The organism is Thermoanaerobacterium thermosulfurigenes, assembly GCF_051201035.1.
Lineage (GTDB): Bacteria > Bacillota > Thermoanaerobacteria > Thermoanaerobacterales > Thermoanaerobacteraceae > Thermoanaerobacterium > Thermoanaerobacterium thermosulfurigenes.
Window position 1 is genome coordinate 1 of the sequence record NZ_JBPODR010000010.1, and the last position, 57,671, is coordinate 57,671.

Annotated in this window: 51 protein-coding genes, 1 tRNA gene and 1 pseudogene (1 of these 53 running past the window's edge); 39 read left to right on the top strand and 14 right to left on the bottom strand. The window is 33.8% G+C overall.

Annotated features, from left to right (window positions below):
• Nucleotides 1-278: 278 nt before the first annotated feature.
• The gene (locus HNR52_RS05380; RefSeq protein ID WP_435619914.1) at nt 279-707 is read right to left on the bottom strand and encodes a PIN domain-containing protein; all 429 of its coding nucleotides are present in this window, start codon (nt 705-707) and stop codon (nt 279-281) included.
• Nucleotides 697-942, bottom strand: coding sequence for a CopG family transcriptional regulator (locus HNR52_RS05385; protein WP_435619960.1), 246 nt, complete (start codon nt 940-942; stop codon nt 697-699). Before HNR52_RS05385 ends, HNR52_RS05380 begins: the two co-directional genes overlap by 11 nt.
• A gap of 210 nt (nt 943-1,152) precedes the next feature.
• On the opposite strand from HNR52_RS05385, the gene HNR52_RS05390 reads away from it, so the two are divergent.
• The 8 genes from HNR52_RS05390 to HNR52_RS05425 all read left to right on the top strand — a co-directional run bounded on the left by HNR52_RS05390 (nt 1,153) and on the right by HNR52_RS05425 (nt 14,449).
• Nucleotides 1,153-1,755, top strand: a complete 603-nt coding sequence (locus tag HNR52_RS05390; RefSeq protein ID WP_435619915.1) for a TetR/AcrR family transcriptional regulator — start codon at nt 1,153-1,155, stop codon at nt 1,753-1,755.
• A 154-nt stretch (nt 1,756-1,909) separates the two neighbouring features.
• Nucleotides 1,910-2,614, top strand: coding sequence for an ABC transporter ATP-binding protein (locus HNR52_RS05395; RefSeq protein WP_435619916.1), 705 nt, complete (start codon nt 1,910-1,912; stop codon nt 2,612-2,614).
• A complete protein-coding gene (locus tag HNR52_RS05400; RefSeq protein ID WP_435619917.1) occupies nt 2,615-5,866 on the top strand; it encodes an FtsX-like permease family protein in 3,252 nt (1,083 codons plus the stop codon). It begins immediately after the preceding gene.
• 137 nt (nt 5,867-6,003) lie between these two features.
• Nucleotides 6,004-6,354: a phenylpyruvate tautomerase MIF-related protein gene (locus HNR52_RS05405; RefSeq protein WP_013788480.1), complete on the top strand. Its 351-nt coding sequence runs from the start codon at nt 6,004-6,006 to the stop codon at nt 6,352-6,354.
• Between the two features lie 12 nt (nt 6,355-6,366).
• Nucleotides 6,367-7,851 (top strand): TIGR02677 family protein, encoded by a 1,485-nt coding sequence (locus HNR52_RS05410; RefSeq protein ID WP_435619918.1) that lies wholly within the window; start codon nt 6,367-6,369, stop codon nt 7,849-7,851.
• Nucleotides 7,852-7,868: 17 nt separating this feature from the next.
• Nucleotides 7,869-9,005 carry a TIGR02678 family protein gene (locus tag HNR52_RS05415; protein ID WP_435619919.1) on the top strand — a complete coding sequence of 379 codons (1,137 nt, stop codon included), beginning with the start codon at nt 7,869-7,871 and terminating at the stop codon, nt 9,003-9,005.
• Nucleotides 8,998-13,167 (top strand): TIGR02680 family protein, encoded by a 4,170-nt coding sequence (locus HNR52_RS05420; protein WP_435619920.1) that lies wholly within the window; start codon nt 8,998-9,000, stop codon nt 13,165-13,167. The genes HNR52_RS05415 and HNR52_RS05420 overlap by 8 nt, the downstream gene beginning before the upstream one ends.
• Nucleotides 13,168-13,171: 4 nt before the next feature.
• Complete coding sequence (locus HNR52_RS05425; protein ID WP_435619921.1) at nt 13,172-14,449, top strand: TIGR02679 family protein; 1,278 nt, start codon at nt 13,172-13,174, stop codon at nt 14,447-14,449.
• A 55-nt stretch (nt 14,450-14,504) separates the two neighbouring features.
• Here HNR52_RS05425 and HNR52_RS05430 read toward each other — a convergent pair.
• A pseudogene (locus HNR52_RS05430) lies at nt 14,505-14,903 on the bottom strand (Rpn/YhgA-type helix-turn-helix domain-containing protein); the annotation flags it as partial.
• Between the two features lie 225 nt (nt 14,904-15,128).
• Between HNR52_RS05430 and HNR52_RS05435 the strand changes: the two are divergent.
• The 6 genes from HNR52_RS05435 to galU all read left to right on the top strand — a co-directional run bounded on the left by HNR52_RS05435 (nt 15,129) and on the right by galU (nt 20,464).
• On the top strand, nt 15,129-16,499 hold the full coding sequence (locus tag HNR52_RS05435) for a phosphomannomutase/phosphoglucomutase (protein ID WP_435619922.1): 1,371 nt from the start codon (nt 15,129-15,131) through the stop codon (nt 16,497-16,499).
• Between the two features lie 98 nt (nt 16,500-16,597).
• Nucleotides 16,598-17,212, top strand: a complete 615-nt coding sequence (gene loaP, locus HNR52_RS05440) for an antiterminator LoaP (protein ID WP_435619923.1) — start codon at nt 16,598-16,600, stop codon at nt 17,210-17,212.
• A gap of 87 nt (nt 17,213-17,299) precedes the next feature.
• Nucleotides 17,300-17,983 carry a YveK family protein gene (locus HNR52_RS05445; protein WP_435619924.1) on the top strand — a complete coding sequence of 228 codons (684 nt, stop codon included), beginning with the start codon at nt 17,300-17,302 and terminating at the stop codon, nt 17,981-17,983.
• A 13-nt stretch (nt 17,984-17,996) separates the two neighbouring features.
• Complete coding sequence (locus HNR52_RS05450; protein ID WP_435619925.1) at nt 17,997-18,719, top strand: CpsD/CapB family tyrosine-protein kinase; 723 nt, start codon at nt 17,997-17,999, stop codon at nt 18,717-18,719.
• Nucleotides 18,719-19,495 (top strand): tyrosine-protein phosphatase, encoded by a 777-nt coding sequence (locus HNR52_RS05455; protein WP_013788470.1) that lies wholly within the window; start codon nt 18,719-18,721, stop codon nt 19,493-19,495. Before HNR52_RS05450 ends, HNR52_RS05455 begins: the two co-directional genes overlap by 1 nt.
• Nucleotides 19,496-19,549: 54 nt before the next feature.
• Complete coding sequence (gene galU / locus HNR52_RS05460; RefSeq protein WP_013788469.1) at nt 19,550-20,464, top strand: UTP--glucose-1-phosphate uridylyltransferase GalU; 915 nt, start codon at nt 19,550-19,552, stop codon at nt 20,462-20,464.
• Nucleotides 20,465-20,467: 3 nt separating this feature from the next.
• On the opposite strand, the gene HNR52_RS05465 is transcribed toward galU, so the two are convergent.
• From HNR52_RS05465 to HNR52_RS05480, 4 genes are all read right to left on the bottom strand, one after another.
• Complete coding sequence (locus tag HNR52_RS05465) at nt 20,468-21,397, bottom strand: WD40/YVTN/BNR-like repeat-containing protein (protein WP_435619926.1); 930 nt, start codon at nt 21,395-21,397, stop codon at nt 20,468-20,470.
• Between the two features lie 247 nt (nt 21,398-21,644).
• Nucleotides 21,645-22,223: a hypothetical protein gene (locus HNR52_RS05470; protein ID WP_013788467.1), complete on the bottom strand. Its 579-nt coding sequence runs from the start codon at nt 22,221-22,223 to the stop codon at nt 21,645-21,647.
• Nucleotides 22,224-22,283: 60 nt separating this feature from the next.
• Complete coding sequence (locus HNR52_RS05475) at nt 22,284-24,197, bottom strand: S-layer homology domain-containing protein (protein WP_013788466.1); 1,914 nt, start codon at nt 24,195-24,197, stop codon at nt 22,284-22,286.
• Nucleotides 24,198-24,381: 184 nt separating this feature from the next.
• Nucleotides 24,382-25,308, bottom strand: coding sequence for an LCP family protein (locus HNR52_RS05480; RefSeq protein WP_013788465.1), 927 nt, complete (start codon nt 25,306-25,308; stop codon nt 24,382-24,384).
• A gap of 146 nt (nt 25,309-25,454) precedes the next feature.
• Between HNR52_RS05480 and HNR52_RS05485 the strand changes: the two genes are divergently transcribed.
• The 3 genes from HNR52_RS05485 (at nt 25,455) to HNR52_RS05495 (ending at nt 30,018) form a co-directional block, all read left to right on the top strand.
• Nucleotides 25,455-26,504 (top strand): YkvI family membrane protein, encoded by a 1,050-nt coding sequence (locus HNR52_RS05485; protein WP_013788464.1) that lies wholly within the window; start codon nt 25,455-25,457, stop codon nt 26,502-26,504.
• 96 nt (nt 26,505-26,600) lie between these two features.
• Nucleotides 26,601-27,254, top strand: a complete 654-nt coding sequence (locus HNR52_RS05490; RefSeq protein WP_013788463.1) for a DUF2225 domain-containing protein — start codon at nt 26,601-26,603, stop codon at nt 27,252-27,254.
• A gap of 64 nt (nt 27,255-27,318) precedes the next feature.
• Nucleotides 27,319-30,018, top strand: coding sequence for a calcium-translocating P-type ATPase, SERCA-type (locus HNR52_RS05495; protein ID WP_013788462.1), 2,700 nt, complete (start codon nt 27,319-27,321; stop codon nt 30,016-30,018).
• Nucleotides 30,019-30,021: 3 nt separating this feature from the next.
• On the opposite strand, the gene HNR52_RS05500 is transcribed toward HNR52_RS05495, so the two are convergent.
• The 3 genes from HNR52_RS05500 to HNR52_RS05510 are packed head-to-tail and all read right to left on the bottom strand — an operon-like array spanning nt 30,022 to nt 32,234.
• Nucleotides 30,022-30,354, bottom strand: a complete 333-nt coding sequence (locus HNR52_RS05500; RefSeq protein ID WP_013788461.1) for a hypothetical protein — start codon at nt 30,352-30,354, stop codon at nt 30,022-30,024.
• Between the two features lie 53 nt (nt 30,355-30,407).
• Entirely contained in the window at nt 30,408-30,824 is a 417-nt protein-coding gene (gene ndk, locus HNR52_RS05505; protein WP_435619927.1) for a nucleoside-diphosphate kinase, read from the bottom strand.
• Nucleotides 30,825-32,234 carry an MFS transporter gene (locus HNR52_RS05510; RefSeq protein WP_435619928.1) on the bottom strand — a complete coding sequence of 470 codons (1,410 nt, stop codon included), beginning with the start codon at nt 32,232-32,234 and terminating at the stop codon, nt 30,825-30,827.
• 175 nt (nt 32,235-32,409) lie between these two features.
• Here HNR52_RS05510 and HNR52_RS05515 point away from each other — a divergent pair, with 175 nt between their 5' ends.
• The 4 genes from HNR52_RS05515 to HNR52_RS05530 all read left to right on the top strand — a co-directional run bounded on the left by HNR52_RS05515 (nt 32,410) and on the right by HNR52_RS05530 (nt 36,403).
• Complete coding sequence (locus HNR52_RS05515) at nt 32,410-33,219, top strand: lipid II flippase Amj family protein (RefSeq protein WP_013788458.1); 810 nt, start codon at nt 32,410-32,412, stop codon at nt 33,217-33,219.
• Nucleotides 33,220-33,301: 82 nt separating this feature from the next.
• Entirely contained in the window at nt 33,302-33,778 is a 477-nt protein-coding gene (locus HNR52_RS05520; RefSeq protein WP_013788457.1) for a ribonuclease H-like YkuK family protein, read from the top strand.
• Between the two features lie 171 nt (nt 33,779-33,949).
• The gene (locus HNR52_RS05525) at nt 33,950-35,137 is read left to right on the top strand and encodes an FprA family A-type flavoprotein (RefSeq protein WP_435619929.1); all 1,188 of its coding nucleotides are present in this window, start codon (nt 33,950-33,952) and stop codon (nt 35,135-35,137) included.
• Between the two features lie 75 nt (nt 35,138-35,212).
• Nucleotides 35,213-36,403 carry an NAD(P)/FAD-dependent oxidoreductase gene (locus HNR52_RS05530; RefSeq protein WP_435619930.1) on the top strand — a complete coding sequence of 397 codons (1,191 nt, stop codon included), beginning with the start codon at nt 35,213-35,215 and terminating at the stop codon, nt 36,401-36,403.
• A gap of 18 nt (nt 36,404-36,421) precedes the next feature.
• On the opposite strand, the gene HNR52_RS05535 is transcribed toward HNR52_RS05530, so the two are convergent.
• Nucleotides 36,422-37,285 carry a phosphatase PAP2 family protein gene (locus HNR52_RS05535; protein ID WP_435619931.1) on the bottom strand — a complete coding sequence of 288 codons (864 nt, stop codon included), beginning with the start codon at nt 37,283-37,285 and terminating at the stop codon, nt 36,422-36,424.
• A gap of 165 nt (nt 37,286-37,450) precedes the next feature.
• Between HNR52_RS05535 and HNR52_RS05540 the strand changes: the two genes are divergently transcribed.
• The 6 genes from HNR52_RS05540 to larC2 all read left to right on the top strand — a co-directional run bounded on the left by HNR52_RS05540 (nt 37,451) and on the right by larC2 (nt 41,328).
• Nucleotides 37,451-37,921, top strand: a complete 471-nt coding sequence (locus HNR52_RS05540; protein ID WP_013788453.1) for a hypothetical protein — start codon at nt 37,451-37,453, stop codon at nt 37,919-37,921.
• Between the two features lie 82 nt (nt 37,922-38,003).
• On the top strand, nt 38,004-38,519 hold the full coding sequence (locus tag HNR52_RS05545) for a CDP-alcohol phosphatidyltransferase family protein (protein WP_013788452.1): 516 nt from the start codon (nt 38,004-38,006) through the stop codon (nt 38,517-38,519).
• A gap of 68 nt (nt 38,520-38,587) precedes the next feature.
• Complete coding sequence (larE, locus tag HNR52_RS05550) at nt 38,588-39,415, top strand: ATP-dependent sacrificial sulfur transferase LarE (protein WP_013788451.1); 828 nt, start codon at nt 38,588-38,590, stop codon at nt 39,413-39,415.
• A complete protein-coding gene (gene larB / locus HNR52_RS05555; protein WP_013788450.1) occupies nt 39,402-40,157 on the top strand; it encodes a nickel pincer cofactor biosynthesis protein LarB in 756 nt (251 codons plus the stop codon). Before larE ends, larB begins: the two co-directional genes overlap by 14 nt.
• Nucleotides 40,158-40,162: 5 nt before the next feature.
• Nucleotides 40,163-40,897, top strand: a complete 735-nt coding sequence (larC, locus tag HNR52_RS05560; protein ID WP_041592109.1) for a nickel pincer cofactor biosynthesis protein LarC — start codon at nt 40,163-40,165, stop codon at nt 40,895-40,897.
• Between the two features lie 35 nt (nt 40,898-40,932).
• A complete protein-coding gene (larC2, locus tag HNR52_RS05565; RefSeq protein WP_041592108.1) occupies nt 40,933-41,328 on the top strand; it encodes a nickel pincer cofactor biosynthesis protein LarC2 in 396 nt (131 codons plus the stop codon).
• Nucleotides 41,329-41,340: 12 nt separating this feature from the next.
• On the opposite strand, the gene HNR52_RS05570 is transcribed toward larC2, so the two are convergent.
• Nucleotides 41,341-41,892: a biotin transporter BioY gene (locus HNR52_RS05570; RefSeq protein WP_435619932.1), complete on the bottom strand. Its 552-nt coding sequence runs from the start codon at nt 41,890-41,892 to the stop codon at nt 41,341-41,343.
• A gap of 387 nt (nt 41,893-42,279) precedes the next feature.
• Between HNR52_RS05570 and HNR52_RS05575 the strand changes: the two genes are divergently transcribed.
• From HNR52_RS05575 to HNR52_RS05600, 6 genes are all read left to right on the top strand, one after another.
• Entirely contained in the window at nt 42,280-44,916 is a 2,637-nt protein-coding gene (locus HNR52_RS05575) for a valine--tRNA ligase (protein WP_435619933.1), read from the top strand.
• A 28-nt stretch (nt 44,917-44,944) separates the two neighbouring features.
• A complete protein-coding gene (locus HNR52_RS05580) occupies nt 44,945-45,481 on the top strand; it encodes a GNAT family N-acetyltransferase (RefSeq protein WP_041592106.1) in 537 nt (178 codons plus the stop codon).
• Between the two features lie 57 nt (nt 45,482-45,538).
• Complete coding sequence (locus HNR52_RS05585; RefSeq protein ID WP_435619934.1) at nt 45,539-46,816, top strand: bifunctional folylpolyglutamate synthase/dihydrofolate synthase; 1,278 nt, start codon at nt 45,539-45,541, stop codon at nt 46,814-46,816.
• A gap of 50 nt (nt 46,817-46,866) precedes the next feature.
• Nucleotides 46,867-47,100 carry a hypothetical protein gene (locus HNR52_RS05590; RefSeq protein ID WP_013788445.1) on the top strand — a complete coding sequence of 78 codons (234 nt, stop codon included), beginning with the start codon at nt 46,867-46,869 and terminating at the stop codon, nt 47,098-47,100.
• A 71-nt stretch (nt 47,101-47,171) separates the two neighbouring features.
• Nucleotides 47,172-47,246 (top strand) — tRNA-Pro (locus HNR52_RS05595).
• 63 nt (nt 47,247-47,309) lie between these two features.
• The gene (locus HNR52_RS05600) at nt 47,310-48,221 is read left to right on the top strand and encodes a YncE family protein (RefSeq protein ID WP_013788443.1); all 912 of its coding nucleotides are present in this window, start codon (nt 47,310-47,312) and stop codon (nt 48,219-48,221) included.
• Here the strand turns inward: HNR52_RS05600 and HNR52_RS05605 are convergent.
• Both HNR52_RS05605 and HNR52_RS05610 read right to left on the bottom strand, forming a co-directional pair.
• Nucleotides 48,205-48,723, bottom strand: coding sequence for a DUF4364 family protein (locus HNR52_RS05605; protein WP_013788442.1), 519 nt, complete (start codon nt 48,721-48,723; stop codon nt 48,205-48,207). The two genes, HNR52_RS05600 and HNR52_RS05605, sit on opposite strands and share 17 nt — an antisense overlap.
• 94 nt (nt 48,724-48,817) lie before the next feature.
• A complete protein-coding gene (locus HNR52_RS05610; RefSeq protein ID WP_435619935.1) occupies nt 48,818-49,114 on the bottom strand; it encodes an alpha/beta-type small acid-soluble spore protein in 297 nt (98 codons plus the stop codon).
• A 123-nt stretch (nt 49,115-49,237) separates the two neighbouring features.
• Between HNR52_RS05610 and HNR52_RS05615 the strand changes: the two genes are divergently transcribed.
• The 6 genes from HNR52_RS05615 to HNR52_RS05640 form a co-directional block, all read left to right on the top strand.
• Nucleotides 49,238-49,915, top strand: a complete 678-nt coding sequence (locus HNR52_RS05615) for a 4Fe-4S double cluster binding domain-containing protein (RefSeq protein WP_435619936.1) — start codon at nt 49,238-49,240, stop codon at nt 49,913-49,915.
• 72 nt (nt 49,916-49,987) lie between these two features.
• Nucleotides 49,988-51,805 (top strand): WD40/YVTN/BNR-like repeat-containing protein, encoded by a 1,818-nt coding sequence (locus HNR52_RS05620; protein WP_435619937.1) that lies wholly within the window; start codon nt 49,988-49,990, stop codon nt 51,803-51,805.
• A 152-nt stretch (nt 51,806-51,957) separates the two neighbouring features.
• Nucleotides 51,958-52,968, top strand: coding sequence for a LacI family DNA-binding transcriptional regulator (locus HNR52_RS05625; RefSeq protein ID WP_435619938.1), 1,011 nt, complete (start codon nt 51,958-51,960; stop codon nt 52,966-52,968).
• 59 nt (nt 52,969-53,027) lie between these two features.
• The gene (locus tag HNR52_RS05630) at nt 53,028-55,352 is read left to right on the top strand and encodes a kojibiose phosphorylase (RefSeq protein ID WP_435619939.1); all 2,325 of its coding nucleotides are present in this window, start codon (nt 53,028-53,030) and stop codon (nt 55,350-55,352) included.
• A gap of 140 nt (nt 55,353-55,492) precedes the next feature.
• Nucleotides 55,493-56,764 carry an ABC transporter substrate-binding protein gene (locus HNR52_RS05635; RefSeq protein WP_435619940.1) on the top strand — a complete coding sequence of 424 codons (1,272 nt, stop codon included), beginning with the start codon at nt 55,493-55,495 and terminating at the stop codon, nt 56,762-56,764.
• Between the two features lie 83 nt (nt 56,765-56,847).
• Nucleotides 56,848-57,671, top strand: partial view of a carbohydrate ABC transporter permease gene (locus HNR52_RS05640; protein ID WP_435619941.1) — the 5' portion only. The gene runs 76 nt beyond the window's last position; only the first 824 of its 900 coding nucleotides appear in the window; its start codon is at nt 56,848-56,850; the stop codon falls past the right edge of the window.

Genomic DNA, 57,671 nt, shown 5'->3' on the forward strand with positions numbered 1-57,671 from the left:
ATAGAAACTGGATGGAGTAATCCACTGTTTGTGAAGACATAATTTGAAACAAAACTGGAAATTCATTATTAAAATTCATGGGGTAAGGGGAAAGTGCAACTTTTTTAGCATCTAAATGGATTTACTATTACCATATATTCAACTAGATGTAAAATATAAAAATTCTTGTAAAGATAAATTTTTTGCTGGAATTTTGATGCGAAATCTCTGGGAAAGTAGTTTGTATATTGACTTATCACATGAGACAACTTGGCTGTTAAAAAAGTTGTAAATCTATATTACAAAAATGGATTTACAACTTTTACTTTATCAAAATACTGCCCAGAATTTAAATCTTCGCTCCATATTATGCTGCAATCAAGATTTATAGCACTGCAGACTATAAGAGAATCCCAAAATGAAATCATATAACGCTGACTTATTTGGATCGCATCAAGTATATCCTCCACATTCGGTATATCTAGTTTCCAAAGTCCAAGATCTGAGATAATTTGTGACGCTTGCGAAGGAGATAATGGTCTTTTTACCTCTTTTGTAATAGTTACGTAAAACTCTGATAGAACTTGAGTGCTCAGACAGCCATTTCTCCTATTCCACAAATCTTTTAATAATTTTTTAGCAATTTCATGTTTTCTGCCGGCAGATATATCGTGGGCATAGACCAAAATATTCGTATCAACAAATTGCAAACCAATATTATCTTCCATATAAATCCTCTCTATTCCATGTTGTTTTACCTTCTGTGCCTAAATCAATGTTATTTTCTAATATGTCAATATGGTGCAATCTTGCTTTTTCATACAAATCCTCTTTTCTAACTATTTCTTCTAATGTCTTAGTTAGAAGACCAGATACAGATGTTTGTTTATTTATAGCTATATGCTTTATCTTCTGCAACAAATCTTTAGGTAATGATAATGTAATGTTTTGTGTTTTATTCAATGATACCACCTCCACGTAATTTAGTATAGCACATATTTACGTGTATATCAATGCATTCATTTATCAATGGTTATTTAAAAATACTTAGATTTATGTCATTTCGCAATAGTTTTTAGCATTATACAGATACTATTGTATTTTATAAATTATTGAAGACAATTTTGCATTATGATACTATAATTTTAGATCTAAAAGAAAGAGTGAATATTGATGAATGGCGAACAATTAGAGACAAAAGAAAAGATACTTAATGCAACAATTGATATAGTAGGGATGAAAGGTGAGGCTACTATTAGGGAAATCACCGAAAAGGCAGGCGTCAATGTAGCATCAATAAACTATTACTTTGGAAATAAAAATAATTTGCTAAAAGAAGTGGAAAATTACTATGCCGAGAAACTTCTAAAGACTGGATATGATATTTTAAGGGATGACAATTTAAAATCTAAAGACAAACTTATTAAATGGGCCTTAAATTTAATAGAGTACATGTATAAATACCCTGCATTGATTGCCATCATAGTTAAATTAACTAATGACGACAAGAGCTATAATCCGGTAATGATAAAAAAGATATATTTTAATGATGAAATACGTGAAATAATAGAGGATATATTTAAGGATATAACAAAAATAGAAGATAATAGAATCTTGAATTTTAAATATCTACAACTTTTTTCAGGTATTTTAGGTACCGTTATAAACCATGTCGTTGTAAACATATATGGAGATAAAAAAAGTATTTTAAATTTGGGAGATCCGGAGGAACTGAAGCAGTACATAAGGCTTTTGGTAGACAGCATTTTAAAATAAATAAACATTTTGTGATTTTTCTTGTCTTTGAGCATAAGATAATTAAAAGATTATTATGTCGATTATGTTGACTCGTTAATTTTAATATGCTAAACTTAAAACAAATATTTTAAACAATTGTTTAATTACACTTTATAAATGGAGATAGATATAGATGGGAAGCTTTGTAGAAGTAAAGAATATTTCTAAAAGGTATAAGATGGGTGAAATCACTATTACTGCAGTTTCAGGGGTAAGCTTCAATATAGAAAAAAGCGAGTTTACCGTAATAGTAGGTGAAAGCGGTGCTGGAAAGACGACAATTTTAAATATGCTTGGTGGAATGGATACCTGTGATGAAGGCCAAATAATTGTGGAGGGAAATGAGATCAGCAAATACAACCAAAGACAACTGACAACATATCGCAGAAAAGATATAGGGTTTGTATTTCAGTTTTATAATCTTGTTCCAAACCTTACGGCTTTAGAAAATGTAGAACTAGCAACGGATATCTGTGATAATCCTATGGACCCTGTAGAGGTACTTAAAGATGTAGGACTTTCTGAAAGGCTTAACAATTTTCCTTCGCAATTGTCAGGTGGCGAACAGCAAAGGGTTGCTATCGCCAGAGCACTGGCAAAGAATCCTAAATTGTTATTATGTGATGAACCAACAGGGGCTCTAGATTATAAGACTGGAAGGGCAATTTTAAAGTTGCTGCACGAGACGTGCAGGAGATTAGGAATGACAGTCATAATAATAACGCACAACAAGGCTATAACTCCAATGGCAGATAAAGTTATAAGCCTTAAAAATGGTAGCGTTGAAAACATAGTTGTCAATGATTCTCCAGTCCCTATAGAAAGGATAGAATGGTAAATGGGAAAATCCTTATTAAAAGATATATTTAAAGAAATCGCCAATACAAAAAAGAGATTTTTATCATTGTTTTTCATTGTTTTAATGGGCGTTGGAGTTTTCGGTGGAATAAAAGCAGCAAGCCAAGACATGAAGCTTACCGCTTCAAAATACGCTGATGACTACAATCTTTTTGATGTGCAAGTTATCTCAACAATGGGGCTGACAAAAGGCGATGCAGAAAGCATAAGCAAGGTAAAGGGTGTTGCGGCTGTCAATCCTTTTTATACGGTTGATGCGGTTGTAGATAAAAATAATAAGGGCTTTGTCATCAAAGTCATAAGTATAGATCCTTCAAAAATAAAGAATGATAAAAATTATGTAAATAAACCTAAGCTTCTAGAAGGCAGATTTCCTGAAAACAATTCTGAATGTGTCGTAGAGACAAAATTTCTAAAAGATCTTGGCTTTTCTATAGGTGATACTGTAACTATAAATTTGGATTCTCAAAATCAAGACAATATAAAAAGCAAAAAATTTAAAATAGTCGGTGTAGTTGAAACGCCTTATTACATCTCAAGAGACAGAGGTTCCAGCAACGTTGGAAATGGGCAGATACAGGCTTTTATGATGGTACCTCAATCTGATTTTTCGATGGATGCATATACAGAGATAGATGTGCTGGTAAATGGCGCAAAAAATTTTTCTACTTTTTCTGATGAATATTATAATTTTATACGTCCGGTAAAAGATGACTTAGTCACATTGGGAAAAGTTCGGAGTGAGATAAGGTATGAAGAGATAAAAGGTAAAGCACAAAAAGAAATTGACGATGCAAAGAAAGAACTTGAAGATAAGGAGAGTAAGTACAACAAGGAATTGGCTGATGCTAAAGCAAAGCTGGATGAAACAAGTGTTATGCTTTCAAATTCAAAAATGCAATTAGATAAAAAACAAGCCAGTTTTAATGAGCAAATGGCTTTAAATCAGAAAAAAATTGATGATGGAAAAAGGCAGATCGCAGAGACACAGGCGAGTATATCACAGAATGAAATAGATTTAAATAATGCAGAAGCTGAGATACAGGCAAAAGAAAAAGAATTAAATTATGATGAAAACATAAAAAAATTAAATTCGACATACGATGAACTTAATAGCTCGCTAAATCAATTGAATTCTGAGATAAACAATAATCCATCTTTAAAAGATCAGCTAAAACCAAAGGTAGATGAATTAAACGCGCAAATCGCAAGTGTGTCTAAACAAATAGATACACTTAATGCAAACAAACAGGCATTAGACTTAAACTTGGCGCAGTTAAATGAGAAGAGGTCACAGCTTGAAAGTGCCAAAGCGCAATTAGCTGCGTCAAAGGATAATATAGCGAAACAGGAAGCCACACTTAATAAAGCTAAGATTGATGGTCAAAGGCAGCTTAATAGTGCGAGGGAACAATTAAATAATGCTTTAAAAGAATTAACTGATAATGAGAAGAAGTATCAGGAAAATAAAGTAGAGTTTGACAAGCAGATGAGTGATGCTAAAGAAAAAATAGCATCTTCTGAAGAGAAACTTAATGGTTTAAAAAAGCCTAGCTGGTATGTTTTAGATAGAAAATCAAACATAGGCTATGTAGAGTATGGAGATGAAGCAGATAGGATAAAGGCGCTGGGAAATGTTTTTCCGACCATATTCTTCCTTGTTGCAGCACTGGTAAGCTTAACATCGATGACTAGGATGGTAGAAGAGCAGCGTACACAGATGGGCATATTGAAAGCATTAGGATACGGCAAGTTTGCCATAATGTTGAAATTTGTAATATATTCATCAGTTGCAACAATCTTGGGTGGTCTTGCAGGACTTATCTTAGGCTTCAATATACTGCCGAGGATAATATTCAATGCGTATAGCATGATGTACACACTGCCTCCGGTCATAACAGAGTTTAATGTCTATTATACAATTTTGGGAATTGTTGCTGCATTGATATCTACTACAGCCGTAACTGTTTTGGTGTGTCTTAGCGACTTAAGAGAGACTCCTGCTTCATTGATGAGGCTGAAATCACCTATGGCAGGGAAGAGAGTTTTGCTGGAAAAAGTAAATTTTATTTGGTCACGACTTGATTTTATGCAAAAGGTAACTGCCAGAAACATATTCAGATATAAAAGAAGATTTTTAATGACTGTAATAGGTATAGGTGGATGTACTGCACTGCTTCTTACCGGATTTGGAATCAGAGACTCAATAAATATCATTGTGGATAAACAATTCAACGAAATCTTCAAATATCAAATGATAACGACTTTTAAAAGTGACGCTTCTAAGACAGATCTAAAAGAGCTTTCTGCAACTATAAATAATGACAAAAATATAAAGGAAAGCATCATGCTTAATCAATCCAGCGTGGACGTTACAAGAGGTAAAGTTAAAAAAAGCGCATTTCTAGTCGTCACTGGCGATAAGGAAAAATTTGAAGATTTTATAGTCCTGAGAAGCAGAACTACTGGTGATAAAATACCATTGACAGACGATGGAGTTGTTGTAACTGAAAAGCTTGCAAATATGCTTGGAGTGAGGAGTGGCGATTATATCTATTTAAACACTGGTGATGGCAGGGAAGCAAAAGCGAAAGTAATTGGCATAGCAGAAAATTATTTGCAGCATTACGTTTATATGAGTTCTTCTTTGTACGAAAAGCTATTTGATAAAAAAATAGCTTCAAATGAGATATTGTCGAAGATTGCTGACAGTTCAAGCACAAAAGAAGATGAGCTGTCTCAAAGAATATTGAAATCAAAAGCAGTAATGACCGTTAATTTTATATCATCTGTTAAAAAGACATTTCAAGACGTTGTAAATAACTTGCTGTCGGTTGTGTTGGTTCTGATTGTATCTGCAGGTACGCTTGCTTTTGTGGTCCTCTACAATCTGACAAATATCAATATAACAGAAAGGATAAGAGAGCTTGCCACAATGAAAGTTCTGGGATTTTATGATGAAGAAGTTTCTCTGTACGTCATGAGAGAGAATTTTATCTTGACAATCATCGGAATTTTATTAGGGTTTGTGATGGGTGTTTTTCTTCACAGGTATCTCATGTCCACCGTAGAAGTTGATATATTGATGTTTGGAAGAAATATAGAACCGATGAGCTTTTTGTATTCTGCACTTATCACAATGGGATTTTCTATTCTTGTAAGCATCGTAGTGCACTTCCAACTTAAGAAAGTCGATATGGTTCAGTCATTAAAAAGTCCAGAGATTGATTGATGAATAGTATTGTGCTATCATTTAATGAAGATTTCAATGATAGCACAATATTTTCTATTTCTGTTGATGAATTTTACACATTAATTTATAATTGTTAATAAGTTATTAAATTTCTATATATAAAGGAGTGTATCTATATGCCTATAATCAATTCAATTACAAAGGAAAAACTAAGTGACGATTTGAAAAATACTTTAAAGACAGATTTTGCATCTATGATGATGGATGTAGCCGGTAAAAGCGAAAATTGGCTTATGGTGAGATTTACAGAAGGCGATGATTTGTATTTTCATGGAGAGCCTTTAGATAAAGGTGCAATCGTAGAGATACAGTTAATAGGAAAGCTTACAAGAGAACAAAAGGAAAAGATTTCCGCCAGAATCTGCAATATTTTTGAAAGTAATTTAAAATATCCTAAGGACAATGTGTACATAGTCATTCAAGAATTTGCCGGTGAAAATTGGGGATACAATGGCAGTACATTTTAAAGGTGAAAAATTATGACTGATAAAATAAATTTTAATGTCATAAAGCCTATAGATGAGGCAAGATACCTTACTGCTGATAATGCATCAAGGTATCGCCTCATCATGCGGTATTTTTATCAAAATTATGAGAGGCTTAGATATTGGCTGACTAAAGAGGATGTGTATAATTATGTAAAAAGTTTTGATTTGTTTTACGACTATACATTGGATAAGTGTGAGCAGGATTTAAAGTCGCTGACTGAGTGGAAAAACTTGATTGCTGAGCAGGACACTGGAAGAGCTCAATCTGCAGAAGAATTTAAAAATAAAAAATTTAGATACATGCTTAGCGAGTATTCGATAGAAATAGAAAGGATGACAATTAATCTCGAGAAAATAAAGGGTTATGGTGGTTCTTTAGAGCCATCTTTATTCCAAAGATTGTATGAAAGCTTAAAGAAAATTGACGATATATCTAAAAGTGACGACTTAGAAGCTGTATATAGATGGTGGAAAGATTTTACTTCTGATTTTGAAAATATCTATCATAATGCCATAGACTACATTGCCAGCTTGCAAAGTTCAAATGCAGATGAACTTATGAAGACTGATGCTTTCTTGATATACAAAGACAAGCTTACTGAGTATTTAAGAGGATATATAAAGGATTTGCAGAGATTTTCTCAAGTTATCGTATCGCTTTTAAATAAGCTTGATAAAAAGTCATTAGAAGATATTGTAGAAAAATTGCTGCTTTATGAGCAGAACATACCGAGGCTGGATAAAGACTTTGATATAAACGACGTTAAAGAAAATATATTGAGCAAGTGGGACAACATAGTATTTTGGTTTAGAGGAAATGGCGATGAAGATAGTGAAGCGTACAGGCTTCTTGAAATATCAAATGAGATAATAAGAAAGATCACGATGTATGCGGCCAGAATTTCTGAAAACAGGTTAAAGACGGCCAGCAGGAAAAGTGAGTATATAAAGCTTTCAAAGATATTTGCAAATACTGATGATATAAACTATGCACATAAGCTTTCATCAGTTGTATTTGGAGTTTTTCACACGAGACATTTATATGGCGATTTTGAAAAAAAGACCGAAAGCATAAATGAAAGCGTGTGGGATGATATGCCATGTAAATTCTTAATAAGACCAAAGACGAGAAATTATACACAATCCACAAAGACAAATGCTATAATAGATAGGGTAGAAGAAAAAGAGATGTGCTTAAAACAGTACCTTGAAGAAAGACACAGTGAGATTGAAGAAATATCAAAGTATATAATTGACGGCAAGATTGTACTGAGAGAGTTGCCAGTAATTAAGCCTTTTATAAGGACAACCCTTTTAAATTGGATAAGCAAATCCTTAAATCAGCCTAAAAACATAGCAAAATCAGAAGATGGAAGGACATACAAAGTCAGCATTTCAAGGAACAAGACGATAGTTCTAAAATGTACAGATGGGATTCTTGAAATGCCTGATGTAACGATAGAGTTTTTAAATTGATACGGTGGTGTTTTTAGTTGGAAGAACTTAAAATCCTTTTAGAAAACTTTTGGGTTACAAAAGATGACACGGAAATGTTTAATAGAATACGTGACAATGAAAAGAAATTAAGATCATTTGTAGAGGATAAGTTAGGATATCGTCTTATCGTAAATCCATTTCTTATAAAGCTAGAAAAAATACCTGGTGATGCTGAGAAGTGGATGGGGATTGAAGAGTTTCAGAGCTCGATGGATTATGCGTTTTTATGTCTTCTCCTTGCGTTTTTAGAGGATATGGGCATAGGTGATCAATTTATACTTTCAAATATAACGGAGTATATTGAGATGCAGTACGAAGGCATGGAAAGTGTTGATTGGACCTTGTTTAAGCATAGAAAATCCCTTGTCAGGGTACTTAATTTTGCAGAAAAAATGAAAATGATAAAAGTTGATGATGGAGAGCATGAAAGATTTGCCGATAGTCGCGATGTAGAGGTTTTATATGAAAATACGGGGCTTTCAAGATACTTTATGAGAATTATGAGCAGTGAAATAAATGAAGAGATGACGTTGGAAGATTTTATAAAAGACGACAGGTATGAGGACAACAAAGTCCTTGAGAGAAGGCATAGAGTTTACAGAAAATTGCTTCTATCTCCAGCCGTATATTATGAGGGAACTGACGATCAAGATTTTATCTACATAAAAAACTACAGAAATACAATAGAAAAAGATTTTGACGATTATCTCGATGCACAACTGCACATCCATAAAACATCTGCATACATAATTTTTGATGAGAATAAATATGCATCATCTTATTTCCCGGACAATAAAAATATATCTGACATAGTTCTTCAAATAGCTTATGTTTTAAGAGATATGATGGATTCCGGCAGTTTAAATGTAGGTATAGATGACCATATTGAAATTACAGAAGGGCAATTTATGAACATCGTATCTTATGTAAAGAGTAGGTTTAAAAGTGGATGGAGCAAGATTTACACTGATATGAGTGATGAAAAATTATTTGATGAGATTATAGAGTTTATGAAAAGCTGGAAAATGGCAATATACAATGAGGATACCCACTCATATACTTTGATGCCGATCTTAGGAAAGTTTATTGGTGAATATCGAAATGATTTTAAAGGAGCAATTCAAAATGAATGATAGATGGGTAATTAATAGAGCTGGTCTTCTTAACTTTTGGTATTATGATGATGAAGTATTCGAATTTTCTGGAGGGAGGCTTCTTCTAAGAGGTTCCAATGGTTCAGGAAAATCTGTAACTATGCAGAGCTTCATACCTCTTCTTTTAGATGGCAATAAAAGCCCTGAAAGACTGGATTCATTTGGCTCAAGGGCCAGAAGGCTTGAGGATTATCTTTTAGGTGAAGAAGATGTAAATGGAATTGACGAGAGAACTGGCTATCTTTATATGGAATTTAAAAGGGAAAATAAAGATAATTATATCTCTATAGGCATAGGTCTTAAGGCGAAAAGACATCAAAGCATGGATTTTTGGGGATTTGTCATTAAAGATGGACGGCGAATAGGCATTGACATATTGCTTTATAAATTAGAGACAGGTATTGATGGGAAAAGAGTCAAAATACCTTTATCCAAAAAAGAGCTTAAAAATTACATTGGAAGTGGCGGAGAAGTAGTTGATACGCAAAGAGAATATATGGAATTAGTAAACAAGAATATATTTGGTTTTTCAAACATTGATGACTATGATGAACTTATAAAGCTTTTAATACAGCTTAGGAGTCCAAAACTTTCCAATGATTTAAGACCAAGTCGTATTTACGACATATTGAATGCCTCTCTATCACCTTTGACAGATGACGATTTAAGGTCGATGTCTGAGACGATAGAAAATATGGATCAGATAAAGCTGCATTTAGATTCATTAAATAAAAATATGAAATCTTTAAAGAAGCTTAAAAATGAATATGATAGGTACAATAAGTTTATGCTTTATTATAAGGCAGACAAACTTTTGGTGCAGAAAAGTGAGCTGTCTAAGGTACAAAAACAAAGTGATGAATTGCTGCAAAGCATTGAAAAAAATAATCAAGATGTTTTCCAGGGTGAAGATAGAATATTAGAACTTGAAAGTGAACTTCAGGCTTTGAAAAATAAAGAAATTCAACTGAGAAAAAATGATGCCTTTAATACACAAAGAGAACTTGTTGAAGAAGAAAATATTTTAAAACAATTTAGAAAAGATAGGGATTTAAAAGAAATTCAGCTTAAAAAGAAAAAAGAGAGATGTTTCCAAATAGAGGAAGAGCTAAAGGAGCTTTACAGTAGAGAATATAGCATTGATGAAAAAATAAAAGAAAATCTTTTGGATATGGCTTCTATATCTGAAGAAGTCAATTTTGATGAGCATAGCTTCTCAGAAGAAGAATTAAAAAAGTCTTATGGTAAGGATTTTGACTTTGATTTTTGGAGCAATTCACTAAAAGAGTATACAGGAAAAGTGAAAATGGCATTAGATGCCATTAATGACGAGGTAGACGCAAACAAAAAATACAATGACGCGTTGTTAGAAGAAGATAGGTTGAGAAAGGCAAACGAGGACTGGAAACGAAAAGTCAATGAAATTGAGATTTTGCTTGATGAAGAAAAAAACAGGTTTATTGATAAAATTTACGATTGGTCAGATACGAATAGATTTTTGAAGCTTAATAGAGAAAAAATCGAAGAACTTTCCAGAATAGTTCTATCATACGGGAAAACAAGTACTTATGAAGATCTTATATCATTTGTAAGGAAGCCCTACGAGGATATCAGAGAAAAGTTTCAGATGGACTTGATTAAAGTTAAAAATGAATTGGACTTAAGAAATTCTAAGCTGGATGAAAAAGAAGAGGAATTAAGAAAGTGGAGAGAGACATATGATCCAGAACCACCTCGCAATGTGGAAGTTATAGAAAACAGAAATAGATTGGATAAAGCAGGAATTGCATATGTGCCACTTTATAAAGCAATTGACTTTAAAAATGATATAGATGATGATACAAAGGGAAATATTGAATCAGCTCTTATGGACATGGGAATCTTGGATGCACTTATTGTGTCAAGAAGCGATATTGATAGAGCAATGAAAATGGATAAGGACATGGCAGATAAGTATATCATTCCAGGGACTTTTAACATGAAACTTAATGTACTGCAGTATTTTGATGTTGTCGATTCAAATAGCGGTGTCGGCTTAGATGAAATTTCAGATGCTTTAAGCAATGTATTTATTTATGAGGAAGAGAATGCAACATATGTGAATGATGATGGCACGTATGGAATAGGGGTTTTAAAAGGGAAAGCTGTAGGAAATGTAAAGTCAAGGTATATAGGTTTTGAGTCGAGACGGCGCTTTAGAGATGAAATGATATCATCAATATCTAAAGAAATAGACGCCATAAAAGGTGAAATAAGAGAACTAAATGATAGACAACTGTCAATAAAATCTCAGCTAAGTGATTTAGACGTAGAATATAAAAATTTTCCAGGGAAAGATGATTTGGAAGAAGCGCTAAAGGAATTGAAAGAAGCGCAATCGAATCAAAAATTCACGGAGATTAAATTGAATGATGCGACAATTGCTGCTAAGAAGCTTTTTGATGTACTTCAAGAAAAAAAAGCAATTGTTAGGAAGTTGACGTCTGGAATTGGCATTCATGCAGATGCCAAATCTTACGAAAGTGCTTTAGAACAGTTAGATGAGTACAAGAATCTCCTACAGAAATTACAGATAAATTACAATAGCTATATTACTGTCTTAAGAAGTGCAGAGACTAGAAAAATGCAGAAACAAGATATCGAGTATGACATTGATAATTACAAGTTTGAGATTGATGTATTAGATGCGAAGATAAAAAACAGCATAGAAAAGATCAATGTATTAAAAGAAACCATTGAAAAACTTGGCATAGAAGATCTTCAAAAAGAGCTTTTACAGTGTATAAAAAGGATTGACGACATACCAAAAGAAATAAATGATTTAACTGCTAAAACTGCTGCACTTAAAGAGAGAGTAGTCCTGCAAGAAAAAGAATATGAAAGGTTAAAAGAAGAAATAAGAAAAAATCAGGATATTTTAAACATATACCATAAAGGGTTAAAAGATGAGATAATATTTGGATTCGTTGATGAGCTTACAGATATAGATGATATGTATAAAGCAGCGAAGACTATTCAATCACAGTACAAAGAGATGTTTGCAAAGTTTGATAAAGACAGTGCCACAGAAAAAATAAGAAATGCATTTTATGTCTGTATAAATGAGCTTGTAGAATATGGGCTTTCATTAGATGTGGTAGAAATTGAACAAACTGATACAGATATTGATACTTATCAAGAAATATATAAAGATTTAAGAAGATATCAGATAACAGCGAAAGTAAATGACAAAAAGATATCCCTTTATGGGCTTTATAATATGATCGATGAAGATATAAAAATAAACGAAAACCTTATGAAAGAAAAGGATAGGCAGCTTTTTGAGGATATAATCATGCACAATGTAGGGCGTAAAATAAGAAGCAGAATCTTTAAAGCAGAAGAATGGGTTAAAAAGATGAATGAGTTAATGTCTCAGCGTGATACGTCAAGCGGTCTTAAGTTTCAATTGGAATGGAAGCCAAAGGCTGCTACAAATGAGCAAGAGCTAAATACAAGAGAGCTTGTAGAGCTTTTAAAGCTTGATGCAGACATGATGAAAGAAGAAGATTTTAATTTAGTAGTAAATCACTTTAGATCAAAGGTTGAAAGTGCAAAGAAAATATATGAGGAAAACAGCAATACTGATACATTCCACCAGATAATGAAGAGCATTCTCGACTATAGAGATTGGTTTGAGTTTAAGTTGTATTTCAAAAAAGAAGGAGAAAATCGCAAAGAACTTACAAACAATGCCTTTTACAAGTTTAGCGGTGGAGAGAAAGCTATGGCCATGTATATACCTCTTTTCTCAGCAGTGTACTCTATGTATCAATCGGCGTCATCACAAGCTCCAAAGATTATATCGCTTGATGAAGCTTTTGCAGGAGTGGATGACAACAACATAAGAGATATGTTTAAACTTATAGAAGACTTGGGATTGAATTTCATCATGAACTCACAAGTACTGTGGGGCGATTATGATACAGTGCCAGAGCTATCTATATACGAGCTTATAAGGCCTAAAAATGCAAGTTATGTGTCGTTGGTAAGATATAAATGGGATGGAAAGATTAGGCGTTTAGTTACTGGAATTGAAAAAAGTGTTGAAGAGATCGATGATTTTTCGTACGATGAGGTTGCATTTACAAGGAGTAGGTGAGTAGATGAAAGCCGATGATATAGCATTTTTTAGAAGAAATAAAGGGTATGAAAGGATATTTAAAGCTATTAGGGATAAATATAAGAGCATAGGAAGGATAGGCGGTGTAATCAAACTTGATGATTTAACGGATTCTGAGAAAGTAGTATTATCTAACCATTTTAAAAAAGACTTTAGCAAGCGAAAATCAGTAAATATCGATGTCAATAAATTTGCAGAGACATTTTTGAATACGAGATTTGAAGAGTACAGTTTGATGGATATATTAGAATCGTATTTTGATGAAAAGCTGACCAGCAAAAAAGAAGACATGTATCAGTATGAAAATGAAAAAGAAAAGTTCTTTAACAAGTTTTTATCTGAGTATGAAGGGACAAAGTGCTGGCAGTGGTTGAAATCTATTTATGAAAATAAAGCTATTGGTGTAAAAACGATAAATCAGAGATATGATAGTGATCGCACTTTGCTCAAAAAAGATATAAAATACGTTTGTGATGCATTAAATAGACTTCCGGTTTACGAAGGAAAGAAGGTAAGGCTTCCAGTCTTTTCATCCCATATAACTAGAGACCCACATGGTTTCGATGTAAACACTGACTGTGGTAAAATGCTTATAAATGCATTGGCTACGATTTTTGGGTTCGATGAGGTGAAAAATTCTGAGGAGGTTGCCGAGCTTTTATATAAAGCTGGCATAGTGATTGATGAGATATCGAATTTTGTGACGCTTAAAGGGCTTTTGGCATATAGCAAAGACGAGTGTAATAAGGTGTTTGAAGCTGCTTATGAATGCAATGAAGTTTTGCAAATACCGCTTTACAATTTGAGCGTGCTGGATAAGGTCGAGAGCCCATCCAAAAAAGTATTTGTATTGGAAAATCCAGGTGTTTTTTTATCCGTATGTGATTTTATTAGGAAGCCTGTTCCACTTGTCTGTGCATATGGCCAGCCCAGATTATCTCTGCTTGTCCTTTTAGATATGCTATATAAAAATGGTACAGATATATATTATTCAGGTGATTTTGACCCCGAAGGATTACAGATAGCACATAGACTTTTCAAGAGATATCCTGACAGATTTCATTTTTGGAGATATGATGTTGAAGATTACATAAAAGCTTTATCAGATAAGACATTGACTGAATCAAGGCTTAAAATGATAGATAAAATCGATACGGCTCAATTAAAGCCTTTAGCAGACAAAATGAGATTATTGAAAAAAGCTGGATATCAAGAGCTTATTCTTGATGATATCATTAAAGATTTATTGTCAATGAGTTAATTAAAAAAATGAGCATAACAAATTAGTTTTTGAATTGTTATGCTCATTACTTGTTTTAATTTATTAATTTTTTTATCTCTTCCTTTGCTAATTCTGTAATTTTTGCTATTTTATCAATATCCATACCTTCTTCTAATAATTTTTTAGCAATTTTTATGCTTTTTTCTTTTTCGCCTTTTTCAATACCCTTTTCAATACCCTTTTCAATACCTTTTTCAATACCCTTTTCGATTATCATCTTATATGTTTCGGATTCTTCAATTCTAAACATTCTTACCACCTCCGAAAAAACTTTCTCAATAACTTCTCTTTTAAAAACTATACCTGACAATATCTCAGCCTTAAATGTTATGTCTTTCTTTTTATTTATGTCCAAAGGAATATCTTTTATAGCCTCAACACATCTTTCTAAATATTTTTCTCCTTCTTTTTCCCTTCTATCCATTTCTCTTAATACTTATAATTATTATACCACACGGTTTTACAAAAAAATATGGCTAAGATAGTATTGTTTATAATATTATTGAAACAGCGTTAATCATAGACTTTTTGATTATAATGAACAAAATTGATAAATAATTCAAGTTGAATTTGACAGAATTTTATTGATGCAGCTTGTGAATGTAATACTTTAGTATATAATATATTATGAACGCTAATTTTAAAGGAGGGAGTTTTTATGGCTCTAAATCAAAATATGTTTAGGATGTACGATATACGCGGTGTATGGAATGATGATCTTACCGAAGAAACAGCAGAGCTTATTGGTAAAGCCTTCGGTACATATATTCAAAATGAAAAAGGCGTAAAAGATGTAATTGTAGGCAGAGACAACAGGATATCTTCAAAACCCATAAGAAATGCTGTGGTAAAGGGACTTACTTCTACTGGATGTAATGTGCTGGATATCGGTGTTCTGTCTACGCCTGCTTTTTACTATTCACGCATACTATATAATTACGACGCAGGACTTATGATAACAGCAAGCCATAATCCACCGCAGTTTAACGGATTTAAAGTTGCATTTGGACCATCTACTATATATGGTGATGAGCTTAAAAAGCTATATCATATTGCAGAGAAAGGTGATTTCAAGACAGGGACAGGTTCTTTGAAATACGCATACCCTATACAAAGCTACATAAAGATGATTCAGGATAAGGTGAGACTTGGCAATAAAAAGCTTAAAGTTGTTGTAGACTGTGGAAACGGTACATGCTCAAACATATATCCTGATATTATATACGGGCTTGGGTGCGAAGTATACCCACTGTACTGTGAATCAGATCCAACATTTCCAAACCATTTTCCTGATCCAGTGAATGCAGACAATTTGAAAGACTTGATAAGTGAGGTTAAAAGACTTAGCGCAGACGTTGGCATAGCTTTTGACGGTGATGGAGATAGGATTGGCGTCGTTGATGAGAAGGGCAACATAATCTGGGGCGATATGCTGATGGTGCTTTACTGGAGGGAAATAATGAAAAAGCATCCAGGTGCAGATGCCATAGTCGAAGTAAAATGTTCAAAGGCACTGCCTGAAGAGATAAAGAAACTTGGTGGAAATCCGATCTTCTATAAGACTGGTCACAGCCTTATAAAGGCAAAGATGAAAGAAATCAATGCTGTCTTTACAGGCGAGATGTCAGGCCACATGTTCTTTGCAGATGAGTATTATGGCTATGATGATGCGGCGTATGCTGCAGCAAGACTCCTTAGAATACTTTCTAATACGAATAAGACATTGTCAGAGCTTTTGTCAGATGTGCCGAAATATCCTTCGACTCCGGAATTGAGATTGCACTGCGATGATGAAAAGAAATTTGATGTTGTAAAAGGTGTGACAGAACATTTTAGAGAAAAAGGATATGAATTGATCGATATCGATGGTGCAAGAGTCATGTTTGACGGCGGATGGGGGCTTGTTAGAGCATCTAATACAGGACCTGAATTGATTGTAAGGTGTGAAGCTAATACTGAAAAAAGGCTTGAAGAGATAAAAGATGAGCTTGCAGAGGTATTAAAAAAATACGGTGTTGAGCTTAAATAGGAATGTACGAAGGGACTGTGGGAAATATCACGTCCCTTTTGTTTTGGAAAAATTTTATGATTTTTTTGTTGTAAACGGTCACTAAAGAAGGATTTTTAATGTGTCATGTCGAATACATCATAAAAACAAATCAAAAGGAGGCAGCATATGTGGAAGATGATGAAAAATGGTATGTCATATATACTAGGACTGGAGATGAACTGAAAGTAAAAAGGTTGATTGAATTGCTATTTTGTAACTTGAAAAGAAAATCTATTAGAGTGTTGATACCTAAAAGGGCAATAATTGAAAGAAAAGGCAAGAATCGTGTGGAAAAGATAAAGTCTTTATTTCCGGGTTACGTATTTATAAAGACGTGCATGAGCTATGAACTTTACAATGATATTAAAAGATTACCTCGCTTTTTAAAATTTTTAAAAGATGAGGCAGAGCCTGCTGAGGTTAGAGAAGAAGAAATAAAGATTATACTTTCGCTTGTAGGCGACTCTGACATTGTTGGATTCTCAACAGGAATCAAGATAGGTGGTAAAGTTAAGATAATCGATGGACCGCTTAAAGGGTTTGAAGGTCTTATCGAAAAAATTGATAAACGAAAAGGAAGGGTAAAAGTTAGGCTAAATGTATCTGGAAATGCTAATCTTGTTGACTTAGGAATACATATTGTAGAGGAACTAGACAATGGTGAATTTAATAAGTTGTCTGAAGTGTCGTAGAATCGTAATTAGTTTATAAGTTTTTAATAAGGGTTGTGTTTTAAAAATTGAAAAGACAAATTAATAGCAAAGGAGAGAAATTAGACTATGAGTGAAGAAGAAATAGATTTGAAGGAGATTTTGGAAATTTTAAGAAAAAGATGGTGGCTCATATTAATTATTACTGTAGCAGCAGTAGTGATGAGCGGAATTTTGTCCTTTTATGTAATAAAGCCAACGTATCAGGCTAGTACATCGCTAATTGTAAGCAAATCTCAAACAGCACAGTACAATAATGGACAAATTCAGTTTCAGGATGTTCAGACGAACAGGCTTCTTGCAGCAACATATGCGGAAATCGCAACAAGCAGATCAGTACTGCAAGAAGCTATAAATAAATTGAATTTAAATATGACGACAGATCAGTTAAAGAAAAATATAGATGTAGCAGAAGAAGGGGATACAGAAGTAATAAATATAAGTGTAAAAGATAATGACCCAAAGATTGCAGCAGATATAGCTAATGCAGTTGCAGGTTCATTCGTCGATAATATAGTAAAAATAATGAAAGTTGACAATGTAAGTGTGATTGATGAGGCTATACCTCCTACAACTAAGATAAGTCCAAAGCCGACACTTAATATGAGCATTGCTGCGATATTAGGCATAATGGTAAGCATATTTATAATATTTCTACTTGAGTACTTTGATAAGACATACAAAAGTATTGACGATGTAAAAAAATATCTTGATTTGCCTGTACTGGGTGTAATTCCTGAACTTAAAGACTGAGGAGGCCATATAATTGATTGATGTAAATAATAATGTATTCAAAAATAATGTTGTTAACTCAAAGACAACAGTTTCAGAAGCTTTTCGCTCATTGAGGACAAATTTACAATTTACTAGCGTGGATAAAAAAGTAAAAAGCATTTTGATAACAAGTTCGTTGCCCAATGAAGGGAAAAGCACAATTATAAAAAATCTGGCATATGCATTAGCTATGACTAGCGTTAAAGTGATTGTTGTTGATTGTGATTTAAGAAACCCTACTGTGCACCAGATGTTTAAAATTCCAAATATGAGTGGATTGACAAATATAATTGTGGAAGATGATAGGTATGAAAAGTATGTTATATCAGATAAAGAATTTGACAATTTGGGTATAATAACGTCTGGTCCAATACCGCCAAATCCATCTGAATTAATAGGTTCAAACAGGATGAAAGTTTTTTTAGACAGACTTAAAGAAGATTATGATTATGTTTTGCTTGATGCACCGCCCGTTTTATTGGTAACAGATCCTACGGTTCTTGCGCCAGTAGTGGATGGGGTTATTTTAGTTATCCAAGCAAATAAGACAGAAATTGAAGCTACCAAAAGAGCAAAGGAAATTCTTACAAATTTGAAAGCTAATATTCTTGGAGCTGTTTTAAATAAAGTAAAAGAACAAAGAAGTGGCTATTATTATTACTATTATTATAATAATGATGGAAGCAAACATAAAAGGAAAAGAAGGAAAAAATAATGGTTGACATTCATTGCCATATACTACCAGAAATTGACGACGGAGCAGCCGACATTGATACATCTTTAGAAATGGCACAAATAGCCCAAAAAGATGGTATCAAGACGATAGTAGCAACTCCACACTATATCGAATACGAAAGTGAAATAAGTAAAGACTTTATAAAAAATAAATGTGACTTATTAAACAATTATTTTTTGAAAAATGGTATTGATGTAAAAATATTGCCTGGTTGTGAGGCATATATTTCTCATACGTTGCCATCAAAATATAAAGAGGGCAGCATTATGTCTATTAGCGATAATGGCAAATATATATTGGTAGAACTTCCGATGGTGGAATTTCCTAGCTATGTAGAAGACGTGATATTTGAATTTAAATTAATGGGCGTTACGCCTATAATTGCCCATATAGAAAGATATAAATACGTCGACGATAATTTTGATTTAGTGTATAATCTTATTAAAAAGGGAGCATTAATGCAGGTTAATTCCACCAGCGTAACCGGACTCTTTGGAAACAAGATTGCGAAGAAGGTTGCTCACCTAACCAGATTAAATATGGTGCATTTAATAGCATCAGATGCTCATACTGCGAAAGGGCGATCTCCACATATTGTTGATTCGCTATTGATATTGAAAGATAGCGGAATTGATCATGAAGTTATTGATTATATTGTTGAAAATGGATACAAAGTGATAAATGGACTTGAAATAGATGTTCGCGAACCTGTTTTAAAGAAAAAAGGCATATTTCATAAACTGTTTAGAACTTAAAATATGCTAAATAAATCATGATTACAAACGCTATGAAATAATGGAGGAATACGCATGAAAATAAGAAAAGCGATAATTCCAGCGGCAGGACTTGGAACAAGGTTTTTACCTGCAACAAAAGCACAGCCAAAGGAGATGCTTCCAATAGTTGATAAGCCGACTATACAATATATAGTAGAAGAAGCCGTAAACTCTGGCATAGAGGATATACTCATAATAACAGGAAGAAACAAAAGAGCCATAGAGGACCATTTCGACAAATCTGTAGAATTAGAGTTAGAATTAAAGAAAAAAGGCAAAGAAAATCTTTTAAACCTCGTTGAAGATATAACAAATATGGTGGATATACATTATATAAGGCAAAAAGAGCCGAAAGGACTTGGACATGCCATTTATTGTGCACATACATTTGTAGGAGATGAGCCATTTGCAGTTCTTTTAGGGGACGATATAGTTGATGCAGAAGTACCCGTATTGAAGCAGATGATAGAACAGTACGAAAGATACAACTGTTCCATAATAGGCGTACAAGAAGTGCCAAAAAGTGAAGTAGACAAATACGGCATAGTAGATGCCAACATGATTGATGACAGGCTGTATAGAGTAAACAACCTAGTAGAGAAGCCAAAAAAAGAAGAAGCACCGTCAAACATGGCCATACTTGGAAGATATATAATATCGCCAAGGATATTTGATATACTAAAAGACTTAAGGCCCGGAGCAGGTGGTGAAATACAGCTTACTGATGCACTTAAAGTGCTATTAGACTATGAAGCAATATACGCATATAATTTTGAAGGCAAGAGGTATGATGTAGGAGATAAATTAGGGTATCTTAAGGCTACTGTTGAATATGCTTTGAAAAGAGACGACTTAAAAGACGACTTTATAAAATATCTAAAAACTTTAAAATTAAGTGACCATGATGTTTTGGATGAAGTTGCGATTTCTGGTTTGAATGTAAAATAAGATTTAGTCTATATGGGCTATTTCCCATTTATTTCCGCCATCATTTGACTTATACGTTATTGCATGTTTTACGGTTTTATTGTTGCTAAGTCCCCTATACTCTACAGTAAATGTGTAATTTTTGACACCTACGAGGACAGGGACATTTGCAGACATGACGTAGTATTTTTTGTAACTTTTTGGCACTGGCAATAAAACTTTTGACCACGTTTTTCCTCCATCAGATGTTTTATATGTTACGGTTTCTGAAGATGTGCTATTTGAGACAGTTATCCAGCCATTGTAGCGACCATAAAATATCATGTTTGAATAATTTCCAGAACTGTAGAGACCTGTGTAATTTTTGTCTGAAGTTATTTTTATTTCTTTCCACGATGTACCACCGTTGTCTGTTTTTAATAAATAATTTATCTGCATTCCTGCCCCATGTAGTACCGTTAAGACCCAGCCTTCATCAGCTGTAATAAACTGGAGGGCAGCTATATCCTCTCCCAATTGTCCAATTTCAAAACTTAATTTTTTCCAATGCAACCCACCGTCTGTGGTTTTGAGTGTGTATAGCGTTGGCGGCACAATCCAAGATACCCATCCGATGTCTCCTAAAAAATAAGGTACTATGCTTTCAGCATCGGTGTATGATTCTTTAGGAATTTTATCCATCGGAATAGAAATTTTATTCCATGATTTGCCGCTATCAACGCTTTTGTATAACTGTAAATTATCTAGTGAAATATGATTATCTTTAAAATCCCATTTCCATTTTTCTACAGAAACTGTATCTTTATTTTTTTCAATGTTTAAATCCGACTTTTCACTACTTGCGGCATGTTTAGCAGTAATTTTACTTGTTATGTTTAGACTATTCTTATTATCAAGTTGACAACTGCTTAAAAGCAGTGCTAATGCTAAAAATATCATTAACAATTTTTTCAATTGCTTTTCCTCCCTTGCTTATATATATTTAACAATATTATACATTTTAATGTTTACTCATTCATTAAATAAATATTAAAAATGATTAAAAGTTTTTAAATTTTATAAGTATAGCGTGTTACTTTTACTGGTTTAAATAACAAAGATTTTTAATAAAAATAAGAGTAAAAAATGTATTTTTACTCTTAATCATTCACATATGTATAAAATTATGCAGAATAATATGGTATTACAGATAATAAAATAGCTACTTATTACCTGCTAAATAGTATTTGTGATATAATTCTTTGATTCTTTCGATTTCAGCAGGAGAAAATTTTGAATAGGCAATGTTTTTGGCTTTTTCTTTTTCTTCAGGTGTTAAACCACCTTTTAATAGCGACATTAAATATTGAATGTCACTAGTACTAAGTTTTGATGTTACCATTTTTACAATTTCAGCTTTGTCAGAAACGGAAACTGAACTTTCAATTTGTTTGATAGTGTCTTTTGTCACAGTAGAATTAGTTGATGCATTTGTTTTATTGCTATTATTGTTTGAGTTTTTACTTGAAGAACTATTGTTTTTATTACCCAAAGGATTGTTGTCTTCATTTTTTGTATTCTCATTGTTTTTTGGATTGTCACTGTTGATTTCATAACTGTTGATGTTTTTAGTTTCATGTTGATTGCCATTTAAAGAGTTTTCAGTGCTATTTTTCAATACCATATTTGATAGTAAATTTGATGAAATTTTGTTAAATGCATAGTTAATTCCCACATATGTTAAGCCTGATATGAGCAATATTGATATTGATATTGATATAATAATTATTGCCTTTTTCATACTCTACCTCGCAATAATAAATGTAGAGGGGAAGAGATCTATGTTCCCCTCTATATATTTTTACTGCATGTCAAATAATCTGCTTATTACGGCAATTGCTTGTGCTCTTGTTGATGTTGAAAGTGGACTGTAGGTAACTTGTGTCATCCCATTCATGATATTATATTTGACAGATGCTGCAACAGCCTCTTTTGCCCAACCTGATACATCTTTAGTATCTTTATATTGTGCTAAAAATTTTGTCACTTCATCTTGGCTGATGGCAGTATCTTTACCCATATATTTCAACGCATCAAGAGCCATTGCAGCCATCTGCTCTCTAGTTATATTGTCATTTGGAGCAAATTTGTCAGATGAGATGCCTTTTACCAATCCAATATTGTACGCTGTTGTCACGTCGTTGTAATACCAATCACTACTTTTTACATCTGTAAATGGTGTTGCTTTCGTTTGATATGGTACATTTAATAGTTTGATTAGAAATGCAGCAAATTGTGCTCTTGTTACATTTCCTTCAGGATTAAAAGTATCAGATGTTATACCATCTGTTATATGTTTAGATGCCATGTATTCTATATCGCTTTTTGCCCAGTGATTTGATATATCTTTGAATGTTTTATTGTAGTACATAAGCGCATATGTGCTAAAACCATATAGTTTAGTTGTTATAGTGTTTGTTGTTTTGTCGTATTTACCGCCTTTATATATAGCAGTATCGTTGTCAATCTTAAATAAGCTTATTTTCTTTGGATCGTACTTTGTCGTATCTATACCATTTAACGACAGCTTCACTGTTATTGGTTTGTCGAATGAAGAAATGTATGTATCTTTCCCATCTTTTGTAGCTTTAAAATAGAACTCATATACTTTGCCGAGAAGTGTAAGTGATGCTATATTTACTTTATCAGCGATTGTCTTAGCTTGTGTATCATCAAGTACATTTATAGAAACTTTAAGTGTTGAACCATCGTTATTAGTTATAACACCTGCAGGTATATAGAGACTTATTGCGTTGTCTGAGCTAGCAACGGTTGTTTCTTTTGTCAAGTCTACATTAGATGATGCAACAAGTGTTCCGACTTCGGTTACTTCTGTTCCACTACTTGATGAACCGCCGCCTATAGTTCCGCTACCACTGCTTCCACCACTGTTGTTTCCGCTACCATTAGAAGGTGTGTAATTTTGAATGCCATACGCATTCAATACTGCTCGAAGGAGATTTTGATTATCTGATGACAATCCTCTTGCGGCACTAGAAAAGCTATCTGCAGCAGTGACAATATCGTCTAGAGTTAAATTGTTACCCATATCTTTTAAGAGTTCATTTGCTAAATCCTTAAGATCTTGGTTTTTGCTTATATCATCTAATGAATATACAGTATCTCCTAAAGCGTAGTACACTTTAAAATTATCGTCTATCCTTAAGTTATTGTGATGTTCTTGAATTAAATTTAACAAACTGCCTGTTTGAACATTGTCTATTAAGAAATTGATGACATTGCTGTGAGCATCATTAAAACTACTTAATGCATCTGTGTCTATGTCCTTTGGTTTTAATGTGACATCTGTTATAGTACCGCTTTCAATTTGATCTAGTATAGATTTGCGCTTATCTGATGTTATGAATGTCTTCATTGCTTGTGCTAAAAGTACGATATTGTCTGCTGTTACATTGTAATTTGTTGTATTTATGCTAGATAGCGTGTTTGCTATGCTATTTAGTAAATTGCTAGTAGTTTGACTTATATTTCCATTTACAAAGTTTCTTACTTTTTGTACTACTTCTTCTCTTTGATTATACGGTAAACTTGCAAAAGTTGTAGCTGCTTGTGTAATAAATGGGTTTACAATATTCAGTTGATCTTGTGTGATAGTAACTGAATCTGCTAATGCTGTAACATTTAAGTAAGGAAAAATAAGCGTTAGTGACAAGACAAAAGCTAAGATGATTTTTGACAGAGAAAATCTTTTCAACTCCTTCACTCCTTTATCGTAAAATTTCATAGGATTTAAGAAAAATTAATTAACAATTCACCTCCTATTTATGAAAAAATTTCATCTTTATTATATGACTATGGAAAAATATAGTCAATATAATTTCGGCAACTTTTTCAAAACTTCAGCTAAAATTGTGATTTTTTTGATATAAGTCGACAATTTACTTAAATTCTTTAAGTATTTCATTCAGTTTTTCCATATCGGGCTTCCAGTAGCTTATATTGTTTAAATTATAGAAACTTCCTGGCACTGTATAAGTTTTAATGTCATCAGCGTTTACATCTTTCATCACCGAAATCAAGGCAAGTATCTGATTGAAGTTAAGGTTTGTGTATATATCACCTTTAAAAGCATCGTACAATTTTATGTATGAAGATACATCATTTTTGTTTGCCTTTAATTGTTTTAAAAATGCCAGTAAAAATTGTTGCTGCCTTTTTACTCTATTTATGTCTCCCATCGGGTCGTAACGCCATCTAACATATTCTTCAGCTTTTTTGCCGTCTAAAACCTGATACCCTTTGTTTAAATTGGCACCGTGTGTATGCATGTCTTCTTCAACGTTTATTGGAACGCCACCAACCGCATCGACTATCTGAGAGATGTTTTGCATATCTATTGATATGTAGTAATTAACATCGATTCCCAGAAAATTGCTGATTGTCTTTAAGCTTAGTTCATATCCACTTTTGCCCATGCCACCATATGGATATGCAGCATTTATTTTATCGTATCCTTTTCTACCTGGTATTTGAACGTATGTATCTCTTGGAATCGATAAAAGATTTACTTTTTTTGTTTTTAAGTCGATTGAAAATATCCCTATTGTATCTGTCCTAAAGTTTCCTATTGTTTTTATTCTTTCATCTGTCATATCTAAACCGAGAAATGCCAAATATATTTTTTCACTGCTAAATTCAGAATTGTTTTTTTTAGCTTTATCAGTAATTTTTGAGCTATTTGGCATTTTAGTGCTTGAAAATGCGGATGTTGGATTTTTAAATGTATTATAGCTATTATAACCAAATATAGATAAAATAATTGCAAAAATAATAATCAATGTTAAAATAATTGTTTTTTTTCTCATTTTATTTCTCCTCGTCAAATTTTTGATTTAAAAATCCCACTTTATAAGATTATACAACAATCAAATATAATATTAAAAGTGATTATAAATAAAAATCATTTAGGAGAATATATATATTAGTGAAAAATCGTTTAGGAGGCGCAATCTTGAAGAATAAAAGATTGTCGGTATTTTCAATTACTGCTACATATATAGGTACTGTAGTCGGTGCTGGGTTTGCATCTGGACAGGAAGTACTGCAATTCTTTGGATATCACGGTGTAAAAGGATTTGTGGGTCTTTTTGTCGCAGCCATCATGTTTATTGTATATGGGTATTTTATTTTGCTATTGGGCAATAAACTTAATGCTTCTTCACATTATGAGGTTATTATGGATGTTGGAGGCCCTTTTTTTGGCAAAATAATGGATTATGTGATAATATTTTTTTTATTCGGAGCTTTTACGGCAATGCTGGCAGGTACAGCAGCGATTTTTAAAGAGCAGTTTGAGCTACCATCTCAGTTTGGAGCTGTTTTGATGGCTGTAATATCAGTCATGACAGTTTTGACAGGAATAGCAGGTGTTATTTCTGCTATTTCTTTTGTAGTGCCGATTTTATTGCTGGGAGTATTTTTAATAAGTGCATTAGCACTTTTTTATACACCAGATATTTCTGTATTAAACCGCATATCAATGCCATTTGATGCAGCCGTCAAGAATTTTTTTGTATCTGGGGTTATTTACGCTTCATATAATTTGCTAATGTCTGTGGCAATTTTGGCGCCACTTGGAAATCAAACAACGAATAAATCGGATTTAAAATTAGGTGCATTATTTGGAGGTTTAGGTTTATGGGCAGGTGCTACGATGATCTTGGTGGCGATTCTTTTGAATATGCCTCACGTTTCCAATTATCAAATACCTATGCTTTACATAGCTGGAAAATTCTCAAAATTGCTTAAGCTTATTTACAGTTTTATTTTAATTGCAGAGATTTATACGACAGCAGTTGGGAATCTTTATGGATTCGTGGCAAGATTGACTGATGCTAAAAGTACATTGTATAAAGTTTGTACAATCATTACAGGTGGTGTAGGACTGATATTAAGCGGGTTTGGTTTTTCAAAATTAGTACACTACATGTACCCAGTTGCAGGTTATGCTGGAATTGTGATGCTGATTGGGATAACATATGGTTTAATGAAGAAAAAATGATGTAAATAAGCTAATTTGCTAATATTTTTTGCTTGTAATTCGAAATATATATTGGATAATAGTATTGCTGCAGACTTCATAGACAGGAGTGAAACCATGGATTCTTTTTTGTATGATACAAAGACAAAATGTCCAGTATGTGGCAGAGAATTTACTTATACTAAAGTAAGAATGTCGCATTTGAGAATTAGAGAAATCAGAAAGGATCTGTATACAAAGTATGAGGGAATAGAGCCTTTTTTTTATGATCCCATTGTATGCCCAAATTGTGGTTATGCTGCATTAAACGAATCTTTTAACAACATTACTGAAGAAAGTAAAAAAGAAGTTCTTTCAAAAATCACTACAAATTGGACAAAAAGAAAGTTTTCTGGTGAAAGGACTCCTAAAAAAGCTTTAGAATCATATCTTTTGTCTTTATATTGTTCAGAAATAAAGAACGATAAAGATATAATATTTGCTAAGACATGCTTAAGGATAAGTTGGATATACGACATATTAGGAGATACTGCCAATAAAATAAAGTTCTTAAAGATTTCATTAGATAAGTATGAGAAAGCATATGAAGGAAATGATTCATTTGAAGGTGAAATACAGCTTATATATTTGATAGGTGAGCTAAACAAGATATTAGGCAATAGAGATGAAGCTCTAAAATGGTTTAATAAGGTAATAAATCATCCATTGAGAAGCAATTATTCTATGATAGTTGATTTTGCAAGGGATGAATGGCAAAGCCTAAAAATATGAGGTCATGTTTTTACATGTGACCTCATATTTTTATATGAGGAGAAATGTACAAAGGGGGATACAAATGTTTCAAACAAAAAAACCAGAAAATAGTACAATTTACTTCTTTAACGATGAATCTGTCAAAAATGGGTTAAGCGAACAAGAAGCACGCAAGAGATTATTGAAATACGGTCATAATGTTCTTGATGAAGGTAGAAAATTGACTGCTTTCGATATTTTTTTAGATCAATTTAAAGATTTCATTGTGATGGTTTTGTTGGTTGCAACGTTGATTTCTGCTCTAATGGGAGAAATAGCCGATGCTGTGACGATCACGGTTATTATAATCCTTAACGCAATTCTTGGTTTTGTGCAAGAATACAGGACCGAACAGTCACTGGATGCTCTGAAAAAACTTTCTGCGCCATCTTCAAAGGTTTTAAGGGATGGTGTTGTAAAAGAAATACCTTCAGAAGAAATAACAGTTGATGATGTAATATTGCTTGAAGCAGGCGACAAAGTACCAGCAGATGCTATTGTATTTGAATCTTCTAACTTAAGGATTGATGAATCTATTTTAACAGGTGAGTCTATACCTGTAACAAAAGAACCTGTCGAAATAGGAAATAGGAGGGTGGCGCAAAAAAATAGCTTTATATACATGGGTACTGTAGTCACGAGCGGACGCTGCAAAGCTTTAGTTGTTGATGTAGGTATGAGGACTGAAATGGGCAAAATTGCAGGGATGATTAAAAATATTGACGATAGCATGACACCACTTCAAAGAAGGCTCGATAAATTAGGTAAGGTCCTTGTAACAGGTTCTTTATTAATTTGCGCTCTTGTGGTAGTTATGGGAATCATTAGAGGCGAGTCTATTTATTACATGTTTTTGTCTGGAGTTAGCCTTGCTGTAGCTGCTATACCTGAAGGTCTTCCTGCAGTTGTCACCGTATCGCTTGCTATAGGAGTACAAAGGATGTTAAAGCGAAATGCGATTGTCAGGAAACTTCCGGCTGTAGAGACGCTTGGATGTACAAATGTCATCTGTACTGATAAAACAGGCACTTTGACGGAAAACAAAATGACAGTTAAAAAGTTTTTTGTGAATGATAATGTTGTAGAAATTGAGGGAAAGTCAAACAACGTTAAATTTACAATAAATAGTAGGAAGGTAGAGCCAATTTATGATCCTGCATTAAAAAGGCTATTAGAAATAGGATGTATGTGCAATAATGCGGACGTAAAAATAGAAAAGGCCAAAGTAAGAAATGAAGTTGTAGAAGATGTAAAATACGTTGGAGATCCTACAGAAGCTGCCATTATGTATGCATCAATTTTAGGAGGTGTATCTAAAGAATACGTAGAAAAAAAGATGAAACGAATCGAAGAAATTCCATTTGATTCAGACAGAAAAAGGATGAGCGTAATAATTGAAGAAAATGGTATGATTTACGCATTTACGAAAGGAGCACCTGATGTTATAGTAGAGCTTTGCAATAAGATTTTGAAAGATGGTAGGGAAGTTTCTTTAAGCCAAATTGAAAAGAGAAAGATACTTGATGCAAACGAGAAGTTCAGTAAGGATGCTCTTAGGGTATTAGCATTTGCATATAGGAGGCTTCCTAAAGGAGTTAGATACAGCGATCCTTCAATAGTTGAAAGGGATTTAGTCTTTGTTGGATTAGAAGGAATGATAGATCCACCCAGAAGAGAAGTATACGATGCTGTATTAAAATGTAAATTGGCAGGTATTAAACCTATAATGATAACAGGAGACCATAAGTTAACTGCTACAGCTATTGCAGATGAATTGAATATACGCTCAAAAACTGATAATATAATGACGGGAGACGAGATAGATAGATTAGATGATAAAAAACTTAATGAAGCAGTAGAGAATACGACGGTTTACGCGAGAGTTTCTCCAAAACATAAACTGAGGATTGTAAGAGCTTTAAAAAGCAGGGGATATGTTGTTGCAATGACTGGAGATGGTGTAAATGATGCACCTGCCATTAAAGAGGCTGATATTGGTATTTCTATGGGGAAAAGCGGGACAGATGTAGCGAAAGAGGCATCTTCTATGATTTTGACTGATGACAATTTTGCTACCATTGTAGCGGCAATTGAAGAAGGAAGGATTATATACGACAACATAAGAAAATTTATAAGGTATTTATTGTCATGCAACATTGGAGAAGTAATAACGATGTTTTTAGCTGCTTTGTCATCTTTAGAGCTTCCGCTTGTTCCTATACAAATCTTGATGGTAAATCTTGTGACGGATGGGTTACCTGCATTAGCATTGGGGCTTGATCCTGCTGATAAAGACATAATGAATTTAAAGCCGAGAAAGGCAGATGAAAGCATTTTTGCAAACGGTCTTGGAATAAGAATAGGCATCGTTGGAACTTTAATGGCTGTTTGCACGCTGTCATCGTACATATTTGCTTTGACTTATGGCACATTGGACAGGGCAAGAACGATTGCGTTTTCGACTTTAGTCATGGTGGAGCTTATACATTCATTTGAATGCAGGTCTGAAAGACATTTGATATTCGAATTAGGCTTATTTACAAATAAATATCTTGTAGTTGCAGTTATTGCATCATTTTTGCTTTTTCTCTCAACTATATACATACCATTTTTAAGTGCTGTTTTTAGGACTATACCATTGACTTGGTTTGACTGGTTGGTAGTAGTATTTTTTTCATCTATAGAATTTGTTTTTAACAATCTGTATACTGCCTTTGTGTTGCCAAAAAAAGAGGCGAAGTAAAATTTACTTCGCTTCTTTTAAAACTTTCAAAGAATATCTAAGTTCTAAATAATTTACAAGTTTTTTTACCATGTCTTTCTTATCATCATTTATAAAATTCCATTTATGTCTGTAGTCTGCAATGATGGATTCTGATATTGTACTTTGATTTAACACATCTCTTTCAATGTCTTTGTATATAAAAAGCCTTGAAACTCTTCCAGCACCTTTTGACAATGTCTTCGGATTTATTCCGTAATCGACGACATCAGCTTGCACTAAAGCATACCAATTGTAGTCGTCTATCTTTCCATATATAATTCCATACTTGTTGGTTTTGCTGTATACTTTGATCATTGAATATTCTCCTCCAATAGAATTTTTCTTCTATTAGAGTTTATTTACTTGTCCTAAATTTTATTCGCGTATTCTGGAAACCATAAAAGTATTTCTCTTTTTGCACTTTCTAAGCTGTCAGAGCCATGCACTATATTGAATGTCGTATTTGTGCAAAAATCTCCACGTATTGTACCTGGTTGAGCATCTTCAATTTTTGTAGGACCGTTTAAGAGTCTTACTATTCTAACAGCATTATCGCCTTCTAAAACCATGGCGAAGACAGGGCCAGACATCATATATCGAATTAAATCATTGTAAAATGGTTTGTCTTTGTGCTCCTCATAGTGCTTTTGAAGGAGTTCCAAAGAAGGCCATATAACTTTTGCAGCTACAAGATTAAGTCCTTTGCTTTCGTACCTTTTTAATATCTCGCCTATGAGCCCGCGCTTTACACCGTCTGGCTTTACCATAGCAAATGTCTTTTCCATTTACATTCCATCCTTTTCTAAATTATTCTTTTTATTAATTTTATCCCGAACAAGGGATGTTAATGCACAGATTATGGAAAATATCCCTGCTACTATATATGCATCCCTCAATCCAAGTAAAAACGCACTATTGCTGTTTATTTTGATTGATTCATAAAACATCTGCCTATTGGTAAATATTGCACTTCCCATAGCTATACCGAGGACCATTCCTGCATTTCTCATTGTGGCTAAGAAGGCAGATGCGATGCCGAGCCTATTTCTTGATACACTGCCCATTATAGAGCTGTTGTTAGGCGTTTGGAAAATTCCGTTGCCAATGCCGAAAAGACCTAATCTTAACATTATTGATGCCATCGATGAATGTAATGTCAGTGTAGACATAGAGAAAAGTGCTGTAGCTGTAATCAAAGCGCCAATAGTAGATAAAATTTGTGCTCCATATCTGTCAGATAAAATGCCACTTAATGGTGCAACAACAAGCATTATCAACGGGAAAGATGTCATGATTATGCCAGATATATCTGTAGAATACCCAATTTTTTGTAAAAGAAAAGGAGTCAAAAACGTCATGGTGTTTTGCGCCATAAAATTTATTAAGGTGCTGAGATTTCCAAAGGTAAATAATCTTATTTTAAATAAGCTTAAGTCGAGCATTGGAAACTCTACTTTGTATTCTATTATTACAAATGCTATAAAAAATGTTATAGATGTCAATAGAGATACGATGCTTAAGATAGACGTCCAGCCCCAAGTACCTCCTTCAGATATAAATAGGAGAAGTGCAGTGAGAAAGATAAATGCTGATAATGCCCCAAATGGGTCAAATTTCTCTGGAATTCCTTTATTATCTGGAACTACTATTTGAGCCCATATAAAACCAATTATGCCTATTGGTATGTTTATATAGAATATCGATCTCCAGCCTAAGTATGTAAGCAAGAAACCACCTAATGTAGGTCCTATCGAAAGCCCTATAGATACGGCCATTGCATTAAAGCCTAATGCTTTCCCTCTTTCGCTTGGAGGGAATGTAGCAGTTATTATAGCCGGAGCCATTGACATAAGCATACCAGCACCTATAGCTTGAAAGGCCCTTACAATAATAAGCATGTAGATATTGTTTGACATACTTAATATGGCGGAAGTGACGGAAAAAGTTATAAGACCATACTGATATAGTTTTTTATAGCCTACCATATCTCCAAGCCTGCCAAATGTCAACATTAAACTTGAAAGCATTAATAAGTATGTCATCGAAATCCAGCTAGTAGTAGTAATATCTGTGTGGAAAATTTTTGCTAGTTGTGGCATTGCAATATTTGTTACACTGCCGTCTATAGGCCCCATGACTGTTCCTATTAGTACAGCAGATAAGATTATCCATTTATTAGTGCGAAGATTTTCCATTTGCGCCTTTTCCTTTCCTGTAGTTTCTATAGTGGTTTTGACATAAAAAATTATAACACAGTTTTTGCATAAAAACGAAATGAAATATGATTTTGCGGTTCATCGTCATGTATTGCTTTTTTTGTTAAATATGTCTATAATTTAACTTGTATATTTTAGCTTAGGATGTGTGCAGATGGTAGATGTAAAGAGGCTATTAATCGTTTGCTTTTTCACAATGATAATAAATTTGATCGATACATTATCGTATTCTATAAGGCCATCCGGCGTAAGGACCAGGAAGCTGGCAGTTTCATTATCATTGTTTAATATAATGGCTGTAATTTCCAGATTATCAAACATGATTCAAGGGCCCTTTTTAGGAAGTCTTGTTGATATATCCATAAAGTACAAAATGGTTTCAGCGCTAAGCATCGATATGAGATTTGTATTGTTGTCGGCTACATTAGGCGCTGTCATAGGTGCGCCGTTAATGCCTACGTTTGTTTCAGTGTTTTCGTCTGCCATAAATGGCATGGAGAAAGCTGGATCTGTGCCGAAACTTGTACTCATGTCTTTAAAGTGGAGCAGCATAAAGAAAATAAGGACTAAGATAGTTTTACCTAAGTTTAGCATGTTAAAAGGCATCAAAGAGACGAAAATACCTAAGAGCTTTCTGGTTTACAATGTGATAATCACTTCTATATACACAACAGGCATTATATCGTCTTTGTATGCAGGTGCATTGCTGCCTGAATTTAGAACTACAGCAAGTTTGCTTTCGGGAATAGTCAATGGCTTTGCCACAATTCTTTTGACAGTCATTGTCGATCCTGTTGCAGCACTTATTACGGATCAAGCACTGGCTGGGAAAAGAACACAGCAAGATGTAAACACAATGGTGATATTATTAGTATTCGGAAAAATAATAGGTACGCTATTGGCGCAAATAGTCTTTGTACCGGCGTCTCATTTGATTCTCTTTGTCACAAAATTAATTGTTTAATGAAAATTTAACACAGAAGAAACAAAAATAGTGTATAATATATAAAAAGGATTCTTATGAGGATCAAAGGAGATGGATAGCCTTGAATTTTGTAAATCCGACAAAAGGCGTTTTGGATATTGATAAGATGTTTAATGATATTGTGGAGTTTATAAAAGATGATAAGAATTCCAAGTACAAGCTTATGATAGGGACTGATTCACAGCCTGGTAAAGTCATATGCTTTGTTTCGGCAGTGATTATATATCGCGAAGGAAAAGGTGCAAGGTATTACTACAGGAAGTTTCAACATAAAAAAATTCCATCTCTAAGGCAAAGGATTTTTATGGAGGCTAATTACAGCATAGAGCTTGCAAATATATTGTCATCAAAATTTGAAAAAATGGGTAAGAAGGATTTTAATATAGAGATACATCTTGATGTTGGCGAGAATGGCATGACGAAAGATATTATAAAAGAAGTAGTGGGAATGGTTACTGGCTGTGGCTTTGATGCACAGGTAAAACCTGATTCATACGGAGCAAGCAAAGTAGCTGATAAACACACAAAGTCGATGTAAATCATGTTCAATGAAAACCTCTTTTGAGGTTTTTATTTTTTGGCAGTACATTGCAAATTAAATTTTGAAAAATCATTTTTTTAACTATTGCAATATTGGCAGCAAGTGGTATAATTAAATTAAGGAAATAAAATATTAATTAATAATAATTATTATCTATGGGGTGATATTATGGATAAAGTCGTTAAAATAAAAAATGATGTTTACTGGGTGGGAGTTTTGGATCCTGATCTTGAGTATTTTGATATAGTATGGAGAACACCATGGGGAACATCTTACAATTCATATCTTGTAAAAGGAAAAGAAAAAATTGCATTGATTGAAACGGTAAAAGAGCCATTTTACGATGAGTACGTCGATAAGATAAAAAGCCTTGTAAATTTAAAAGACATTGATTATATTATTGTAGACCATACAGAACCTGATCATTCTGGTGCATTGCCGAAACTTCTCAAAGAGGCGGTAAACGCAGAAGTCATTGGCAGCAGGACGGCTATAACTTTTTTGAAAGGACAGATAAACCGCGATTTTAAGTTTAGAATAGTAAATGATGGTGACTCTATTGATTTAGGCGGTAAGACATTAAAATTCATCATGGCACCGTTTCTTCATTGGCCAGATACGATGTTCACTTATTTAGAGGAAGAAAGAATTTTATTTACATGCGATGCTTTTGGCTGCCATTATACACCTAAACATCTTTTTAACGATCTTGAAGATGATTTTAAAGAAGCTTACAAGCTTTACTTTGATTCCATCATAAGCCCATTTAAGCCAAAGGTTTTGGAGGCATTGGAAAAAATTAAGGATATTCCTCTTGATGTAATAGCAGTAGGACATGGACCTGTGCTGAGGGAAAATATCGATAAGTATTTGCAGGATTATGAGAAGTGGAGCAAAGAAGATGTAGCTCAAAAAAAGAAAGTGCTCATATACTATGTTTCTGCATACGGAAACACGAGAAAAATGGCTGAGGAGATTGGCAATGGCATAAAAGATTCTGGAGTTATAGATGTTGAAATATACAACGCAAAAGCTGTTGATTTAGATGATGTTAGAGATAAGATTGAAAAAGCAGATGGACTTTTGTTTGGTTCCCCTACAATTACCGGTGATGCTGTTGAACCTATATGGAATGTCATAGATAGAATAAATCCAATAAAGAATAAAAATAAGCCTGCTGCAGTTTTCGGATCTTATGGATGGAGTGGCGAGGCAATACCATTGATGGAAGAAAGGCTAAAAGGTCTTAAACTTAATTTAGTTGAGCCGGGTCTTAAAGTTAATTTTATTCCAAGTGATGACGATATTGAAAGATGCAGAGATTTTGGAAGAATATTTGCTTCATCGCTTGTATAACATAAGAGTTTTATATGCGTGCTGCATATAACACAAATTAAAATTTTCACATATAAAATTTGGAAAGGACTGATAATGATGAATTTCATAATAATAGGAAACGGGATTGCTGCACTTCAAGCTGCTGAAAATATCAGAAAGAACGATGGTGAATCAAAAATTACGATGATTTCGAGGGAGAAATACAACACATATTACAGGGTGAAATTGTCACATTTACTTGGGCAGCAATTTGATTTGGAAAAATTATATGTAAAGCCTGATCAATGGTATAAAGATAACAATATAGACGTTTTGCTTAAGAGAAATGTGCTTTCAGTAGATACAGATAAAAAAATTGTGAAGTTGGATGACGGCAGCATTTTAACATATGATGTTCTCATAATCGCATCTGGAAGTCATAGTTTTGTTCCACAAGTTAAAGGAAACGATAAAAAAGGTGTTTACACTGTGAGAAGCCTTGACGATGTGGAAAAATTAAACGAGTATATAAATGGCAAAAAACGAGGTGTAGTAGTGGGCGGTGGATTGTTAGGACTCGAAGCGGCCTGGTCATTAAGACAAAGTGGTTACGACATGACAGTTGTAGAATTTTTTCCAAGGTTGCTGCCTAAACAGTCTGACGAGGAAGGATCAAGGATTATTGAAAAGATCATTAAAGATAGCGGTATAAATCTTGTATTAGGTGCAGAAGTAGAGGGGATAATTGGTGATACAGCAGACGGTGTTATGCTTAAAAATGGAATTAAAATAGATGCTGATTTTGTGATATTTTCAGCAGGCGTAAGGCCAAATTTGGATGCGATTAAAGATTCAGGCATAAAAGTCAATAAAGGAATTGTAGTTGATGATTTTATGAAGACAAATATTGACGATGTATATGCAGCAGGTGATGTTGCTGAGCACAACGGCAAAATATATGGGCTTTGGACCGTCGCTTTGGCTCAAGGGAGGACGGCAGGTTTAAATGCTGTTGGTGTTAATACGGTATACAAAGAAGTCCTTCCGTCAAGCACATTGAAGATAACTGGTGTGGATGTTTTTTCATCGGGAAATATTTTCGATGAAGCTGCTATATCCTACAGATATAAAGATGGAAATACTTATTATAAATTGTTTGTTAAAGAAAATAAATTGATAGGAACAATTCTCATAGGTGATATAAGCTATTCTACAAAAATAAAGAAAGTCATAGATTCTGGGCTTGATTTAAAAGAGCTTTTAGATTCATCTAATGATGCCAAGGAAATATTAGAAAAAATATAATACTTGGCAATCCAAGTATTATAAGGTTTTTTTGTTAAGCTTGAGTTTATTGAATAGAAGTGGTGCTCCAATTGAAATCCATAATCCGCCAATGAAATATCTAAATGCATTGAAAATTTCTGTATAAGGCAGCAAATATTTCAAAGTGCTTAATATTACAGCAAAAATTGATATACCAATTATCAACTTTGCTATTTGACCTTTAACCGTGTTATTTACGGTAAATTTAAAGTAATGTTGGTCAATAAAATATCCTATCATTGTACCAGATGCCAATTCCATGTATTCGAAATTTTCATTGTATGGAAATAAAATTATCAATCCTAAAGGCACAATTAGCGAAAGAATTATCTTATATATAAGCTTTATATCATACTTACCTTCGATTATTATGCTGTCTACAAGTTCCGCGACTATTATCACTAACAAAGCGATTAAAATTCCACCAACTATATCGACAGGCCAGTGAACGCCAAGGTACAACCGCGAAAGGGAGACGAGTATTATTGAAGCAACACCTAAAATTTTTGTGATTTTCTTATTGTATTTAAACATCATTGTGCCCCAAAACGTAGTTGTACCTTGTGCATGGCCACTGGGAAATGAATATCCGCCAGCGGATTGTGTAAAAATCGATCTGATACCAGGGTATCCAATTGGCCTTTGAACCATTGTTACGTTTTTTATTACTGTATTGACGTATATAGATGACAAAAGCACTAACCCCAATTTAAGTCCAAATCTTTTATCAATGCACCAATAAAATAAAGGCAGTGCTAAAAAATAAAATAATGAGCTTCCCATCATTGTTATACATATAAAAAAATAATCTAAAATTGGATTTGATAGAAGCTGAATATCCTTTATTATGGCTGCTTGCATTTTATCACCTCGATATATATATTCTACAAGTTTGCAAATCTTCCTTCAATATTAATTGAGTAATTCATAAAATTATTTATAATCATCTTTGTCGAAAATTATTTTCTTTTAGAAAGAAGGATTTTTAAAATTTATAAAGAATAATAATATATAGGTGGTGTTAATGTGAAAGCTGAAAAGATATTTTTGAGAGATGTGGAAAAGAGGGACAAAAAGTCATTTTCTATATGGCTTAAAGATGTTGATGTAGTGAAATTTTTGATAGACATGTTTAAGGTGTCAAGAAAAAGTGAAAATGTATTGAATATTCCCTTCGGGAAAAACAGAAAAATATTTATACTGCAAACAAATGAAGGAGAAAATATAGGTTTTTGTGGACTTTACAATATCAACTGGCAGCTTAAAAGATGTAGCATGTATGTTTACATCGACGATTGTGAAAATGTAAGCGATGATGTTATTAGCGATGCTATGAATTCTATTGTAAAAAGCATAGATCTTTTGAAGAAATTCAGGATATTAGAAGTTCACGCTAAAGCTGACATCTTGAAAAAATATATAGAAAAAATGAACGATGGTAAAAAGTGCGATAATGAGTTTGTTTTTGAGATAGGATTAAACGGTAAAATTGTGTGAAGGCCTTGAAGGCCTTTATTTACTTTTTGTTAAATAAATAATATAATACAATACAAGCGATATTTATTTAAGAGGTGCTTTTATGAACATACCGAATACATTGACATTGATTAGATTTGTACTTATACCTGTTTTTGTTTACAGTTTTTTTTACATATACAATGGAAATATTTATGCCGCAGCAGTATTCTTGATATCTGGACTTACTGATGTGCTTGATGGGTATATTGCTCGCCATTACAACCAGATAACGAAAGTAGGTATATTGATGGATCCACTGGCAGATAAGTTGATGATTATAACTGTCTTATTAAGCCTATGGATTAAAGGTATAATACCATTCTTTATAATTTTGATCGTCATTATAAAAGAAGTTACAATGATAATAGGTGCATTTATTTTGTACAAAAGAAAAGATATCACAATACCTGCTAATAGATTTGGAAAAACTGCAACACTTCTTTTTTATGTAGCTATAATTTTTTCGATATTTGATTGGCCTTATGGTCTTACACTTATGATAATAGCGCTGATTTTAGCACTTGTAGCTTTTTTTATTTATTCGATAGAATTTAGGCTTTACAATAAAAAGCAGTAGTTTATATTAATGTTAAGAGTTTTGTTTTTCAAGTTTTTTGTGTTATATTTTTTTGAGGGGGTATGGCTATGAAACTGGAAGAAAAATACGAAAATTTAAAGAAGTACATAGAGAAACTTGGAAGTGCTGTCATAGCTTTTTCCGGAGGGGTTGATAGCACTTTTCTTGCAAAAGTCTGTTATGATGTGCTTAAGGATAGATGTGTAGCTGTTACTGCTACATCTTCTACATATCCGCAAAGGGAATTTAAAGAAGCGCAAGAGTTGGCCAAACAAATTGGTATAAGGCACAGAATCATAAGGTCTGAGGAGTTAGAGATTGAAGGTTTTTCAAAAAATCCTATAGATAGATGCTATTACTGTAAAAGCGAGTTATTTTCAAAGTTAAAGAATGTTGCAGAAGAAGAAGGCATTGAGTATGTTTTGGATGGTACAAATTACGATGATACCGGGGACTTCAGGCCTGGCAGACGTGCAGCAAGGGAATTAGGCGTAAAGAGTCCTCTTTTAGAGTGTGGATTTACCAAGAATGACATAAGAGAGATGTCTAAAATTTTAGGGCTTCCAACATGGAATAAACCTGCGTATGCATGCCTTTCTTCTCGTTTTCCATATGGGCAGGAAATAACAGATCAGAAATTGTCTATGGTGGATAAAGCAGAAGAATATCTTTTGAAATTAGGCTTTGTTGGTTTTAGAGTAAGACATCATGGTGATATTGCCAGAATAGAGCTTGACCAAAAACAGATCAACATGATGTTGGATGAGTCTGTGAGAAAAAATGTAGTTTTAAAATTGAAAGAGATAGGGTTTAAATACGTGTCATTGGATCTTGAAGGATATAGGACAGGTAGCATGAATGAAGCCGTGGTGGAGTTGATAAATGATGTACGATAGTATTATAAAAGATGTACTTGAGAAATATAATAATGGTTTAATTAAATTGGAAGAAGCTGTTGAGGTATTAAAAAAACTTCCTTACGAAGATTTAGGATTTGCAAAAATAGATTACAATAGAGAAGTAAGGCGTGGATACCCTGAAGTTATATACTGCGAAGGAAAGACTCCTGAACAAGTGAGAGAAATAGCATTAAGAATGTATGAAAAAGGCAGCAATGTATTAGGTACAAGAGCATCTTTAGATCATTTTGAAGCAGTAAAAGAAGTATGCGATAAAGTTGTTTATTACGATGAAGCAAGGATAATATCAATTAGAACAGATGAAATAAAAAAAACGAAAGGTGTAATAGGAGTTGTTGCAGCAGGTACATCTGATCTTCCTGTAGCTGAAGAAGCGGCTGTAACTGCTGAACTTATGGGTAATTCCGTAAAACGTATATATGATGTAGGTGTGGCTGGAATACACAGATTGATAAGCAAAATTGATGAACTAAGGAGCTTTAGAGTCATAATATGTATTGCAGGTATGGAAGGTGCTTTGCCTACAGTTGTAGGTGGACTTGTTGCATGTCCAATCATTGCAGTGCCAACAAGTGTTGGATATGGTGCTAATTTTCATGGGCTTTCGGCGCTTCTTGCTATGCTTAACTCATGTTCCAGTGGTGTCAGTGTAGTCAACATTGACAATGGGTTTGGCGCAGCGTATTCTGCAAGTCTAATAAATAAGATAGGAGAGTAGCTATTATGAAGCTTTTGTACTTTGATTGTTTTGCGGGAATTTCAGGCGATATGACAATTTCCTCTCTTTTAGGACATGGCATAGTAGATGTAGATAAATTTAAAGAGGAGCTTAATAAGATTCCCTTAAGCGGATACAGTTTAAAATTTGGAACAACGCAGAAGAATGGGATAACTGCAAATACTTTTGAAGTCGACTTTGATGAAGGACATCACCATCACAGGACTATGAAGGACATTGAGGACATAATAAATGGAAGTTTGCTAAATGATAATGTAAAAGAAATGAGCCTTAAGATATTTCGCAATCTGGCAGATGCTGAAGGTAAAGTGCATGGACTGCCGTCTCATGAAGTTCACTTTCATGAAGTAGGAGCAGTTGATTCTATCATTGATATAGTTGGAACATCTGTGCTTGTAGACATGATAAGACCTGATAAAATCATCTTTTCAAAGCTGCCTTTAGGTTCTGGGTTTGTGAAAAGCCAGCATGGCTTAATACCTATTCCAGCTCCAGCTACAGCAGAATTATTAAAAGGCATACCTGTCTATGATAATGGAGTGTGTGGTGAGCTTGTGACGCCTACAGGTGCTGCAATAGCTAAAACATTGGCTCATGAGTTTGGAACGATGCCGGAATGTGAATTTGAATCTATAGGATACGGTGCAGGGCATAAAGACCTTGAGGTGCCAAACGTATTAAGGACAATTGTAGGTACTGTAGAACTAAAAAAAAAGTAGAAAACATTTATATCCTTGAGACAAATATTGATGACATGAGTCCGGAGTATTATCAGTACATATTTGATAGGCTTCTAAAAAACGGAGCGTTGGATGTCTACATTACTCCCATATTTATGAAAAAACAGAGACCTGCTAATATGCTTTCTGTGCTTTGCAAGGAAGAAAATTTAGAGAACGTAAGAAAAGTAATTTTTGAAGAGACATCTACATTCGGCTTAAGGCAGTATAAAGTTGATAGATATGCTCTTGATAGAGATTTTAAAGTCATTAGGACTCCGTTTGGAGATGTAAGAGTCAAAATGGGTTATCTGAATGGCAAATTTATAAAATCTCACATAGAGTCAGATGACGTGAAAAGAATTGCTGAAAAAACAGGACTTTCTGTGCAAGCTGTTTTAAATGTTTTGCGTGAATATGATGGCACATAAAAACTGAAAGTGCTATCTTTCAGCTTTTATGTGTTTTTTTAATATTGGCATCAATTTTAAAGCTAAGTATGAAGACAGTAAAACTTTTATGAAATCACCAGGCATGTAAGGCAGTGCACCTAATAGAACTGCTTTTTTTAAATTTAATTGTGCTACAATGGTTAATTGCAGAACTCCCAAAACATAGACTATCACTATGCCACCGATTATATTAGAAATAATCAGCCTTAAAAAGCTTATCTTTTTAGATTTTAATAGCATAGACGTGACAAATGATGCAATTGGCATAGCCAATAAGTATCCGCCTGTAGGTCCAAACAGTATTCCTATACCGCCGTGAAATCCTGCAAAGACAGGTATTCCTATTGCACCAAGTGCAAGATAAATAATCATGCTTAAAAAAGCTGTTATTGGTTCTAAAAGACTTCCAGACAACATTAATGCCAGTGTTTGACCTGTTATTGGCACGGGCGAAAAAGGAAGTGGTATGCTTATGAAGCTTAGCACTATAGTGATTGATGCAAACATAGATGCTAATGTCACCTTTTTTAAATGGTTGTTCAAAAGAATCACCTCCAACGTAATTTATTTGTATTATATAAAATACAACAGATATTTGTCAACTAATATTCTTAATATAGTTGACAAATTAAGTGATATTGACAATTTGTAAGTTAATGTATATATTAATATTAATAAAATATTTTGTTATGATAGTGAGGAGTAAATGTACCAGATAAAAGAGATGGAATCCCAAGGCTGAAAGGTTTCCTTGTTGTTGAGTACATTGAAGGTAGCACTGGAGCAAGTAAGCTGAAACTTAAGTAGGCTTAAACGGGTATGCCCGATACAGCTTAAGTTATAAAATAAGGTGGTACCGCGGAAAGCCTTCGCCCTTTTGGGAAAGGTTTTTTTATTTTATTCAAAACATAAAATTGAAAGGAGATAAAGATGGAAATTTCTAAGACGTACAATCCTAAGGAATTTGAGGATAGAATATACAAAGAATGGATGGAAAAAGGTTATTTTACGCCAAAGATTGATTTAAACAAGAAGCCATTTACTATTGTAATACCACCTCCAAACATAACAGGGCAATTGCACATGGGTCATGCTTTAGACAATACGATGCAGGACATAATAATCAGGTGGAAAAGAATGCAGGGCTTTGTGACTTTATGGATACCAGGTTCAGACCATGCCAGCATAGCTACAGAAGTTAAAGTTCTCGACCAAATCAGAGAAGAAACAGGGCTTACCAAAAGAGATATAGGGAGAGAAAAATTTTTAGAGAGAGCATGGCAATGGAAGGAAAAGTATGAAAACAGGATTTTAGATCAGCTTAAAAAATTAGGATCTTCATGCGATTGGACGAGAAAGAGGTTCACAATGGATGAAGCGCTGTCGAAAGCCGTAAGAGAAGTCTTTGTTTCCCTTTACGAGAAAGGTCTTATTTATCGTGGTGACAGAATAATAAACTGGTGCCCCAGTTGTAAAACTGCATTGTCAGATGCTGAAGTAGAGCACGAAGATGAATCAGGACATCTTTGGTACATAAAGTATCCTGTAAAAGGTGAAGAAGGATACATAACAATAGCTACTACAAGGCCTGAGACAATGTTAGGAGATGTAGCAGTAGCAGTCAATCCAAATGATGAAAGATATAAACAGCTTATAGGCAAAGTTCTTATATTGCCAATTGTCGGGAGGGAAATTCCGGTCGTAGGGGATGATTACGTAGATCCTACGTTTGGAACAGGAGCTGTAAAGGTTACTCCTGCACATGATCCAAATGATTTTGAAATAGGAATAAGACATGGGCTTGATTTCATAAACATAATGAATGAAGACGCATCGATAAATGAAAATGGTGGAGAATACTATGGATTAGATAGATATGAAGCGCGAAAGAAGATAGTCGAAAAGCTAAAAGATATGGGACTTTTGGTAAAGGTAGAAGATCTAAATCATAGTGTAGGCCATTGTTATAGATGCCATACAACTGTTGAACCGTTTTTATCGAAGCAGTGGTTTGTCAAGATGGAGCCTCTTGCAAAGCCAGCACTTGAAGCTGTAAGGACAGGTAAAATAGAATTCATACCTGAAAGATTTGAAAAGATATATTTTAATTGGCTAGAAAACATCAAAGATTGGTGTATATCTAGGCAGCTATGGTGGGGTCACAGAATACCAGCATGGTATTGTGATGATTGTGGCCACGTTAATGTCTCTAAAAACGATCCTATATGCTGTGAAAAATGTGGCAGTGAGAATATTCATCAAGATGAAGATGTGCTTGATACGTGGTTTAGTTCAGCATTATGGCCTTTCTCAACTATGGGTTGGCCTGATGATACTGAAGACTTAAAATACTTCTTCCCAACCGATGTGCTGGTAACAGGCTATGACATAATATTCTTCTGGGTAGCCAGGATGATTTTCATGAGCTTGGAATTCATGAAAGAGGTGCCTTTCAGACGAGTCTTGATACACGGACTTGTAAGGGATTCGCAAGGCAGGAAAATGAGTAAATCTTTAGGAAATGGTATTGATCCTCTGGAAATAATAGAAAAGTACGGTGCCGATACACTGAGATTTACGCTTATAACTGGCAATGCCCCAGGAAATGATATGAGATTTAGCGATGATAAAGTGGAAGCCAGTAGAAATTTTGCCAACAAGCTTTGGAATGCATCAAGGTATGTGATGCTTAACCTTACAAGTGACGATACGACGCTTTACCTGGAAAATCTCAACATTGCTGACAAATGGATTTTAACAAGGCTGAATGATGTAGTAAAAGAAGTAACAGAAAACTTGGAGAAATACGAATTAGGAATAGCTGCTGGAAAATTGTATGATTTTCTTTGGAGTGAGTTCTGCGATTGGTATATAGAGCTTAGCAAACCTGTCCTTTATGGCGATGATTTTGAAGCAAAGAAGATAACGAAGTCTGTCTTAAGATATGTGCTTGATAATACATTGAGATTGTTGCATCCTTTTATGCCGTTTATAACAGAGGAGATATTTAAAAATATACCACATGAAGGCGATACGATTATGCTTAGCAAATGGCCTGAATACAGAGAAGACTTGATTTTTGAAAAAGAAGCAAAAGATACTATACTAATAATGGATGCAATAAAGACAATAAGAAATCTAAGGGCAGAGGCTTCTGTAGCACCGTCAAAAAAGGCGAGGGTTATAATCAATACAGACAAAGAGGATGTTATAAAAATATTTAAAGATGGAGAGAATTATATTACTAAACTTGCTGGTGCCAGCGAAGTGATGTATATTAAAGATAAAGATATGTTGCCTCAGAAAGCCATGTCAGGGTCAATTGAAGGTGCATTAGTCGTAATGCCTCTTGAAGATTTAATCGATATAAAAGACGAGATAGAAAGGCTTAGATCTGAAAGAGAGAGAGTTTTAAGCGAGATAAAGAGAGCTGAAGGTATGCTTAAAAATGAAAAGTTTATAGGTAAGGCACCAAAGCATGTTGTAGACGCTGAAAAAGAAAAGTACGAAAAATACAGTGAAATGCTTAAAAATCTTGATGAGCGTATTGAGTATTTGCTAAAATGATTTTGATGCCTCTGAAGGAGGTAATATGGTGTTTACACTATTCAAAAGGATAGAAAAAAATCCGACTTTAACAATACGAGAAGCAAATATCAAAGATGCCAAAGGAATAGTGAAACTAATCGAGAGTGTTGGAAAAGAGAAGATATACATGGTTTCAGAAGAGCCAGGATGGACAGAAGAAGAGGAAAGACAAATGATAAAGCGGCTTGATCGTGGAAAAGACCTGATTTTGGTTGCTGATTACGGTGGACAGATAGTTGGTTGCCTTACGCTTTTTAGATATTATGGCGGCAGATCTTCTAAAGTTCAACACGTAGGTGAGATTGGCATAAGCGTAGATGCTAAATACAGGAATATAGGCATTGGTTCGAAGCTATTTGAATACGCTATTGATTGGGCTAAAAAAAGAAGCTATTCAAAGCTGTGTTTAAGTGTATTTAGCTCTAATGCCAATGCCATTCATCTATATCAAAAATACGGATTTGAAGAAGAGGGACGAAGAAAGAAACAATTTAAAATCGGAAATGAATACGTAGATGAAATAATGATGGGATTATTTTTATAAAACATCCCCAGACAATTGATGTCTTGTCTGGGGTTTTGAATTTCGGAGGATGATAATGTGAATTACAGCGATGCAATAAAATACATTCACAACACTAATAAATTTGGCATAAAATTAGGGCTTGATAACATAAGGCGTCTTCTTGAATATATGGGAAATCCTCAAAAAAAACTTAAATTTATTCATGTAGCAGGTACAAATGGAAAGGGTTCTACATGTGCCTTTATAAATAGTATCTTAATCAATGCTGGATATAAAGTAGGACTTTACACCTCTCCGTATTTGGAAGAATTTGAAGAAAGAATGAGGATAAACAACAAAAATATTCCAAAGGATAAATTGGCAGATTACGTTGAATACATAAAAGATGTTGTTGACAAAATGATAGATGATGGGTATCATCATCCGACAGAATTTGAATTGATTACTGCAATTGCATTTAAGTATTTTCGCGATGAAAATGTCGATTTTGTGGTGCTGGAAGTAGGATTAGGTGGACGCTTTGATGCGACTAATGTCATTGACAATTCTTTGGTTTCTGTGATTTCGACAATAGATTATGACCATATGGACAAATTAGGAGATACTTTAGAAAAGATAGCCTATGAGAAAGCTGGAATAATAAAAGAAAATGGAATTATAGTAAGTTTTTACCAAAAAGATGAAGCGTTGCAAGTGATTGAAAGAGTGGCAAACCTTAAAAAAGCATCTTTGGATATTTTAGATATCAATGATGTCGAAATAATAGAGTCCAACAGCGAATATCAGATTTTTAATTACAGAGATTATAAAAATCTTAAGATATGTATAATTGGCAAACACCAGATTTACAATGCTTCATTGGCTTTAATGGCTGTAGAAAAACTTAGATCTCAAGGTATAACTATAAGCGAAGAGGCTATAAGAGTAGGGCTTGCCGATGCAAAATGGCCTGGCAGAATCGAAGTATTAAGCAGATGCCCATTTATCGTGATAGACGGTGCCCACAATCCTCAAGGCATGTCGGTATTAAAAGAAGCTTTAAATCTGTTTTCCTATGAAAGATTGGTGCTTGTCATTGGCATGTTGAAGGACAAAGACACAGACAAAATGCTTAAGTTAATAGTACCCAAGGCAGACATTGTAATAACGACAAAACCTGTAAGCGACAGAGCTTATACGGCAGAAGAATTAGCTGAAAAAATTAAAGGTGTGAATCCATTACATTTTGAAGATATAGATGATGCTATTAACGAAGCATTGAGAAAAGCAAATAAAAAAGATTTGATACTTTTTTGCGGTTCACTTTATATGATAGGTCATGTCAGAACATATTTAAAAAAGGTAATAAAATAATAAAGACTATAATATAATATAAAAAACTACAGTCTCTAGAAGGTGGTTGTATGGAATATAACAGTGCAGATCTTCTACAGGAGATAGACAATGCACTAAAGAGGCTTAAAGAGAGTGAATTATACCTTGAAAGGGTCGAGAAAGACAACTACCTTAAAACAAAGCTTGCACAATTAAAATATGATTTTGCAAGGGAAGAATACTTAAGACTTTTGAGAATTGCCAGAGACGAACATATAAAGTACGATATAAAGGACTTATATAAAAAGATCATAGATATTTGATAAGATGAGAATTCGAATTCTTAAATTGTACTTGATATAATAATTTGTTTATGATAAAATTGTAGATGCGTCGGGGCATGGCGCAGAGGTAGCGCGCGCGGTTCGGGACCGTGAGGTCGCAGGTTCAAATCCTGTTGCCCCGACCATTTTTGTGACATTAATGCCTTCTGTGCATATTATAAATTAGCATATGCATGGGGGGATGAACATTGAAAATATTTGTTGCCAACAAAGGTGATGACACTATAAGCTATATAAGCGACAATCATACCAAGGCATTTCTTAAGTTGATTAATGATGGCTTTACTTATAAGAGTGATAAATTCCACATACCGCAAAAAGGACCCCATAGATTGCTTATTGATAGCAGAAGAAAAGAACTTTATTCTCTAAATGTGTTTGATGATTCGATGAGTATTATTGGTATTAATGACTTTCGATTGCATGATACTGTATATATTGGATCTTCTCCCAACGATGGTATGATTTTAAATAATCGTATATATGTTTTAAATGGTGATGCAGATTGCCTAAGCGTATTTGACATAATGGCAGGTAAGATAGTAGAGCAGGTTAATGTGGGATTTCAGCCACAGTCTATAATATACAGTGAAAAGCATAATAAAATTTTTGTATCAAATACGAATTCTGATTCAATTTCATTGATAGATCCAATTGATCTACATGTAGAAAAAACATTGTCTGTTAAGTCAAAGCCATTTGGAATGTGCTTATCAGACGATGAAAAATTTTTATTCGTGGCGAACTCGTATTTGGAGACGGGGCTTGATGGTTCAATATCCGTATATGACATAATTAATGATACATTTGTCGATGACATTAAATGTGGAAAGCTGCCAATATCCGTTGCGTTTTCAAAGAAATATATATTTGTTGTAAATTCATGCTCTAATACTTTGATGAAAATTGATTTGCATACAAAAAAACGTACAGAACTTTTTTGTGGTTATATGCCGGTTTATGTAAGGGTGTTTAAAAATCATGCATTAATAACAGTTTCTGGTGAAAATAAGTTGATTTTAGTAGATATAGAAAATCTCAAAATTGAAAGAAAGATAGAAGTTGGAAAAGAGCCCGATGGTCTCATTTTTGAGGCGTAAGGGCTTTTACAATATAATTATATACGTCATTTGATTTTTGTTTCCAGTTATCACATACGATCTTTGCTTGTTGTGCATTTACTAAATTTAGATTTATCTCTATAAGGACAATGTCGTTTTCTACAACTTGTAAATTTGCGATGTATTCTCTCTCAGACTTCTTATAATATGTGGCTACATACTGTGATTCTTGTCTGAATTTTTCCTTATTTATAACTATGTATTCATCTATTTTTTTTCTCGTTTTTTCCTGAATGTGCTTAAAGAATAACTTTAATGCATTTAAACCAAACTCAGTTAATACGTATTTATTTTCCTTAAGATCTACAAAATTGCTTTCTTCTAATTCGTTTAGGTATTGCTGAAGATAGAAATAATTCATAAGGTTGTTATCAGAAATTATTCTGTTTATCTGTTCACCTGTAATAGGCATATCTATTCTATTTAAAATGTACAAAATTATCAATTTGTTTTCTGCTAATTCTTGAATCTCATAACTCAACTTTCACACCTCTCACAACATGTTGTATGATATTTATATTCTACCACAAAATATATATTAAAAAAAGAGAGTATTTTAAATACTCTCCAAAGTATCATTTGTTCATGTATTCTGCTTCACTGCCTGCTGCGCCATTTCCAATTTTTGTTGTCTTTTCGCCGCTTATGCTAATACCATTTGACATGGCGGATTCAGCGTAGTGTACCATTCTTTTTAGCATATGTCCTCCGACAGCACCGCAATCGCGAGACGTAAGTGTGCCCCAATAATCTTCAGATCCTTGTTTTACGGGCAAACCTAATTCTTTTGCTACTTCATATTTTAAATTATCCAGTGCTTGATGTGCTTCAGGCACTACTTTTGGTTTATCATTCCAACTTCCTCTTGCCATGTTTTTACCTCCTCAAAATTATTCCCATATCTAATTTTGCGTAAAAATATATGATTTATTCTTTTTTTACTTAACAACAATATGTTAAAATTATTTTGGAATAAAACTAAAAAGGTGATGTGAATGGACAAACAAATGATTATTTTAGAAAAAATTAAAGAATGGAGTGCATCGGATGTTGGATTCTCTTATCTTGGTGATGTGCTTCCTGAAAGTTTGCAAGATTTAAAATATGGTATAACTGTTTTAATAAAATTGTCGGATAGGATAATTAATGAAATTGATGATAAACCAACGTATACTTATTTTCATCACTACCGTTCTGTGAATACATTGATAGACCAAATTACATTGAAAACTATGCTTTTGCTAGAAGAATGGGGCTACAATGCATTAGCTGTACCTGCATCTCAGTCCATAAAAGAACTTGGAGAGTACAGAGGGTTATTTCAGCATAAAACTGCTGCAACAATGGCTGGATTAGGATGGATCGGGAAAAATGGGCTCTTGGTCACTGAAAAATATGGCCCAAGAGTAAGGTTAGGCACAGTATTGACTGATTTTAATTTAAATCCAGGTATTCCTGTTACTGAAAGCAGATGCGGTGATTGCAATTTATGCGTAACAAGTTGTCCAGCAATGGCACTGCACGGCAGATTGTGGAAAGTTGGAATGGATAGAAAGGAAATTGTTGATGCACATGCATGCAGTGAGTACATGAACAAAAATTTTAAACATATAGGACGAGGGTCTGTTTGCGGAATATGTATCAGGGTATGCCCATATGGTATCAAAATTTAATAATTTTTTTATAAAATCCTTTTAAATGTCTGCTAAAATTAATTTAGAAAGATAAAAAGGGGAGTCACGACTATGTGGCGATTATCGTATAGATTGGCAGTGTCATTTGTAATCTTAATATTTTTCTTAACTGGTTGTGGCATAAACAAAAATCAAGAAAATAGTATTAACGATACTACGTATAAAATCAATAGAAATGCTGAATTTAGCTATAATCTAAACAATGCGCCTAAATTTGGTCTTCAGGCGATTCACTTTATAAATGGGAAAGATGGATGGGCTGGTGGACAAGGGATTATTTTGTCTACAAATGATGGAGGTAAAAACTGGACAGTTGAACATACGGGTTCTTTTAATATAATAGGATTTGATTTTGTCAATTCTATTTATGGTTGGGCCATATCATCTGATAGATCTATTTTGAAGACGACAGATGGGGGTAAGACGTGGATTGAATTGCCTAAAATGAATGTGAATATTGAAAACATAAAGTTTGTAACGGTGAATAGAGGCTATGGTATACACGAAGGTAAACTTTATATCACTGACGACGGAGGACAGACGTGGGAAAGCATGAACACAAAAATAAAAATTGATTCTTATGATTTTGTTGATCAATACCATGGATTTGCGTCATACAATAATAGTATATATTATACAAGAGATGGTGGGATTTCTTGGAATTTTGTTTACAATCCATATTTGCAAGGACAATGGGCCGTAGAGATCTCTGCATTAGATGTAAACAATATATGGGCTATTTATAGGGGCAAATCCACATCGGCAGAGGAACAGCCATATCTTATTTTAAAAACTGCAGATGGTGGGAAGAATTGGACTGCTTTGGCTGAAGAAAAAAATTTTAGTAGTTTTTACGGTAGTCATAAAACAAATAATTTTTTAGGTTCATATTTAAGCTCTATAGATATTGTTGATAAAGAAACTGCTTTTACCATTGGGCTAAATCCGAAAAATGATAGTGATAAGATTTTGATATCGAGAACTACTGATGGGGGAAATACGTGGAGCAGTTATCCTGTTCCGCAATTTGATTTAGAAAGCATAATTGAAGGTCCTATTCCGATGACATTTGTAGATACTTACAATGGCTGGATTGCGTCAACGAAAAATGGCAACGGGCTAATATTAAGCACACTTGATGGGGGGCAAACGTGGCAGCAACAGTATCCTATAAGAAAGGACAATAATCAAAAAAATATTGAATATGTAAATCCAATTATTATAGATGCTTTGAAAGATATCGAAGGTAATGCAATAATTAAGATTTATGCTCCTACAGTTGTTCCTTTGCCAGAAGATAAAAAAAATATGTATATAACTGCTGTGCCTGAAATGGGAAAGTTTAACGACAGCTACAATGTTGATTTAATTATATCTGATAAACTATTAGATTTAAAAAATATAAAAATAGATCCGACCAATATTGATGCTAACGATATTTTGGGGGATTTTGGAGGCTTTCTTTTTGCCTCAGATATCGATGCGGAAAATTATGTAAATGCGATTCAGCAGAATAATGGTTTTATAGTCGATGAACAGAGTCAAAAACTTAATTATAAAGATTTTATATGGGGACAGGTTTATTATGGGAAGGGTAAGTACAGTGTGCAATGGAGAGAGGGCAGATGGACTGTTGAAGTTAATTCACCTGACAAGCCTCAGATCGATTTGGCAAAACAGATGGTAAAATACTTACAAAATTACAATTTGCCTGTTCCGCTAAACAAAGGCTTGATTGTTGTAAATGTATCTAAAAATAAAACTACAACTAATATTTACTGGACAAAGGAATCAAGTGTATACTATATAAATTACAATTTTAAACCTGTTGATGCATTACAGATGGCAGTATCGATGAGAGAGAATTGAAAAAACAAGTATTCCAATTGTTGAAAGGTAAATAAATGCTTTTGACAATTGGAATTTTATTAAAAAAATTTTAGAAATGTTCACTTGACATGTAAAAAGAAATGGTATACAATAAAATTAAACCAAAACGTTTTGGAAAAGGTGGATATGTAATGGCAGTTACTATAAAAGATATTGCAAAATACGCGGGTGTTTCTGTAACTACGGTTTCCAGAGCTTTAAACGGATATCCGGATGTAAGCGAAGAAACAAGAGAAAAAATCAAGAAAATAGCTGAGGAATTAAACTATTCTCCTAATTCTATTGCAAGAGGATTAGTGACCAATAAGACTCACACGGTAGGTCTGGTTGTTTCAGAACTTATTAAACCGGGTGCCTACCATCCGTTTTTTCTGGAGATATTGGCAGGTATAAAGGCAGGTTTAAGAAAAGATAAATACGACCTTATATTGTATACGGTTGATCCAGCTTCACAAGATGTGACGCCTTATGAAAAATTATGCAATGACAGGAAAGTTGATGGCGCAATTGTGGAGGGTTTAAAATTAAGCGATCCGTATATAGAAGAGATAAAAAACACAGATATTCCAACTGTGCTGATAGATATTCCTATATTAAATGATAAAGTAGGCTATGTAAGTTCAGATAATGTGCAAGCTGCTTTTGAGGCAACAAGCTATTTAATAAAATTGGGGCATAAGAATATCGGCTTTATAAACGGACATAATGATGCTGCAGTGAGTTTTGAAAGATTGGAAGGATATAAAAAAGCACTTTATAAAAACAATATTCCTTATAAAGACGAATATGTTGTTTTTGATGATTTTACTCAAGATGGAGGATATAATTGTTTCAGAAAGATGATTTTTGAAAATCCTGAAATTACAGCGGTTTTTCACGCTTCGGATTTGATGGCTATAGGTTCATTAAAAGCTGCACAGGATCTTGGCATGCAGGTTCCGGAGGATATATCTATAGTTGGTTTTGATGACATTGAACTAGCATCATTAATAACTCCAGGTTTGACAACTGTACGACAGGAAAATTATAAAATAGGTTATATGGCAGCTAGACATCTTATATCAATAATTAAAGGCGAAAAACCGAGACATATCTTAGTACCCCATAGGCTTGTTATTAGACAATCTGCAAAAAAAATATAATTTTTTTTGCAATATTTCCAAAACGTTTCGGATGCATTTATTTGGCAGGAGGTATACATGTGGCTAAATATACATTTATTGACGATATAAATAAATTGTTAAGCGATGATAAATGGCTTATTTTGCAGGACAGATATGACAAAAAATTAAATCAAAGGTATGAAACAAATTTTACTCTTGCAAATGGATATATGGGAGTAAGAGGAAGTTTTGAAGAAGGCGCTGATGATGAGTGCCCAGGTAACTTTATTGCTGGAATTTTTGATAAGTCAGAAGCTCAAGTAAGGGAATTGGTCAATGTACAAAATTGGGTTGGCATAAAGATATACATTAATGGCAAAAATTTGAATCTTGATAAATGTGAAATTTTAGATTTTATCAGAATTTTAGATATGAAGCATGGAATCTTGTTTAGAGGCATTACAATAAAAGATGATTCCGGAATGATTACCCGTATAGAAGGGTACAGATTTTTAAGCAAACATAACGTTCATCGTGCTGCTATAAAGCTATTTATAACACCTGTGAATTATAGTGGTACCATTGCTGTAGAAAGCATAATCGATGGATCTGTGTTAAATTCGAAAGAAGATCCAGCACATAAAACAAAACATTTACGTGTTGTTGAAAATACTGAATTTGTCAATGGTGGTTGTTATCTTGAAACAGCCACAAGAGATGATGATGCAAGAATTGGAACAGGCTTCTATGTAAAAATTTATCGCAGCGATGATGGAGATAATATAGTGAAGCATAAAAGATTTGCTCCGTTAGGTGAAATATGTTCAGAATACTATGAATTTGAAGCAATTGAAAAGAAAACTGTTGAAGTAGACAAATTTGTTTCAACTTACACATCGAGGGATATATCTAAAGAAAAGATTAAAAGTGAAGTTGAGAAAGATGTTTACAATTTTGCCTCAGAGGGTATAGATAAAGAACTTTTAAAGCACATTGAAATATATGAAAAACTTTGGAAGGTTGCGGATATTAAGATAGATTGTGATGATGAGGCAGATAAAGCTTTGAGGTTTAATGTATTTCATTTGATGAGCTCCGTTAGCGAAAGTGATTCTAGGGTAAGCATTGCAGCAAAAGCTCTCCATGGCGAAGGATACAAAGGACATGTTTTTTGGGATACAGAAATATTTATGCTTCCATTTTTTATATATGTGTATCCAAATGCTGCTAAAACACTTCTTATGTATAGATACAATCTTTTAGATGCGGCAAGACAAAATGCCATACGAAATGGATATAAAGGCGCTCAATACCCATGGGAATCTGCTGACACAGGGAATGAGGAGACACCAAAATGGGGTGTTGATTATAAAGGTAATCCCGTGAGGATATGGACTGGAGATATAGAGTACCATATAACTGCTGATATTGCTTTCGCTGTTTTTGAGTACTACAGAGCTACAGATGACATAGATTTTATGCTTAAATGCGGCATCGAAATGATATTAGAAACTGCCAGATTTTGGGCATCAAGATGCGAATACAACGATTCGTTAGATAGGTATGAAATAAATGATGTGATTGGCCCTGATGAATTTCACGAACACGTAAATAATAATTCATATACTAATTTTCTGGCGCGGTGGAACATTCAAAAAGCAATTGAATTTATTGAGATTTTGAAAAAAGACTATCCATCAACATACGAAGTGTTGTCGTCTAAGATTTGTCTGACAGAAGATGAACTAAAAAGTTGGAAAAATATTATTACTAAGATTTATATACCGTTTGATAAAGAAAGAAAGATCTTAGAGCAATTTGAAGGTTATTTCAAAAGAAAAGATTACGTAATAGATAAGTTTGATGAAAATAATATGCCGTTATGGCCTGATGGTGTAGATGTTACAAAATTAAATGATACGCAACTTGTAAAACAGGCTGATGTAGTGATGCTCATGTTACTATTAGGTGAAGAATTTGACTATGAGACGAAAAAGATAAACTATGAATACTATCAAAAGAGGACGATGCATAAATCTTCGTTAGGCCCCAGCATGTATTCTATTATGGGGTTGAAAGTTGGCGATTATAAAAATGCATATTATTCATTTTTAAGAAGTGCCAATGTTGACCTTGTAGATAATCAAGGCAACACGAAAGAGGGTCTCCATGCTGCTTCTGCTGGAGGTACATGGCAGGTTGCTGTATTTGGATTTGGCGGTTTGTACATTGACAAAGAAGGCGTTTTGAATATCAATCCATGGTTGCCGGAAAAATGGAATAAATTATCATATCAAGTCTATTGGAAAGGCAATCTGCTTCAAATCAATATTTATAAAGATAATGTTGACGTAAAACTTCTCGAAGGCAACGGAAGAAAGATAAAAGTAAAAATAAGAGGGAAAGATGTTGAAGTTAATTAGATTTATCATAGGCATAAACAGAAATTGCTGTTTTGCCTATAAAGATAAATAATAGAATAAGGGGGGATTCAGGATTACTTTAAATTGGTGAATATTTAGTTTGCTTAAAATCATAATTTATCAAGAGAGGAGAAAATAAAATGGGTAAAAAATTTATAAGCATTTTTGTCGTTACAATACTTTTGATAGCCACATTGCTTTCCGGATGCTCAACAAAGCAAAACACTACTTCCAATAACAACAATAATAAAACTAGTTCTGTTCAAAAACAAGACACTGCAAAACCTGTAACTTTAAAACTTGGCATGTGGTCTTCTTCACCTGCTGAAACGAAAATTGTAAATGATCAGTTGGCTGCGTTTAAGCAAAAATATCCCAATATTAATGTACAAATTGAAACAATAGTAGGCGATTACATGCAAAAATTACAAACAGAAATTGCTGCAAATGTAGCACCGGACATTTTCTATCTTGATAGCATGCCTGCACCACAGCTTATGTCATCAGGTGTTTTAGAACCATTAGATGATTATATTAAGAAATACAATGTGGATGTAAATGATTTCGAACCATCGTTGCTTTCGGCATTTCAGTGGGAAGGAAAAACATACGGTCTTCCAAAGGATTATAACACATTAGCGCTATTCTATAATAAAGACATGTTTAATGCTGCAGGTATTAGTGAGCCTCCAAAGACATGGGATGAATTAAAAGAAGATGCTCAAAAATTGACAAAGAATGGGGTAAAAGGCTTGGTTTTGTCGTCAGATCTTGCAAGGTTCGAAGCTTTTATGATTCAAAATGGTGGCTCAGTATATAAAGATGGAAAGGTAACTTTAAATCTCCCAGAGAACGCTCAGGCACTTGACTTTTACACAGGGCTTATTACTAAAGATAAAGTAGCGGATACGCCACAAAATTTAGGTGGAGGATGGAATGGCGATGTATTTGCTGCTAAGAAAGCTGCAATGGCGATAGAAGGAGGATGGATGATACCATTCTTAAAAGACAAAGATCCAAACCTCAATTATGGAATAGCAGAACTTCCGGAAGGCAAACAAAAAGCAACATTAGCTTTTACTGTTGCTTATGTAATGAATAAAAACAGCAAGAATAAAGATGAAGCATTTAAATTATTAGAGTTTTTAACGGGAAAAGAAGGGCAACAATTTGTTGTTGATTCAGGTCTTGCCCTTCCATCAAGGAAGTCTATGGAAGAAGGATTTAGGGCAAAATATCCAGATAGAGTGGCATTTATCGATGGTGCAGCTTATTCTTACCCATGGCAGTTTGGCCTTCTTGGAACAAAAGTATCTGATGCAGCAAATAAAGCTTCAGATTCGCTTATAATGAAGCAGACAAATAATGCTCAAGAAGCACTTGATAATGCACAGAAGCAACTTGGACAATGATGCTATGCAGCACCTTTAAGGTGCTGCATAAAGATTTTGCTGTTTGGTGTTGCTATTAATGGATTGAAAGGAAGAGTCTCATTATGAAAGCTCATTCAATTTCAAAGAAAAAATATATAAATGAAACTATTTCGGGATACGCTTTTATGATGCCTTTTGTCATTTCTATTTCTGTATTTATTATTGGACCATTAATTTATGCATTTATAATAAGCTTTAAAGATTTTTCATACTTAAATCCTTCATCAAGCCACTGGGTAGGGTTTAAAAATTATATAGAATTGTTAAATGATCAAACATTTAAAAGAGCATTGCTTAACACAACGATATATTCATTGTTTGTGGTACCTACGCAATTATTTATAGCATTAATCCTTGCATTAGTCGTTGATTCAGACATTAAAGGGAAAACTTTTTTTAGGGTTGCGTACTATATACCTACTGTAACATCGACAGTTGCGGTGTCAGTCATTTTTTTGTATTTATTTAAAGCAGATGGCTTAGTCAACACAATTTTGTCAAAAGTCGGTATACATGGTCAAGCATGGTTTAACAATGTCAACTTTGCTTTGCCGTCAATCATGATGATGGCTATTTGGTCGTCGGTTGGAAATTATATGGTAATATTCTTGGCAGGACTTCAGGACATCCCCATGGAATTGTATGAGGCAGCAGAAGTGGATGGTGCAAATAAATTTCAAAGATTTATAAAAATTACTTTTCCATTGTTGAGACACGTTGTGTTCTTTAACCTTGTAGTCTCATTGATAGGTACTTTTCAAATCTTTGATCAGGCGTACGTTGTGTCAGGAGGAAGCGGAGGGCCACTTGACGCGACGATGACGGTGGTTCTTGACATATATAAAACAGGATTTAAAGATTTTAACATGGGATATGCATCAGCTAT

Excerpts from the sequence above, each read along its gene's own strand:
- HNR52_RS05575 (WP_435619933.1), top strand. The coding sequence starts at position 42,280 with ATGGAAATTTCTAAGACGTACAATCCTAAGGAATTTGAGGATAGAATA.
- HNR52_RS05480 (WP_013788465.1), bottom strand. The coding sequence starts at position 25,308 with ATGAGAAAAAAAACAATTATTTTAACATTGATTATTATTTTTGCAATT.
- HNR52_RS05495 (WP_013788462.1), top strand. The coding sequence starts at position 27,319 with ATGTTTCAAACAAAAAAACCAGAAAATAGTACAATTTACTTCTTTAAC.
- HNR52_RS05455 (WP_013788470.1), top strand. The coding sequence starts at position 18,719 with ATGGTTGACATTCATTGCCATATACTACCAGAAATTGACGACGGAGCA.
- HNR52_RS05470 (WP_013788467.1), bottom strand. The coding sequence starts at position 22,223 with ATGAAAAAGGCAATAATTATTATATCAATATCAATATCAATATTGCTC.
- galU (WP_013788469.1), top strand. The coding sequence starts at position 19,550 with ATGAAAATAAGAAAAGCGATAATTCCAGCGGCAGGACTTGGAACAAGG.
- HNR52_RS05625 (WP_435619938.1), top strand. The coding sequence starts at position 51,958 with ATGGCAGTTACTATAAAAGATATTGCAAAATACGCGGGTGTTTCTGTA.
- HNR52_RS05395 (WP_435619916.1), top strand. The coding sequence starts at position 1,910 with ATGGGAAGCTTTGTAGAAGTAAAGAATATTTCTAAAAGGTATAAGATG.
- HNR52_RS05525 (WP_435619929.1), top strand. The coding sequence starts at position 33,950 with ATGGATAAAGTCGTTAAAATAAAAAATGATGTTTACTGGGTGGGAGTT.
- ndk (WP_435619927.1), bottom strand. The coding sequence starts at position 30,824 with ATGGAAAAGACATTTGCTATGGTAAAGCCAGACGGTGTAAAGCGCGGG.
- HNR52_RS05510 (WP_435619928.1), bottom strand. The coding sequence starts at position 32,234 with ATGGAAAATCTTCGCACTAATAAATGGATAATCTTATCTGCTGTACTA.
- HNR52_RS05610 (WP_435619935.1), bottom strand. The coding sequence starts at position 49,114 with ATGGCAAGAGGAAGTTGGAATGATAAACCAAAAGTAGTGCCTGAAGCA.
- HNR52_RS05380 (WP_435619914.1), bottom strand. The coding sequence starts at position 707 with ATGGAAGATAATATTGGTTTGCAATTTGTTGATACGAATATTTTGGTC.
- HNR52_RS05515 (WP_013788458.1), top strand. The coding sequence starts at position 32,410 with ATGGTAGATGTAAAGAGGCTATTAATCGTTTGCTTTTTCACAATGATA.
- HNR52_RS05400 (WP_435619917.1), top strand. The coding sequence starts at position 2,615 with ATGGGAAAATCCTTATTAAAAGATATATTTAAAGAAATCGCCAATACA.
- HNR52_RS05405 (WP_013788480.1), top strand. The coding sequence starts at position 6,004 with ATGCCTATAATCAATTCAATTACAAAGGAAAAACTAAGTGACGATTTG.
- HNR52_RS05420 (WP_435619920.1), top strand. The coding sequence starts at position 8,998 with ATGAATGATAGATGGGTAATTAATAGAGCTGGTCTTCTTAACTTTTGG.
- loaP (WP_435619923.1), top strand. The coding sequence starts at position 16,598 with ATGTGTCATGTCGAATACATCATAAAAACAAATCAAAAGGAGGCAGCA.
- HNR52_RS05535 (WP_435619931.1), bottom strand. The coding sequence starts at position 37,285 with ATGCAAGCAGCCATAATAAAGGATATTCAGCTTCTATCAAATCCAATT.
- HNR52_RS05410 (WP_435619918.1), top strand. The coding sequence starts at position 6,367 with ATGACTGATAAAATAAATTTTAATGTCATAAAGCCTATAGATGAGGCA.
- HNR52_RS05590 (WP_013788445.1), top strand. The coding sequence starts at position 46,867 with ATGGAATATAACAGTGCAGATCTTCTACAGGAGATAGACAATGCACTA.
- larC2 (WP_041592108.1), top strand. The coding sequence starts at position 40,933 with ATGAGTCCGGAGTATTATCAGTACATATTTGATAGGCTTCTAAAAAAC.
- HNR52_RS05425 (WP_435619921.1), top strand. The coding sequence starts at position 13,172 with ATGAAAGCCGATGATATAGCATTTTTTAGAAGAAATAAAGGGTATGAA.
- HNR52_RS05500 (WP_013788461.1), bottom strand. The coding sequence starts at position 30,354 with ATGATCAAAGTATACAGCAAAACCAACAAGTATGGAATTATATATGGA.
- larC (WP_041592109.1), top strand. The coding sequence starts at position 40,163 with ATGAAGCTTTTGTACTTTGATTGTTTTGCGGGAATTTCAGGCGATATG.
- HNR52_RS05530 (WP_435619930.1), top strand. The coding sequence starts at position 35,213 with ATGATGAATTTCATAATAATAGGAAACGGGATTGCTGCACTTCAAGCT.
- HNR52_RS05635 (WP_435619940.1), top strand. The coding sequence starts at position 55,493 with ATGGGTAAAAAATTTATAAGCATTTTTGTCGTTACAATACTTTTGATA.
- HNR52_RS05390 (WP_435619915.1), top strand. The coding sequence starts at position 1,153 with ATGAATGGCGAACAATTAGAGACAAAAGAAAAGATACTTAATGCAACA.
- HNR52_RS05620 (WP_435619937.1), top strand. The coding sequence starts at position 49,988 with ATGTGGCGATTATCGTATAGATTGGCAGTGTCATTTGTAATCTTAATA.
- HNR52_RS05615 (WP_435619936.1), top strand. The coding sequence starts at position 49,238 with ATGGACAAACAAATGATTATTTTAGAAAAAATTAAAGAATGGAGTGCA.
- HNR52_RS05435 (WP_435619922.1), top strand. The coding sequence starts at position 15,129 with ATGGCTCTAAATCAAAATATGTTTAGGATGTACGATATACGCGGTGTA.
- larB (WP_013788450.1), top strand. The coding sequence starts at position 39,402 with ATGATGTACGATAGTATTATAAAAGATGTACTTGAGAAATATAATAAT.
- HNR52_RS05545 (WP_013788452.1), top strand. The coding sequence starts at position 38,004 with ATGAACATACCGAATACATTGACATTGATTAGATTTGTACTTATACCT.
- HNR52_RS05445 (WP_435619924.1), top strand. The coding sequence starts at position 17,300 with ATGAGTGAAGAAGAAATAGATTTGAAGGAGATTTTGGAAATTTTAAGA.
- larE (WP_013788451.1), top strand. The coding sequence starts at position 38,588 with ATGAAACTGGAAGAAAAATACGAAAATTTAAAGAAGTACATAGAGAAA.
- HNR52_RS05490 (WP_013788463.1), top strand. The coding sequence starts at position 26,601 with ATGGATTCTTTTTTGTATGATACAAAGACAAAATGTCCAGTATGTGGC.